Origin of the sequence: Bacillus sp. RB3, from assembly GCF_030164735.1 — a bacterium.
Classification (GTDB): domain Bacteria; phylum Bacillota; class Bacilli; order Bacillales; family Bacillaceae_G; genus Bacillus_A; species Bacillus_A cereus.
This window is the reverse complement of sequence record NZ_JASNGE010000025.1, coordinates 1-57,671: the sequence shown is the minus strand read 5'-3', so window position 1 is coordinate 57,671 and position 57,671 is coordinate 1. Positions and strand designations below refer to the sequence as shown.

The window sequence follows — 57,671 nt, the reverse complement described above, 5'->3', positions numbered from 1 at the left end:
ATTCTATTTCAAAGATCGAAGAAGCTACAGAATTTATTTCGATGATGAATAAAGATATTACGCAGCATGTTGGTTATTGCGGGGAAAATCATGAAGAAATATTGGACGCTATTCTTCATGGTTTTTCTGATATAGGGTGGGAGAAGTCTTTTGTCGTTTCTTATAATGATAATAATGAAATTGTAGGTGTATTAGGATTTGATATAGATAAGGTAAGCGAAAGTGCGGAGATTTGGGGGCCTTTTATTATAGCTTCGAATTGGGGAGAGATTGCTTTAAGTATGTGGAAGAAACTTATCGAGAAAATTCCACTTCATATTCAAAAGTTTCATGGATTTTATCACGTGAAAAATAGTAATGGCATCGACTTTATGAAATATTTACAAGCTAAAAAACAAGAGAAACATAGCGTTTTAATTTTAAAGAAAACTAATGTGGAGCAATGTACAATAAATCAAGTAGAGGAAGCATCTCAACAAGTATTTGAGCAGTTTATTGTTTTACATAATAATATTTTTCCTAATACATATTATGAAGGAAATGAAATCATTGAACGTTTAAGTGATACGAATAAATTATTTGTAAGTATGAAGAATGGTAAGTTAGAAGGTTATGTATATGTTGAAGTAAATCCGGAGTTTCATGAAGCGAATATTGAATTTATTGCAACCGCTGAAAATAGTAGAAGAAAAGGTGTCGGAGAGCGGATATTACAAGGGGCAATTCAGTATATTTTCTCCTTCCAAGGGATGAGAGAGATAGTACTATGTTTGAATACGAATAATGATCGTGCGATGAAATTGTACAAGAAAGTAGGTTTTGAGGAAAAAGCATGTTTACAACACTATATAATAGAGTGAAAAACCCATTCATATGAAAATGATATTTCATATGAATGGGTTTTATTACGGATTTAGAAGTGATTTGAGGTGCCAATCGTTACATAACCTTTTTTATTTTTTTCGGCACTTCTTTCGTTTGCAAATTAACATCTTCTTTTCGTAGCTCTTTAAAGAGTGAAGTAACCATAAGAACGACTACAATAGAAAATGGTAGCGCAGCAATTATAGCTGCGATTTGTAGTGCATTTAATCCTCCAGCTTGTAATAAAATAGCGGCAATTATCGCGATTGTTAATCCCCATATAAGTTTTAAACTATTTTTCGGTGATAAGCTTCCGTTACTCGTTTGCATGGAAACGACAAATGTTGCTGAATCGGCAGAAGTAACGAAAAATGTGGCTACTAGAATCAACCCGATAATCGTTAAAAATGTAGAGAATGGTAAGTGTGAAATAACAGCAAATAATCCAATCTCTGTACCATTTTTTGCAATTTCATCAGCTATTCCAAGCGATTGGAACATTTCCATATGGATTGCGGTACCACCAAATACTGCAAACCAAAATGTACAGATAAGAGTCGGGACTAATACAACTCCAAAAATAAATTCTTTTATTGTGCGCCCTTTAGAAATACGAGCGATGAATGTACCGACGAATGGAGACCAAGAAATCCACCATCCCCAATAGAAAATAGTCCAGTTTTCAATCCAAGAAGAAGATTTTTCATTAAATGCTCCTAAATTTAATCCCATACTAGGTAAAGCGCCGATATAAGAACCGAGTGTAGATGTGAAATATTTCATAATAAATACAGTTGGTCCTAAAAGTAAGAAAGAGATGAGTAAAATACCTGCAAGAGAGAAATTCAAGTTACTCAAATATTTAATCCCACGATCTAAGCCAGTTTGTGCACTCGTTAAATATAAAACAGCGAAGATAGCTATAAGTACGAGCTGAGTAAGTAAAGTGTTATGAATGGAAGGGAATAAATAGCTTAATCCTCCAGCAATTTGTTGAGCACCAATCCCAACAGATGGCACAATGCCAAATACTGTGGCTAAAACAGCTAGAATATCAACTGTTTTTCCGATACGAGAATTTTTCGATCGATTAAATAATGGAGTAACTGTAGCCCCGATAGTGCTACCTTTTTGTTTGCGGAATGTGAAATATGCAATTGTTAAAGCGACCATTGCGTATAGTGACCACGGAAAGAGTCCCCAGTGGAAAAATGAATATTGCATAGCGAGTTTGGCACTTTCCTCTGTCCCCGCTTTTCCTGTTAATGGATCTGTAAAATGTGAAATCGGTTCAGCGATTCCATAAAAGAGGAGTCCAATTCCCATTCCTGCCCCAAACAACATGGATAGCCAAGATGGATAATTATATTTTGGCTTTTCTCCATCTTTACCAAGACGAATAGAACCGTACTTAGAAAATGCTAAATAAACAGCCAAAATAATCATTGTAGTCATAAGTAGAGAGTAAAACCACCCAAATTTATTGAGGATAAATGAGTTTAAAGAAGATGTAACACTTTGTAAATCGTAGCCTTGTATCCAACTTGCTGGGGTAATTCCCCATATAATGAATAATGTTGTTAGCAAGAAGGAGATATAAAATACACTGTTTTCTTTTTTTATCATAGAATCCCACCCTTATTTAATAAAGTTAACAATTATAATAATCATAACAATTAAGTTTTTAATTGTCAAAAAATTACCTTTTTATAATGTGAAAGGATGCAATTTGTTTTAGGGAGGTAAAGAGCAATGTGTTCACGATATGTACAAATTATAGGAAGAAATAATATGAAATATTGCATTTTATATTGTTACATCCAGATTTTATGTTAAATTCTTGAATGGAATATTAAAATAGGGGGCAAGGATATGAACAAGAAATCAAAGATCAATAAAGTGATGCTTAGCATTAGTACAATGGCTTTATCGTTAGGCGCACTTCAAACTCATGCAGCAGCGGAAGAAAAAGTACCGTATAACGTGTTGAAAACGAAACCGGTTGGAATTGAAAAGTCGGTAGATGAAGTTGGACATATTTCAAAAGTTGATGAAACTTTATCATTTCAAGAACGTTTAAAAGTAGGAGATTTTTCACAGCGACCAGCATCTATTACGAAGAAAACTGCAGTAAAGCAAGTTAAAGAAAGCTATTCAATGGCTGATTTAAACAAAATGAATGATCGAGAATTAGTTGAAACGTTAGGCAGTATTAAGTGGCACCAAATTACAGACTTATTCCAGTTTAATGAAGATGCAAAGGCTTTTTATAAAGATAAAGGAAAAATGCAAGTCATTATAGATGAATTAGCTCATAGAGGTAGTACATTTACAAAAGATGATTCAAAAGGAATTCAAACGTTTACTGAAGTGCTGCGTTCAGCTTTTTATCTTGCATTTTATAATAGTGAATTAAGCGACTTAAATGAAAGAAGCTTCCAGGATAAATGTTTACCTGCTTTAAAAGCAATCGCAAACAATCCAAACTTTAAGCTTGGTACAGTTGAACAAGATACAGTCGTATCTGCATACGGTAAATTAATTAGTAATGCTTCAAGCGATGTTGAAACGGTTCAATACGCATCGAATATTTTAAAGCAATACAATGATAATTATACTACTTATGTAAATGATCGAATGAAGGGACAAGCAATATACGATATCATGCAAGGTATTGACTATGATATACAGTCGTACTTAACTGAAGCTCGTAAAGAAGCGAATGAAACGATGTGGTATGGAAAAGTAGATGGGTTTATTAATGAAATAAATCGTATTGCTCTTCTAAATGAAGTAACGCCAGAAAATAAATGGCTTGTTAATAATGGCATTTATTTTGCTAGCCGTTTAGGGAAGTTTCATAGTAATCCAAATAAAGGATTAGAGGTTGTTACACAAGCAATGCATATGTACCCGCGCTTAAGTGAACCGTATTTTGTTGCGGTAGAACAAATTACAACAAATTATAATGGTAAAGATTATAGCGGGAATACAGTAGATTTAGAGAAAATACGTAAAGAAGGAAAAGAGCAATACTTACCAAAAACGTATACATTCGACGATGGATCAATTGTGTTCAAAACAGGAGATAAAGTATCAGAAGAAAAAATTAAGAGACTATATTGGGCTGCGAAGGAAGTAAAGGCACAGTATCACCGTGTAATTGGAAATGACAAAGCGTTAGAGCCAGGAAATGCGGATGATGTATTAACGATCGTAATTTATAATAGTCCAGATGAATATCAGTTAAATAGACAATTGTATGGATATGAAACAAACAACGGTGGAATTTATATTGAAGAGACAGGTACATTCTTTACATATGAGCGTACACCAGAGCAAAGTATTTATAGTTTAGAAGAGTTATTCCGTCATGAATTTACTCATTATCTGCAAGGGAGATATGAAGTTCCTGGTTTATTTGGAAGAGGAGATATGTATCAAAATGAAAGGCTAACTTGGTTCCAAGAAGGAAATGCAGAGTTTTTCGCAGGATCTACTCGTACGAATAACGTTGTACCAAGAAAGAGTATAATTAGCGGATTATCATCTGATCCTGCAAGCCGTTATACAGCAGAGCGTACACTATTTGCTAAATACGGTTCTTGGGATTTCTATAATTACTCGTTCGCATTGCAGTCTTACTTATATACGCATCAGTTTGAAACATTTGATAAAATTCAAGATTTGATTCGTGCGAATGACGTGAAAAATTATGATGCATATCGTGAAAATCTAAGTAAAGATCCTAAGTTAAATAAAGAGTATCAAGAGTATATGCAGCAGTTAATTGATAATCAAGATAAATATAATGTACCGGAAGTAGCAGATGATTATTTAGCTGAACATGCACCGAAATCGTTAACTGAAGTGAAAAAAGAAATTAGTGATACGTTGCCTATGAAAGATACAAAAATGACAAAACATAATTCTCAATTCTTTAATACATTTACATTAGAAGGTACGTATACAGGTAGTGTCACAAAAGGTGAATCAGAAGATTGGAAAGCAATGAGTAAAAGAGTAAATGAATCTTTAGAACAATTGGCGCAAAAAGAATGGAGTGGCTACAAAACTGTTACAGCATACTTCGTCAATTATCGTGTGAATAGTTCAAATGAATTTGAATATGATGTAGTCTTCCATGGAATCGCAAAAGATGATGGAGAAAATAAAGCTCCAACGGTTAATATAAATGGCCCTTATAGCGGTCTTGTAAAAGAGGGAATTCAATTTAAAAGTGATGGCTCAAACGATGAAGATGGAAAAATTGTTTCTTATTTATGGGAATTTGGAGATGGAAGCACAAGTGCAGAAGTGAATCCAGTACATGTATATGAAAGAGAAGGTTCTTATAAAGTATCGTTAAGAGTAAAAGATGATAAAGGCAAAGAGAGCAGAAGCGAAACAACTGTTACGATTAAAGATGGAAGTTTAACAGAATCAGAACCAAATAATCGTCCAGAAGAAGCAAATCGTATCGGGCTAAATAGTACGATAAAAGGCAGTCTTATTGGCGGGGACCACACTGATGTTTATACATTTAATGTAGCATCAGCGAAAGATATCGACATTTCTGTTTTAAATGAGTATGGAATTGGGATGACATGGGTACTTCACCATGAATCAGATATGCAAAATTATGCAGCTTACGGTCAAGCCAATGGGAATCATATAGAAGCGAAATTTAATGCAAAACCAGGCAAGTATTACTTGTATGTATATAAATATGATAATGGTGATGGAACGTACAAATTATCAGTAAAATAAGTGTCTTTCCAATGTATGTTTAACTTTACTTTTTGTGGAAAATAGTATATTATATAGATATATAATATATCGGTTATTTTCTAGGAGGAGCCTGTCACAATAGGTTTCTCCTGTTCTTTTTTAGAGGCCTGTCTTACAGGCTTTTCTTTAAAAGGTAAATAACTGAAAATTAAGAACTATAATCTTTGAAAGAGGTGGGGCATACATATAACAAAAAAGGGATTGTTTAAGAAAGGGGGATAAGAAATGGTCTTGTTTGGTTATCCACTTGAAACAATTTATTTATATGGATTTATTATTGCTACTATACTCACTGTTATTTATATCTTCTTTGGAGATATATTTGAATCGATATTTAGTTTTGGGGGCGGAGCTGTATCCGTTGTTACTTTATTACTTAGTTTCTTCGCCATGTTATGTGGGCTTAGTTATATAGGAGAATATTTGTTTTCCTTTAATAGTATTACTATTTTTGGGGCTGCATTTGCTATATCTTTTATCGGTGTTTTCATCATGAAAATACTAATTTTAAAACCGATTGCAGAAGCAGAGCAAAATACCGTACAACGTATGGATGAATTTATCGGTTGCAAAGGAGAAGTCATTACGACAATTCCTACAGAAGGATTTGGTGAAGTATTAATTTCATCCCAATTTGGAAGTAATGCAATCCCAGCTAAAACAGTTGGAAAAAAAGATATTTCGCAAGGAACAGAGGTTATTATCGAGGGAGTCCAAGATGGTGTTTTACTTGTACAAAACATCGCTTATTCTTTAAAGAAACCAAAATTATAAGGGGGAATTTACATGACGATTCCATTAATTATCGGTGGAGTTTTACTGGCAATTTTAATTCTACTCATTTTAGTATTCATTACGAAGTATCGTACGGTTGGTCCAGATGAAGCGTTAATTGTTACAGGGAACTGGCTTGGTGGAGGAAAGAATGTTGTTACCACTGATGATGGAAAGAAGATTAAGATTATCCGCGGGGGCGGTACTTTCGTAGTTCCAATTATGCAAAGAGCAGAACCTTTAAGCCTATTAAACTACAAATTAGAAGTTGGTACACGTGATACGTATACGAAGCAAGGTGTTCCAGTTACAGTAAATGGTGTTTCTATTATTAAAGTAGGTTCTACAATTGAAGAAGTATCTACTGCAGCTGAGCAATATTTAGGAAAAGAAACGGAAGAGTTAAAAGTAGAAGCAAAAGAGGTTTTAGAAGGTCACTTACGTGCAATCTTATCTTCTATGACAGTAGAGGATGCGTATAGTAATAGAGAGCAATTTGCTCAAAAGGTACATGAAGTAGCTTCTACAGATTTAAAGAAGATGGGACTTCGCATTGTTTCTTTCACAATTAAAGAAATAATGGATAAAAACGGATACTTAGATGCGCTTGGTCAGCCGCAAATTGCGACCGTTAAGCGTGATGCAACAATTGCGAACGCAGAGCGTGAAAAAGAAGCACGTATTGAAAAAGCACGTGCTGAAAAAGAGGCAAAAGAAGCAGAATATCAACGTGATGCACAAATCGCTGAAGCTGAAAAACATAAAGAATTAAAAGTACAGTCCTATAAGAGGGAACAAGAGCAAGCCCGTGCAGATGCGGATCTTTCTTACGAATTACAACAAGCGAAAGCACAACAAGGTGTTACAGAAGAGCAAATGCGCGTTAAAATCATTGAGCGTGAAAAGCAAATCGAGTTAGAAGAAAAAGAGATTGCGCGTCGTGAAAAGCAATATGATGCAGAAGTTAAGAAAAAAGCAGATGCAGATCGCTATGCTGTTGAGCAATCAGCGGAAGCAGAAAAAGTAAAACAAATTAAAAAGGCAGATGCGGATCAATATAAGATTGAAGCTGAAGCGAGAGCTCGTGCGGAAGAAGTACGTGTAGAAGGTTTAGCGAAGGCGGAAATCGAAAAAGCGCAAGGTCAAGCGAAAGCGGAAGTACAAAAAGCACAAGGTACGGCGGAAGCAGATGTTATTAGATTAAAAGGTTTAGCAGAAGCAGAAGCGAAGCAAAAAATTGCAGAGGCATTTGAGTTATATGGCCAAGCGGCAATTATGGATATGGTTCTTAAAATGCTTCCAAGTTATGCGAAGGAAGTGGCAAGTCCGCTTAGTAACATTGATAAAATTACAGTTGTTGATACAGGCGGCGGTGGTAAAAATAGCGGCGCCGGAAAAGTTGCGGGTTATGCAACTGATTTAATGGCAACGATGCAAGAAACGTTAAAAGCTTCTTCTGGAATTGACTTAAAAGAGTTATTAGAAGGATTTGCTGGAAAAGGAGCGGTACAACAATTATCAAGTGATAAACCTGTTGTATCTGTAGTAGAAGATGAGAAAAAAGAAGTAGAAAAAGATAAAGAATAGTAAGGTGGAAAGAACCTCTAGTAAGTGAAATACTGGAGGTTCTTCTGTGAATTATAATATTTCGAATAATATACATTTTTATATATTGTTTTAATTATTTAATTTATATAGAATGAAAAAGGTATGTATTAACTCTTTAATAGAAAAAGAGACAAAGAGTTAATACAATTAATCGTGTAATTTATATAAATAAATTAAATGTGAGATAATTACATTTAAAACGGTATGGAGGGGTAGAAATATGTTTCAAGGGAAATTAAGGAGTAGTAGTTTAAAAACAAAGTTACTTGTGTCATTTGTTATCATTTTAATTCTTCCAAGTATTGTAATTGGTTGGACGTCTTATCAACAGGCGAAGACGAATTTTAATGAAACGATTTTAAACTCGGCGAAAGATAATATAAAAATTTTGGATAATGTAATTAATAAAGAATTGGATAGTAAAAAAGTAGATGCAACTTATTTTACGAAATTATTCACACAATCAAGTTACCAAGCAGATCAAATTCAAAACATACAAAATAAACTAGAAGAATACAATAAACTGCATCCAGAAATGGAAGCAATCTATACAGGATCTAGTAATGGACAGTTCATTCAATCACCAGCTATTCAGATGCCAGATGGATATAATCCTACAGAAAGAGATTGGTATAAAGAGGCCGTGAAGAAAAGTGGAGAGGTAATTGTAACTGCTCCATATAAGTCAAAAACGACAGGGAATATTGTTATTACACTAGCAAAACAAAACGAGGATAAAAGTGGAGTTCTTGGGATTGACTTAATCATTAATAATATTGTTACTACTTCCAAGATGGTTAATATCGGTAAGGAAGGATATGTAGCGATATTTGATCAAGATAAAAATGTAGTAGCGCACCCGAAAATGAAGCCAGGAGAGAAATTAGAAGAGAAACTTAGTAAAGAATTGTATAAACAGGAAGCTGGAGATTTTTATTATTCATTAGATGGTGAAGATCGCAATATCACTTTTAAAACGAATAAGAAAACTGGATGGAAAATAGCAGGAATTATGCCTTCAAAAGAAATTATCGAAGCAGCTAACCCTATTTTCTATAAAACAATAACTGTTATTGGTATTTCATTAGTAATTGGTGGGATTTTAATTTACTTCATAATTGCTTCTATTATTAGTCCGTTAAAACAACTTGTTATATCATCGAAAAAGATTAGTGAAGGCGATTTAACAGAGTCAATTACAGTTCATTCTAAAGATGAAATTGGGCAGCTAGGAGAAAGTTTTAACGAGATGGCTGCATCGTTACAAAGTGTCATTTCCAATATAAACACTTCAGCAAGTCATGTAGCGGCATCTTCAGAAGAATTAACAGCTAGTATGAAGCAGACAAGCGAAGCAACGGAACAAATTACACAGGCGATAGAGCAAGTATCAAGTGGTGCAGAAATACAAACGAAAGAAGTTGAAGAAGGAGCAACATTGTTAGAAGAAGTTACAGAAGGAATTCAGCGTGTTGCAGATAGTTCTTCATTAGTATCTACAGCCTCTATGTATACGAAGAAAAAAGCTGAAAATGGTGGGAAGTTAGTTGAACAAACTGTGAATCAAATGCAATTAATTCATGAGTCTGTTTCGCAGTCAGACAAAATCATTGGTTTGTTAGACGATAAGTCGAAACAAATTGGAGCAATCCTTGAAGTGATTCAACATATTGCTGAACAGACAAATTTATTAGCGTTAAATGCGGCAATTGAGGCTGCGAGAGCTGGAGAGCAAGGAAGAGGATTTGCAATTGTAGCAGATGAAGTGCGAAAGCTAGCAGAACAATCAGGACAGTCTTCTACGGAAATTGGGAAACTAGTGAAAGAGATTCAATTTGATATAAAAGAAACAGTAAGCTCTATGAATCAAGTTGGAGTAGAAGTACAATCAGGACTTGTAGTTGCAAATGAAACGAAGCAAAGCTTTGCTGAAATATTGAAATCTACGGATGATACAGTTGTACAAATTGATAACATGGTAGATGTAGCAAAACAAATGACGGTAGATGCAAAACAAGTAAGTGCATCTATTAATGAAATTGCAGCTACAATTGAAGAAAATGCAGCAAGCGTTCAAAATATTGCTGGTTCCTCTGAGGAACAATTAGCTTCAGTAGATGAAATAAATGCAGCAGCAGTCCATTTATCACAAATGGCAGAAGAATTACAAGAGATGATTAGTAAGTTTAAAGTGTAATAACGAATGTTAAGAAACGAGGTAGTAATTTTACTTCGTTTCTTTTTTTATGAAGAGAAAAAGAAAGAAATATAGAGTAACCGTGTTATGATTAAGTATAATTAAAGAGACTGTATATTCTTTAAATTCTATCTTTAATCATGTTAGGGGAATGGTTTTGAAATTAAAAAAATTAAAACTCCAACCGAGAATTACATTAACTATTAGTACACTTATTTTAGTTGTACTTATGCTAACGAGTTATTTATTTTATTACATATTATCTGAAACGGTAGAAGAGCAAATTGGCAAAAGGGCTTTGCATGTTGCGAAAACAGTTGCTGCTATACCTGAAATAAAGGAAGCTTTTCAAAAAGAAAACCCAGCTTCTATTATTCAGCCAATTGCAGAAAGAATTCGAATGGATACAGAGGCTGACTTCATTGTAGTTGGAAATAAAGAGGGGATTCGATATGCACATCCTGAGCGAGATAAAATAGGAGAAGCGATGATTGGTGGAGATAACAAAGGCGTTTTATTAGAAGGAAAATCATATGTTTCGAAAGCAACTGGATCATTAGGCCCTTCATTACGCGGAAAAGTTCCAATCCGTAATCAGGAAAATGAAATCATTGGTGTGGTGTCTGTTGGATTTTCAATGGATGATATTCATGGAGCGGTAGAGGTGTATGGAAAGCGTGTATTTTGGATTACAATAATAGGGCTATTAATTGGAGTAATCGGCTCTATATATTTAGCGGCAAGTATAAAAAGAATGATGTTCGGTATGGAACCAGAAGAAATTTCATCTTTATATGAAGAGCATAGTACAGTGATTCAATCTGTACGTGAAGGGATTATTGTAATCGATAAAAATGGCATGATTAGTTTAGTCAATCAAGCAGCTTATGATATTCTTTCGCTAGATAAACAACAAAATATTATTGGGGAATTTATTTTAAATGTAATTCCTAATTCAACGATACTAGATGTACTTCAAACTGGTGAAGAACAGTTTGATCGCCAATTAAATATAAAAGGACAGGCTGTTATTGCGAACCGTCTACCTATTAAAGTAAAGAATAAAGTAACTGGCGTTGTATCGAGCTTACGTTTGAAATCTGAAATGGATCAGTTAACAGCAGAATTATCTCAGACGAAGCAATATACAGAGGCATTACGAGCGCAAGCGCACGAATATAACAATTTATTGTATACGCTTTCAGGTCTTATCCAATTAGAATCATATGAAGATGCTTTAGAGCTTATTCATAAGGAAACAGCGGTATATCAAGATTTTGTTCAATTTATTATGAAGCGGATTCAAAATCCATGGCTAGGTGGAATTTTAATTGGATTTTATAATAGAGCACGAGAGTTGAAGATTGATTTTATGCTAGATAGAGAAAGTGGTTTAGACAAATTAAGTCCACATATTGAGAGTAATTATGTCGTTTCTATTTTAGGAAATTTAATTACGAATGCATTTGAAGCAATTGAAAAAAATGAAGAGAATGATAAGAGAGTAAGGATGTTTGTAACTGATATTGGAGAAGAAATATTAATTGAAGTGGAAGATTCAGGGCAAGGGATTCATGATGAAATAATTACTAGCATATTCTATAAAGGCTTTTCGACGAAAGAAGGAGGAGAGCGAGGATATGGATTAGCAAAAGTGAAAGAGTTAGTAGAAGATTTAAATGGAAGTATTGCAATCGAAAAAGGGGATTTAGGTGGTGCGTTATTTATTATTGCACTACCGAAAGAGAGAGGCGAATAGTAATGGGTGAGGAGATTGAAGTATTAATTGTAGAAGATGATATTCGGATTGCTGACATTCATCGTCGTTTTACTGAAAAAATTGAGGGATTTAAAGTAATTGGAACGGCAACGACTGGAGAACAAGCGAAAGAATGGCTAGAGCTTGTGAAGCCACAGCTTGTGTTATTAGATGTGTACTTACCTGATATGCAAGGAACGGAACTTGTCACATATATTAGGCATCATTTGCACGATACAGATATTATTATGATTACAGCGGCATCGGAAACAGATGTAGTGAGGCACGCCCTGCGGGGCGGAGTAACAGATTATATTGTAAAGCCACTAATGTTTGATCGATTTAAGGCGAGTTTGGAAAGTTATCAAAAAAAGATTGTGCAGCTGAAGAAAAATAATCAATTATCTACAGAACAAATAGAACATTTATGGTCTCAAAGAGGCGTAAAGGGAAATGAAATGGAATATGCCCCGAAAGGGATAGACCCCTTAACTTTAGCAAAAATAAAAAAACATATGTTAACAGTTAATGAAGAAGGGATTACAGCAGAGGTACTAAGTTCAATGGTAGGCGTAAGTCGATCAACTGCAAGGCGCTATTTAGAGTATTTAATATCTGGGAAGAAAGTCCACGCAGAGCTAATATATGGGAGTGTGGGGAGACCGGAGAGACGGTATTTTCTTGTTTCTTCATAATAAAAAACAGTAGAGGATTTATTTCTTCTACTGTTTTTTGCGTCTTATATTGGAATAATCCCAATTACAATGCCAGTAATCAACATCACCATTGTCGTTCCAACTGCCCACAATAAAGTAAAACGTTGATGTTCACCAAAATCAACTTTTGCCATCCCAACTAATAAATAAGTGGATGCAACAAGAGGACTTAATAAGTGAACGGGTTGCCCAAGTAAGGAAGCACGTCCCATTTCAGCTGCACTAATTCCGTAAGTAGCAGCAGCCTTAGTTAAAATAGGTAATACCCCAAAGTAAAATGCATCATTGGACATGAAAAATGTGAATGGCATACTAAGAAGAGCTGTAATAATTGGCAATTGTGGTCCAAGTGCATCTGGTATAAGAGTTACTACACTGTTAGCCATGGCATCTACCATTTTTGTTCCAGATAAAATACCAGTGAAAATACCGGCAGCAAATACGAGAGAAACAACTGCTAATACATTCCCTGCATGAGAAGCAATACGTTCTTTCTGTTGCTCTAAGTTTGGATAGTTAATCATAACAGCGATAGCAAAAGCGACTGTAAATAAAACAGGTAACGGCATAACTTCTAGTATGAGACAGACAAGTAATGTAGCGGTTAATAAAAAGTTAATCCATAGAAGTTTAGGACGTTTATGCACTGCGGCTTCGACAGTTGCAGCTTGCTCATCCATTGTTTGCATTTGTTTTAAATACTGTACATCCATAATTCCTAAACGTTTTCTTTCTTTTTTTCCAAGATAGTAAGCAACGAAAACAACCCAAATTGCACCAGCAATCATTCCTGGAATAAGAGGTGTAAATAATTCGGAAGCCTCAAGTCCAAGTGCGCTCATAACACGAGCTGTGGGTCCACCCCAAGGTGTAAGATTTGTTACCCCCGCCCCTAACATAACAACTCCAGCTAATATGAGGGGGTTCATTCCAAGGCGCTTATATAGTGGATACATTGCGGAAACTGTAATCATGTATGTTGTTGTACCGTCACCATCTAGAGAAACGATAATAGTCAATATAGCCGTTCCGATAACGATTTTTAAAGGATCTCCTTTTACAAATTTTAAAATCTTACTAATGACAGGATCGAATAAACCGCTATCAATCATAATCCCAAAATATAAAATAGCGAACATAAGCATAATACCAGTAGGTGCTAATTTTTGAATTCCCTCTAACATCATAGGCCCCATATTGGCATAGAATCCGCCAATTAATGCAAAAACACTCGGAATTAATATTAATGCTACTAGCGCTGACATACGTTTCGTCATAATTAAAAACATAAAGACAAATACCATCGCAAATCCAAGTAGTGCTAACATGTGATTTCCCCCTCAAAAGAATGATTGCGCTTTCAAAATAGAATAAAAATTCAGAAAAAGGTTTTTTATTTATAATAAAAGCATCTATTCAAATGGTAAATAATTTGAAAAATAACATCATTAGAAGCATAATTTTTATTTTGTTCATTTTGTTCACGGTAGTTAATTTGAATTTTTAAAAAGTAAGCTGCTCCTCGTAAGAATGGTAGAATAAGATGAAAATAGTGAAGTGTGAAATAGGGAGTAGATGTTATATGAAAACGAGAATTGAAGCGATTTATAGCTCTTATGAAGGAAAAGTAGAGGAGATTTTTATTAATGAATCTTCTTACGTATATGAATGGGAGAAATTACTGATGATCCGAAAAAATGACGGTGAGCTTAAAAAAATTGCAGTCGGGATTAGTGGAAATATAAGATTGGTAAATGTAGAAGTTGGACAGGAAATTAGTGAGGATACATTATTAGTTAAGTTAGAAGATGATTTGTTAATTACAGGTTGCGAGTGATGAGAGATGTGTAGAAATAACTACACATCTTTGTTTGTTTCCTATATTACAAAAAGCACATTGTTTTTTCACAAATTTCACACAACCTTTTGGTATTCTTTTCGTGGAGTATACGCTTTCTAGGGAGGAATATTGATGAAAGTAAAATATGTCGTACTTGCTATATGTTTATGTTTCGTATTTACGGTAGTCGGGTGTGAGAAAAAGGAAACAGCAGCTGTTGCCATTGATGAGAAACATGATAAATGTGATATTTGCCAAATTGGGGTAACAGATAATCAATTTGCAACAGAAATTATTTTAGAAAATGGAAAAGCGTTAAAGTTTGATGATATCGGTTGTATGTATAAATGGATGGAGATCAATTCAGGTGAAAAGACGAAAGAGAAATTTGTCCGAGATTATGATTCGAAAGATTGGATTTCGTTAGAAGAAGCTACTTACGTATATGATAAAACAATAACGACACCGATGGCTTATAATGTCATTTCATTTAAAAATAAAAAAGATGCAGAGAGCTTTGTATCTAACTATAAGGGTAAAGTTCTTTCGTATAAAGAGCTAGCAGAGCATAAATGGGAAATGAATAAAGAGATGATGGGGAAACCGAAAGCAGGAAATCATGGTGGACATCATTAATAATAGAAAAAGACAACTATATAGTTGTCTTTTTCTATTATTACTCAGGTGCAAATATAGAAAAGGTGTAAAATTTTTAGAAGAACGGTTACAATGGAATATAGTAACCTAAAGCAATCATTTATCCCGCATTAACGGGCAGTAAGATCCCCACCTCAAAATTTAGTGAAAGCAAAGAAGTTAGGTGGAGTCGGGCTGCCCGTAAAAGCCCGATTGGTGTGGGCTAATAATTAGTGGTGGATGAACAAAACCCCCACTAATTAAATTTTCACTTTATGTACTTTTTAGAAATGTATACAAATGCGGTAAAAACGTGCTAAACTAATTGCTTCATAATGTTAATGATGGGGCCATCAGGCGTATCATTTCAATAGGTTGAGAAACATAGTATAAGCTTAAGATAATCCGATTAAAGAAGGAATATAAAGGGCTTATGGATAAATGTACTCAAGAAGAGTTATTGTATGTGATGGAGGAATGGTTAAGAAAACATTATCTTTCATAGGAGCTGTAGTTGTGAGAAAACAAAAAATTTTATTATGTATTTTATTAGGACTTTTAATGACGGTAGTGGCTTGCGATAAGCAAGAAGAACCAGAATCGAAACCGGTTCATGTGAAAAATGAAAAGAAAAAAGAGAAGCATAAAGAACAGGAAGAATCTAAAGAAGAGAAAAGTATAAATTTAATGGACAAACAGTTGTTACTTTCAGCTACCCTTGGAGACACAGAGACAGCTATGAAGTTGATTCAGGATGGAGCGAATATAAACGTAGAAGGTGACAACGGAGAAACGCCTGTCCTTGCAGCGACGTACCAAAATCATGTAGAGACAGTTAAAGCATTAATTGGTGCAGGTGCTAATATTGAAATTAAAGATGAGAAAAAAAGTAATCCACTTCTTTATGCAAGTAGAGAAGGATATACGGATATTGTAAAAGTATTAATTAATGCAGGAGTTAATACGAAAGAAACGACTAGGTCAGGTGGGACAGCACTTATTTCTGCATCTGAGCGTGGTCATGTAGAGGTTGTTAAAGAATTATTAGAGCATACAGATATTGATGTGAATTATAAAAATGAACGTGGTGGAACAGCGTTATTAGAAGCAATTGTATTAGGAAATGGTAGTGAAAACCATAAGAAAGTAATTCAATTGCTTATTGATCACGGTGCAGATGTAAACATGGCTAACAAGGAACATCTGACGCCACTGCAATACGCTGAAAAAAGAGGTTTTAAAGATATTGTAAATATGTTGAGGGTAGCTGGAGCGAATGAAGTAGTACAGCCACAACAACCAGTAGAGTAAAAAACGGAAAATAATCCCATTTAGATAGACAGAATGAAGAAATCAGTTAGTATGATGGATTCAGTAATGTGTATTTGAATGGGATTTTTATTTTGAACATGAAAAATAGATTATGAATGGATGGTATATGGAGTAAATAAGGAGGATAAAAATGAGGCTCTCAAAACTTGATTTAATAGTAATTCAGGCAGAGGTTTTATTTGTTCATAATCAAGTAGGAAAAATGAAATATGTAAATGAACAAGGAAATCCGAAAGCACCACGTTTTTTTCTTGGCAGAACTCGTGAAGGGAGTATAACGAGATATCATTGTAATGTGGACGATGAAACGGTAAGTAAGATTGAGAAGTTAATTCGAGAACCTTCAAAGCATATAGAGATAGCAAAGATTATTAATATATTAAATGAAGAAAGAACAGTGGAAAATATTTGGATGGGTCCTGCTTTCATGTTTCATAGTAATTTACATAAGCCGACTAGAACAATACAAATAACTGAGAAGAATAGAGAGCTTTTGCGAGAAAATTTTCCTAATCTAATAGAACAGATGGAATGGAGGAAACCTTATTTTGCAATTGTAAAAAATGAAAAGGTAGTTTCCGTTTGTTGCAGTGCCAGAAGTACGCCCGTAGCTGCTGAGGCAAGTGTGGAAACTTTAGCGGAATTTCAAGGGAATGGATATGGTACTGATGTTGTTACAGCCTGGGCCTTATCAATACAAGAGGAAAAGCGCATTCCACTTTATAGTACTGCTTGGGATAACTTTGCTTCGCAAGCAGTGGCAAGCAAACTAAAACTTATTAACTATGGAATGAATTTACATATTGATTGAATTTTAAGTATTGTTTCGTTCTATTCGTTTGTATTAGAATATATGGATTAATGTAAATAGTGATATGGTGAATATTAACATTCGGTTAACACCTAATTAACAATCTATCAAAACTGACTTAATAAATGCGTAATATAGTAAAGGTAACAAAATAAATAGGGTAGAGAACATTTGAGAACACCCACTTACATATAATGTGCCACTTTCTTAGGTGTGCTCTATTCCCTAGAGTTCAAATAAGGGGAAAGGCGTTCTATGTAAGTAGGTGTTTTTAGTTTGGATAAAAATAGAACAGTTAGGTGGAAAAAAATGTTTAAAGAACCTTATATTGCGATGATAAAGGATTGGAAAGGATACAAAGCATACAAAAAATTGCCGAAAACAGTTTTTCTTATGACTGGTTCAATGCTGGAATTACCAGAGCGTATATATGAATTGCAGAAACATGGACATGATGTATTTCTTCATTGTGATTTTATACAAGGCTTAAATACGAATACAGAGGAAGCGCTTTTGTATATTCAAGATGTTATCGGGGCACAAGGTATTATTTCAACAAAGGGTTCAACAATTCGAAATGCTAATAAAATTGGATTGAAAACAATTCAACGTATTTTTATTGTAGATACTTTATCCCTTACTAAATCAATTGAAAATTGTAAAACGACTAAACCAAATGCAGTAGAGATTATGCCGGGGATTATGCCTTCTATAATTAAACAGCTAGTAGAGGAAATAGAGTTTCCTATTATTGCAGATGGGCTGATTCAAACGCGAGAAGATGCGGAAATTGCAATTCATGCAGGAGCAAGTGCGATTTCAACAAGTCATTATGAAGTATGGATACAAGAAGAAAAAAGGAGTGCAACCTTGTGATTGAATTGAAAAATGTTTCAAAGGTATATAAAAATGCAGAAGAGACAGCGGTTAAAGGCGTATCGGTTCATATTAAGAAGGGTGAATTTTTTGTTTTAGTTGGACCTTCGGGATGCGGGAAAAGCACATTATTACGAATGATCGCTGGCTTAGAAGAGATTTCTTCAGGAGATTTAATTATTAATGAACGTGTTGCAAATGATCTAGAGCCGAAAGACCGTAATCTATCAATGGTATTTCAAAATTATGCATTATATCCACACTTATCTGTAGAAGAAAATATTTTATTTGGACTTAAGGTAAGAAAAGTACAAAAAGAAGAGCGACAAAAGCGATTAATGGAAGCTATTGAAATGATAGGACTGAAAGAGTATGTGAAAATGAAACCAGGCCAATTATCAGGCGGACAAAGACAGCGTGTTGCACTTGCCAGGGCAATTGTGAGTCAAGCACCAATCTGTTTAATGGATGAACCACTTTCAAATTTGGATGCGAAATTACGTGCGCAAATGAGAATTGAAATTAGAGAAATTCAGCAGCGATTAGGAATTACGATGATTTACGTTACCCACGATCAAATAGAAGCGATGACTATGGGAGATCGTATCATGGTTTTAAATAAAGGAAGTATACAGCAAGTTGGAACACCACTTGACATATATAACGAACCAGCAAACGAATTTGTTGCAAGCTTTATAGGTTCTCCTTCTATGAATATAAATGATGGGGAAGTAAATAAAGAAAAAGGTGTATTACATATAGGGCAATTGCAAATTCCATTATCTATTAGACAGTTAAAGCAATTACCAGAAGGAACAATTCGCATAGGCATGCGCCCTGAGCATATTGCACTGTCTGAGGAGGGACAAGAAGTGACGTTGCAATTTGTAGAAGTATTAGGGAATGAATCTATATTGAACTTTGCGGTAAATGGAACAACTTGGAGTGCGAAAGTCATCGGACAGTTACTCTTGAACAAAGGTGACAAAGTAAAATTATTATTCTCGCAAGAAAAGTTATGCTTCTTTAATGAAAACACGAATGAACGCTTAAAAGTGGTAGCTGAAGAAGAGTTGAAAGTGGTGGCGAAATAATGATCGAAGTAAGTAAGTTACCAGTTCAAACAAAGGTGTCAAAAAAGAAAAAATTATGGGGGAGAACGAAAGATTTAAGAATAGGATTATTGTTTTTGGCGCCATCTATTTTGTTATTTTCGATTTTTTTGTTCTATCCATTGTTTAGGACAATTTACTATAGCTTTTATTTAACCGATATACATGGGGAAGCTAATCTTTTCGTTGGCTTAGAAAATTATCAATACTTATTCTCTGATCCAGCCTTCTACAAAAGTATAAAATCAACTTTATTATTTGTTTTATATACAGTGCCTACGAGTATTATATTTGCTTTGTTTCTTGCATTGATTGCAAATGGAAAAGTAAGAGGTATTGGGTTATTCCGAGTTCTGTTTTCTTCGACGATGGGAATATCAGTAGCTGCTAGTGCAGTGATTTGGCTATTTTTATTTCATCCAAGTGTAGGGTTATTTAATAATATATTAGCCTCTATGAACCTTCCTGCAATCGCATGGTTAACGAGTCCGGACTGGGCACTATTCTCTGTATCAGTTACAACAGTTTGGGTGAATACAGGTTTTGCATTTTTAGTTATATTAGGTGGTTTACAAAATATCGATACGTCGTTATATGAGAGTGCATCTATAGATGGTGCTAGTTATTTATATAAACTTCGCCGTGTTACATTACCGATGCTATCACCAACTTTATTCTTTATTGTAACAGTAACATTAATTAGTGCGTTCCAAAGCTTTGGGCAAATTGATATTTTAACGCACGGTGGACCAAATGATGCAACGAATTTGATTGTGTACTCGATTTACAAAGAGGCGTTTGTGAATCATCAATTTGGAACAGCAAGTGCACAAGCAATGGTATTATTTGTTTTCATTTTCCTTGCTACATTACTTCAATTTAAGTTTGCTGAGAGAAAGGTGCATTATAAATGATTGTTAAACAGTGGAAACAAAATTTCCTATTATACATGCTGCTCATTATTAGTGCAGTAATGGTATTTTTTCCTGTACTGTATGCATTTTTAATAAGCTTTATGACACCAGACGATATTCAAATGAGAAGGTTATTTCCGACCCAGTTTACTTTTGATAATTTCATTAATATTTTTCAAAAAGTACCGCTTTTTACATACTTATATAACAGTTTAATTGTATCGACAGTCGTTATGATTGGACAACTTATCGTATCAAGTTTAGCAGCTTATGCTTTTGTTTTTCTTCAGTTTAAAGGGAGAAACTTAATTTTCTTCCTGTTTATTTCAACGATGCTGATTCCGTGGGAAGCAACGATGGTGCCTAACTTTTTAACAATTCAAAACTTTGGTTGGATCAATAGTTTCGCCGGGATGACAGTGCCGTTTTTTGCAACAGCTTTCGGTATTTTCTTGTTACGTCAACATTTTATGACACTTCCGAATGAACTGAAAGAAGCTGCTTTTATTGAAGGGATTGGAAATATAAGATTTTTATTCAGCGTTGTAATTCCGTATTGTAAAACGAGTTTTATTACGCTTGGAGTATATAGCTTTTTAACAACATGGAATATGTATTTATGGCCACTTTTAGTGACCACTGATGAAAAAGTAAGAACAGTGCAAATCGGTGTGAAGCAGCTTCAGTCTCAAGAAGTTGCAACTGATTGGGGAAGCGTAATGGCCGGTGTTACGGTTATCGTTATTCCAACATTGATTTTACTATTTTTAGGGCAAAAGCAATTACAACAAGGATTAACAAAAGGTGCAATTAAATAACTAAGAGAAGGTGAGATTTAAATGAGTCTAGTTAAAAAAGGTGCTGCTCTATTAATGGTAGCAACAATGGCATTATCTAGTGCCGCTTGTTCAAATAGTAAAACAGAAGGAAAACCTGAAGCACAGGCAAAAGTAGCACCAGTTGAAAAAAATGGTGATAAAACTGTAATTCGCTTCTGGCATGCGATGGGTGGAAAAACACAAGGAGTACTAGATAGTCTTGTTGCAGACTATAATAAGTCACAAAATAAATATGAGATAAAGGCAGAGTTCCAAGGAACATATGAAGAGTCTTTAACGAAATTTAGAACGATATCTGCAACGAAAGAAGCGCCAGCTCTTGTTCAATCGAGTGAAATTACAACGAAATATATGATTGATAGTAAAAAAATCACACCAATTGATAGCTGGATAAAAAAAGATAAGTACGATACGTCAAAATTAGAAAAAGCAATTACAAATTATTATTCAGTTGATGGAAAAATGTATTCTATGCCATTTAATTCATCTACACCAGTATTAATTTATAATAAAGATGCTTTCGCAAAGGCGGGCTTAGATCCAGAGAAAGCTCCAAAAACATATGCTGAATTACAAGAAGCAGCGAAAAAGTTAACGATTAAAGAAGGCGGAAATGTAAAACAATATGGATTCTCCATGCTTAACTACGGTTGGTTCTTTGAAGAATTGTTAGCGACACAAGGTGCTTTATATGTAGATAACGAAAACGGTCGTAAGGATGCTGCAAAAAAGGCGGTATTTAATGGTAAAGAAGGACAGAAAGTATTTGGAATGTTAGATGATTTAAATAAAGCTGGTGCCCTTGGAAAGTATGGAGCAAGTTGGGATGATATTCGTGCCGCGTTCCAGTCTGGACAAGTTGCTATGTATTTAGATTCTTCAGCAGGTGTTCGTGATTTAATTGATGCATCTAAGTTTAATGTAGGTGTTTCATATATTCCGTATCCAGAGGATTCGAAACAAAATGGTGTTGTTATTGGTGGAGCATCATTATGGATGACGAATATGGTTTCAGAAGAAACGCAACAAGGTGCTTGGGACTTTATGAAATATTTAACGAAGCCAGACGTACAAGCAAAATGGCATACTGCAACAGGTTATTTCTCAATTAATCCAGATGCATATAATGAGCCATTAGTAAAAGAGCAATATGAAAAATATCCACAGTTGAAAGTAACAGTAGATCAACTGCAAGCGACGAAGCAATCTCCAGCAACACAAGGGGCTTTAATTAGTGTATTCCCAGAATCACGAGATGCAGTTGTAAAAGCATTAGAAGCGATGTATGACGGAAAGAATAGTAAAGAAGCGTTAGATGAAGCTGCCAAAGCAACAGATAGAGCAATTAGCATTTCAGCTCGTACAAGTCAAAAATAAGAGAAAGCCGTATCCTTAAAAGGGATACGGCTTTCTTTATAGGGAGATAAGGGATCAAAGAAATGATGAAGTCTTATCTCTTTTATATGAGTAAAGGGTCTAGAGTGAATGTTGTCCTTTTCATTATTTATTTAACTCCATTGCGACTTGTTTACCATTTACGAAAACCTCTACTACCGCTACTACAACTTCCATTACTTTTTTCATCTCTCATCTCTCCTTGTTTTTTGTTTCATTTCTTACTTTCAGTATAAGGAGATACAGTAATTACAACTATCGAATTGGATGACAAGAGACTTACATTGTTGTAAGGATAATAGTTTAGTTTGTAATAAAGTGAAACTTTAATCAGCGGGGGTCTTACGGCCCATTAATGCGAGATAAATATGATTCGGGATTTCAATTCTGAACTTTCTGTCGTTTTGAACTATAATTAGAAAGAGGGGGGATAATATGAAAAGAATTCTTGTTATTAGTGATATTCATGGAGAGATAAAAAAGTTTGAACAGTTATTGGAAGAAGCTCAATATGATGCGAAACAGGATCAATTAATCTTACTGGGAGATTATGTAGATCGTGGTCCAAATGCGCGTGCTGTAATTGAAAAGGTAAGAGAATTGAAAGAAGAGGGAGCACTCATTTTAAAGGGAAATCATGAAGATATGATGATTAAGGCGTTAACGACAAATGAGGAACATTCATGGAACCATTGGGTAAAAAGAAATGGTGGAGATAAGACATTATATAGCTATGGATTTGTAGAAGAAGATATTGCGGTTAATGAGAAAGACTTCCAAAAACCGATTTTACACTCTCGTGTATTAGAGGAACATATAAAGTTTATTCAAGAATTAGATCATTACATTGAAACAGAAGAGTATATATTTGTACATGCTGGGGTTGAACCGATGAAACGAGTTTCTGAATCTGAACCATATACGTTAATGTGGATCCGTAATGAATTTCATAATGGATATAGCGGTGAAAAGGTTGTTGTATTTGGGCATACGGAAACAAAAACGCTTCATGGTAGTGAGGAGTGCGGAGTGTATTTTGGTAGTAATCGTATTATTGGAATTGATGGCGGGGCTGTGTACGGTGGTCAGCTAAATTGTTTGGAATTGCCGAGTAAAAAGGTATATGTAATAAAAAATTGAAAGAGATAAGAGGAATCTTATTTCTTTCAATTTTTTATTAAGCTAAATTTAAGACAAAGTTTTTATAATAAAATTTCAAAATTTTAGAAGGAAATAGTTAAAAATGAAAATACGTAATGTAACTACATTCTTTTGTTATGAAGAGAAGAAATGTAATAATAAATAGAATTGAACTATTTGATGGAAGGTGAGAGCATGCGCTTACTTGTAGTAGAAGATAATGCCTCGTTATTAGAGTCTATCGTACAAATTTTGCGTGATGAATTTGAAGTAGATACGGCAATAAATGGAGAAGATGGATTGTTTTTAGCGCTTCAAAATATATATGATGCAATTTTGCTGGATGTGATGATGCCAGGGATGGATGGATTTGAAGTAATTCAAAAAATACGTGATGAAAAGATTGAAACACCAGTCCTGTTTTTGACAGCGAGAGATTCTTTAGAAGATCGGGTGAAGGGATTGGATTTTGGTGGAGATGACTATATCGTTAAGCCATTTCAGGCCCCTGAATTAAAAGCGAGAATTCGCGCTTTACTACGCAGAAGTGGTAGTTTAACAACGCAGCAAACGATTCGTTATAAAGGGATTGAATTGTTCGGAAAAGATAAAGACGTTCAGGTAGATGGACAAAGTATTAAGTTGACATTGAAACAATATGAGCTACTAGAGTATCTCATTCAAAATAGCGGGAAGATTTTAATGCGTGAACAAATTTTTGATCGTGTTTGGGGATTTGATTCAGATACGACAGTAGCCATTGTGGAAGTGTATGTGCATCATTTGCGTAAAAAATTAGAACCATTCGGTTATCAGAAAGATATTCAAACTGTTCGAGGTATTGGATATATATTAAAAGAACAATGAAAAAGGGAAGTATGTTTCAAAAGACACGCATTCGTTTGACTATAGTGAATTCATTAGTATTTATCCTATTAATAGGTATATTAGGTAGTATTATTTATTCATACACATATAAGCGTATTTATAATGAAGTGGATCAATCTATAAAAATGATGGCTCAGTATAGAGAAAAATTAGATGTTAAAATACCACCAAGAAAACGTATGGAGAATATCCAAATTGGAGATCCGCGAGTAACTAGAATAACTTGGAATGGGAAAATAGTGAAAATAGAGGGCGATAATCGTAAATTCCGTTCAATTTTTGAAGAGAATTTGGAAAAATTTTCTCCGGAAAAAATAGGGGAGTTACAAGATATCAAAGTACAAGGACGATATTTTAGAGCATTTTCGCTTCAAAAAGATGGAGAAATAGTTCAAATCGTGCGAGATATAACAGCGGAAGAAGGAATGTTAAATACTTTATTTTTAATCCTCGTTATAGGTTGTAGCATAGGAAGTTTATGTGCGATAGGTATCGGCTTTTTCCTAGCTGGCAGAGCACTCGTACCTATTCAAAATTCATGGGAGAAACAGCAGCAATTCGTTTCTGATGCATCACATGAACTAAGGACACCGCTTGCAGTTATTCAATCAAAAACGGATGTGTTATTTCAGTCACCATCCGCTACGATAGAAGAAAAAGCGATGGATATTTCTACAATTTCAAAAGAATGTAGGCGGTTATCAAAACTCGTTAGTAATTTATTATTACTAGCACGTTCTGATTCTAATCAAATTGAGATGGATAAAAAAACATTTGAACTTGATAAATTGTTAGAAGAAATAGTAGCTCCATATAAAGAGATTGCTTCTTATCAAGAAAAAGAAATGATACTAAAAGTAGAACGTGACGTATCTTTTATGGCTGATAGAGAGCGGATTCATCAAATGATGGTCATACTGTTAGATAATGCGATGAAGTATACAAACGAAGGCGGGCATATTCAAATTGATTGCACGCAAACGAGTAGTTCGATTCGCATACAGGTGAAAGATGACGGGATAGGAGTGAAAGAAGAAGATATTCCGAAATTATTTGATCGTTTTTATCAAGGGGATAGAGCAAGAAGTACGTCAGAAGGAGCTGGATTAGGTCTTTCAATCGCAAATTGGATTGTAGAAAAGCATTACGGAAAAATATCAGTAGAGAGCAAATGGGGAGATGGCACTTGTTTTGAAGTGATTTTCCCTAAAAACCAAAAAATATAAGTAAGAAGACGATCTTGTTTTTACAAGGTCGTCTTTTTTTAAGACAAAGTTAAGAAACTATTTATATTATATATGGCATGAAGAAAGTTCGTTACATGAAGAAGAGACTAGGTGTATGTGAGTGGGGGGTTATCAATCATAATGTTATCTCAAGCAGCGATGAGATGTATGTATAGTATTAAAAAAACTAGGGGAATGATGGGAAAGAAAGTATAAGAGGGAGGAATTAATTTTGAAAAAGAAAATGATGACGGTATTCACTATTGGAGTAATGAGCTTAAGTATATTAGGGGGTGCCTCTCCTTCTGAAACATCAAAAGGAAAGACAGATTACACACAACGTAGTAAAGAACAATTAAATAATGGAAAGATACATGCTGTGCATACAGAAGAAAAGGCAGAGAATCTAGGTATTGAAACGGAAGGGAAAGAACAAATTACGTTAGAAAAAGAAATTCATGAGACAGAAGTAGGAAGAGAAGCGAAGCAGCTAGGAATTTCGATTGAAGGAAAAGATGTTGGGACGCTGTCAGAAGAAATCTATGAAACAAAAGTAAAGCAAGAAGCGTTAAAACTAGGCATATCTATAGAAAATACATCAATTGTAAATTTAATTAATCAAATTAATACGATTAAAATTAATGATGAAGCGGATAAATTAGGTATTTCGACAAATGGAAAAGAAATAGAGGACATTGCAGAAGAAATCTATGGAACGAAAGTAAGAGAGGAAGCAGGGAAGTTAGGTATTTCACCAAAAGGAAAAGAGATAGAAGTGTTAGCACAAGAGGTGTACGAACAAAAAGTGCAGGAAGAAGCAAAAAAATATCATATTGATTTATATGGGAAAGATATATATCAAGTATTAAGAGAAATTAATGAACAAAAGGTGCTACAATTGGCAGATGAGCTTAATATGGACAAAGCGAACATGAATATTCAAGAGCTAACAGAAAAAATAAAAAAAGATCAACCTGAGAGAGAAAAAGAACTAAATTTTGTACCAGTGATTCGAACGGATGCTGACGCATTTTATTCTTATTTAACGAACTAAAAAGGGCGTGAGAGTGATACGGAAGTTTAAGTGGTATATATGTATAGCATTACTAGCTATAGCGGTATGGAGTGTATATACAAATGGAATTACAAAGTATGGGGAGAAGTGGACATTCTTCAATATACAAAACGGGAAAGAACCGGAATTTAGTAATAATGATGAAAAGGTCATTTTATCAAGTGTACCATTAATTCAGCAACTACCAGAGCTAGATAGAGGCTGTGAAGTGACAAGCTTAGCGATGATGTTACAATACGCTGGTGTTTCAGTGGATAAGATGACATTAGCAAATGAAATAAAAAAAGTTGATTTTATAGACGATGGTGTGCGCGGGAATCCAAATGAAGGATTTGTAGGTAATATTTATACATTTTCTGAATCGGGATATGGTGTATATCATGGGCCACTTTTTCAGTTAGCGGAAAAATATTTACCTAATAAAGCTGTAGACTTAACAGGGAAGAATATAGAAGAAATTTATAAGAGGATAAAAGCAGGGCAACCTGTAGTCATGATCACAAATGCAACATTTGCACCATTAGATGCAGCTGAATATACTACATGGGAAACAAATAGTGGAGATGTTTCTATTACGTATAATGAACATTGTGTTGTACTTATTGGATATGATCAGGAATTTGTATATATTCGAGATCCACTTGAGGATAGCTTAGATGTAAAAGTACCGAGAGAAACCTTTGAACAGGCATGGGTACAAATGGGAAGTCAGGCAATTAGTTATGTAAAGAGCGTCAAATAAATTAGGACGAAGAGTTTTAGTAATATGACTATAAGGCGAAGGGTAAAGATTTAAGGATTATAAGAGAAGTTTTATAGAGTAGAAGCTGTTAAGAAATAAGAGAACTTTAGCATATATAATGCTAAAGTTCTCTTATTTTTATGATTAAAATACGTATAAGGAGTGGATATGCAAAAATGCATAATTGACGAAAAATTTACATGTTATCATTATATATTGTTTTATACATGTTAATTGTATAAAATGACACAAGTATCCACATTACATAAAGGAGGCTTATTATGCAAAAAATATTTAACTGGGTTAAATGTATGAGTATCAATAAAAAATTAATCATTTCATTCTTTATTATTTTAACTATACCAGGAATTATTATTGGTGGTGTTTCATATCAAACTGCCAAAACAAATTTTGAACATCAAATGACAGCTAAAGCAAAGGAGAATATTTCGATTTTAAATACTGTTATTTCTCAAAATATAGAAGAGAAATTTGTTGATGCGACGTACTTTGCAGACATCTTAACAGAAGATACATATCTAAATGGACAGGAAGAAATAGTAAGAACGAAGCTAGCGCAATATATAAAACTTCATCCAGAAGTAGAAGGTATTTATATTGGAACAGAGACGGGAAAGTTTATAAGAGAACCATTTATCCAAATGGCTGATGGATACAATCCAAGAGATAGATCTTGGTATAAAGAAGCACATGAAAATAAAGGGAAAGTAATTGTTACTTCACCATATCAATCAGCATCTACCAAAAATATGGTAGTGACAATTGCTAAAGAAGTAAAAGATGGTAAAGGTGTTATAGGAATTAACTTAAATTTAGATAACATCTTAAAAATTTCCAAAATGATTAATATTGGTGAAAAAGGTTATGCAGTTATTTTAGATCAAAATAAGCAAATTGTTAGTCATCCATCTAGAAAACCAGGTGCAAAAGTTACTGATCCTTGGATTAAACCAATTTATGAAGAAAAACAAGGAAATGTGTCTTATACAGAACAAGATGATAAAAAGAATTTAATCTTTGCAACAAATGAGAAAACAGGCTGGAAAGTAGTTGGTGTTATGTTCGATGAAGAAATTAACCAAGCTGCCAGTCCAGTGTTTTATAAGACTTTGATTGTCATTGCTATTGCTATTGCATTTGGTAGTATATTAATTTATTTCATTACAAAGTCTATTACAGGGCCATTACGAAAAATAGCTGAATCGGCATATAAAATTAGTAAGGGAGATTTAACAGAGAAAATTACAATCCATTCCAAGGATGACATAGGGAAATTAGGGAATTCATTTAATGAAATGTCTATGTCTTTACAAGATGTTATTACCCAAATTAGCTTTTCAGCAGAACATGTTGCAGCATCGGCTGAAGAGTTAACAGCGAGCGTACAGCAAGCAAATGATGCGACAGATCAAATTACAATTGCGATGGAACAAGTATCAGGTGGGGCTGAGTCACAAAGTCAAGGTGTTGAAGAAGGTGCGGCTACATTACAACAAGTAAATACAGCAATTCAAGATGTAACTGGAAGCGCAGAGTCAATTTCTATTTCCTCATTACATGCCCGTGAAAGAGCTGAAGAGGGAGAAGATTTAGTTGAACAAACCGCAAAACAAATGCAGTCTATTTCTAGGTCGGTATCCGAGTCAGATGCTATTATTAAACTTCTTGATGAGAAATCAAAGCAAGTAGGAGCTATTTCTGAAGCAATTCAAAACATTGCAACTCAAACAAACTTATTAGCTTTAAATGCGGCTATTGAAGCAGCAAGAGCAGGTGAACAGGGACGAGGATTTGCTATTGTAGCAGATGAGGTTAGAAAATTAGCAGAGCAATCAGGAGAGTCATCTGGAGAGATTGCAAATTTAATTGCAGAAATTAAGGCGGATATTGAACATACTGTTAAGGCGATGGATAATGTGAATGGAGAAGTTCAACAAGGCCTTGATGTTGTAACAAAAACGAAAGTAAGTTTTACGGAAATTTTAAGTTCTACTACACATATTGTTTCTCAAGTTAATCAAATGGTAGAAACAACGAAGAGAATTGCTGGAGATGCAAATGAAGTGACAAATGCTATTGATGAAATTGCAGCTGCTGCAGAAGAAAATACAGCTAGTATGCAAAGTGTTGCAGCTTCAACAGAAGAACAGGTTAATTCCATGGAGGAAATTAGTTCAGCTTCGCAAAACTTAGCTGAGATGGCAGAAGAACTACAAGCGATGACTAGTAAATTTAAAGTATAATAACAGCAGATAAGTAAGGTGAAAATAATATCACCTTACTTATTTTTCTATTCAGCAATTAGGGGAGTCATTAACAGGATGAAAAAAAGAAAAAGACTATGGAATTTATGGAAAACGATTACATTGTTAGTTTGTACAGTTGTAATTTTTTCTTTACTTGTGACAGATATATTAATTAGTCATAATGTAGAACGGACGACGGAGGATAGCCAAGCAGAGAAAGCAAAAACAATTGCACACATTGTGGCGAATGATTCGATTGTAATCGATGGTTTGGTTGGGAAAGCAGATACCTCTGCAATCCAAACGTATACAAATAGAATATTACAAAACACAGGTGTTCAATTTATTGTAGTTATGGACATGAATGGAATAAGAAAGTCACATCCAAATCCTCAAAAAATAGGGCATCATTTTATTGGGGGAGATGAAGGGCCTGCATTGAAAGGAAAAGAACATGTATCGTTAGCAGAAGGAACTTTAGGTATTTCCATGCGAGTGTTTGTACCAATATTTTCTGAAACAGGTGAACAACTTGGAGCAGTGGCTGTTGGTATTTCAGCAGATAATGTAAAAGAGAGAGTTAAGGAAAGTAGACATATCATTTATATTGGTGTCGGAGTGGGTGTATTAGTCGGAATTATAGGAGCAATATTGCTAGCTAGACATATAAAGAAAAGTTTATTCGGTCTTGAGCCGCACAGGATAGCAAAAATTCTTGAAGAAAGAAATACGATGCTACAATCTGTAAAGGAAGGTATTATTGCTGTAGATAAAGAGGCTAGAGTAACGTTAATTAATAATGAAGCGAAACGTCTATTTAAAAAAAGCGGACTTGAAGAAGATTTTATCGGTAAAGATGTTGAGGTATATATGCCAAATTCACGTATAAAAGAAGTGTTGCAAACGGGAGAAGTACAATTAAACGAAGAACAAAATATTTATGGGATTACGATTGTGACGAATCGAGTTCCTTTATATGTAAAAGGAGAAATAGTTGGTGCAATTGCAACATTTCGTGATAAAACGGAGATTAGAAAACTAGCAGAGGAACTAACTGGTATTAGACTATATGCAGAAGCATTACGGGCACAATCTCATGAGTTTATGAATAAGATGCATGTCGTATTAGGGCTTACACATATGAAACAGTATGAAGAATTACAGAAGTATATAAGCGGCATGGTATCAGAGCATCAATATGAAATTGGTGGAGTTATGAAAAGAATAAAAAGTCCAGTATTTGCTGGTTTTTTACTAGGTAAGCTCAGCTATGCTAGAGAGAAAAATATAAAATTAATTATAAGTGAAGATTCTTACATGCCGGAAATAGATGATGAAAGTATTACTCATGAACTTATTACGATTGTCGGAAATTTAATTGATAATGCATTAGAGGCAGTTACGAATTGTGAAAAGAAGCGAGTTGAAGTTAAGATACAACATGGGGATATACTAACTATTACAGTGCAAGATACGGGAAAAGGTATACAAGAAAAAGAAATAGAGGAAGTATTTACGAAAGGTTATTCCACAAAGGGAGATAACCGTGGTTATGGTTTGTATCTTGTAAGAGAAAGTATACAGCGAATAAATGGGGAAATTCATATGCATTCATTAGTAGGAAAGGGAACAACGATAACAATTGAAATACCTAAAGGTAGGGATGAGAGGCAAATATGATTAAAGTTTTAATTGTAGAAGATGACCCGATGGTAGCAATGTTAAATACACATTATTTAGAGCAAGTAGGAGGGTTTGAACTTGTTCAAGCAGTTAACTCAGTAAAGTCAGCGATAGAAATATTAGAGAAATCACGAGTAGATTTAGTATTACTTGATATTTTTATGCCTGAAGAGACTGGTTTTGAGCTTTTAATGTATATCCGGAACCAAGAAAAAGAAAGCGATATTATAATGATTTCAGCTGTACATGATATGGGAAGTATAAAAAAAGCATTACAATATGGCGTAGTAGATTATTTAATTAAACCATTTACATTTGAACGATTTAAAGAGGCATTAACTATATATCGAGAAAAACTTACTTTCATGAAAGAACAACAAAAAATTAGTCAATCGGAATTAGATTCATTAATTTTACAAAAAGAAAAAAGACAGCCTACTGTGACGAAAGAGCTTCCAAAAGGGTTAACGAAGCAAACGTTGCAATTAATTTGGCAGAAGATCGAGTCTCTGAATGGAAGAGTATTTACAACAGATGAAATGGCACAATTAGTTGGAATTTCAAGAGTTTCTATTCGAAAATATGTAATGTTTCTGACTGACATTGGGGTGTTAGAAAACGAAATGATGTACCAACATGTGGGAAGACCTGTAAGTAAATTAAGATGTGTTGATCAAAAGAAAATAGAGTTTTACGTATAAGCGACTTAACATAAGTCGCTTATACTTTTTTTAATTACAAAATCAATTACAAAACTTACAAAAACTATTTTTACTATTGAAAGCGTTTTAATATTGTTATTAAGAAAACGAGGGGGTGCCATATGGGAATTCAAAAGAATGTGGAAGCGGTATCATTTTCTGAAGGAAATGAAGTACAAAGAGAATCTTTCGCTTCTAAAATTATGAATGTAAAAATCGGTGTTATACCTTTACCGTTATATGTAGTATTGGCTGCTATTATTTATGGGGCATCTGTATATAATAAATTGCCAGCAGATATGATTGGTGGATTTGCAGTTATTATGATCATGGGGATTTTCTTAGGCGATATTGGGATGAGAATTCCAATTTTAAAAAATATCGGTGGTCCAGCAATACTTTCGTTATTTATTCCATCATTACTTGTATTTTTTAACTGGATGAATCCAGCTTCAATGGAAGCTGCGACTATGTTAATGAAAAAATCGAACTTTTTATATTTATATATTTCTTGTTTAGTAGTCGGAAGTATTTTAGGAATGAACCGTAAAGTGTTAGTACAAGGTTTCGTTCGTATGTTTATTCCTTTAGTAGTAGGGACGTTAGCTTCTGTAGCAGTAGGATTATTGGTCGGTTCATTATTTGGATTTGAAATGAAGCACACATTCTTCTTTATCATCGTACCAATTGTGAGTGGTGGTATCGGGGAAGGGATTTTACCATTGTCGCTAGCTTATAGTGATATTTTAAATGAATCATCAGCAACGTTTGTATCACAGCTTATTCCAGCAGCTATTATTGGAAATATGTTCGCAATTGTAAGTGCAGGGTATATGAAGCGTTTAGGTGAGAAGAAACCGGAGCTTAGTGGTAACGGTGTATTAGTGAAAACAGACAATCAAGCAGAATTATTAAAAGAACAAAATACAGAGAAGCCAATTGACTTCTCATTAATGGGAGCAGGTTTATTAATTGCGTGTACGTTCTTTATCTTCGGAGGATTTGCTTCTAAGTTCATCGGTATTCCTGGGGCAATCATTATGATTTTCTCAGCAGCGCTTGTGAAATACTTTAAATTAATGCCAGCAAAAATGGAGCAAGGAGCATTCCATTTATATAAATTTATTTCGAAGAATTTAACTTGGCCTTTAATGGTTGGATTAGGATTGCTATATATTCCGTTAAAAGACGTAGCAGCAGTTCTTTCAGTAGGATATGTTGTTGTGTGCGCATCGGTTGTTCTTACAATGGTAGCATCAGGTTTTCTTGTAGGGAAAGTGATGAAAATGTATCCAGTTGAATCAGCGATTGTAACTGGATGTCATAGCGGTTTAGGTGGAACTGGAGATGTTGCTATTTTATCAGCTTCAAATCGTATGGAATTAATGCCGTTCGCGCAAATTTCGACTCGTTTAGGCGGAGCGGCAATGGTTGTAACAGCGACAATATTATTAAAGATGTTTTCATGATCAAACAAGCTAGCTATATTCATATAGCTAGCTTGTCAAATTAAGGGGAGATTATAAGTATGTTAGCAAATCAAATTAATGAAAGATCATTGTTATTGCATAAAGAATTAGTAGGGAAAATTGAAATTACAAGTAAAGTAGAAGTAAATTCAGCGGATGATTTAAGCCTGACGTATACACCAGGTGTAGCGGAGTCTTGTAAAGCAATTGCGGCAGATGAAGAAACGGTGTATGACTATACAGCACGTGGTAATATGGTGGCAGTTGTCTCAGATGGAACAGCGGTACTCGGTTTAGGAAACATTGGACCGAAAGCGGCTATGCCTGTTATGGAAGGAAAAAGTATTTTGTTTAAGAAGTTTGCGAATGTAGATGCTTTCCCATTATGTTTAGGCACAACGGATGTAGATGAAATCGTTACCCTTGTGAAAAATTTAGAGCCTACATTTGCAGGGATTAATTTAGAAGATATTGCAGCACCGCGTTGTTTTGAAATTGAAAAACGATTAAAAGAAGAAACGAATATTCCTGTATTCCATGATGATCAACATGGAACAGCTATTGTCGTTTTAGCAGCTGTTATTAATGCATTAAAAGTTGTTAGCAAACAAATGGATAATGTGAAAATCGTTATTAACGGTGCGGGTTCGGCAGGAATTGCAATTGGAAAATTATTATTAAAGGCTGGTGCAAAGCACATTACGCTAGTTAGCCTAGAAGGTATTGTTTGTGAAGGTGAAACATGGATGAACGAAGCGCAAATTGAAGTTTCAAAAAAGACAAATCGTGAACATGTGCGTGGAACGTTAAAAGAAGCGATTAACCAAGCTGATATTTTTATTGGCGTATCTGCTCCTAACGTATTAACGAAAGAACTTGTACAGACGATGAATGAGAAAGCAATTGTGTTTGCAATGGCGAATCCAATTCCAGAAATCTTCCCTGAGGATGCATTAGGGGCTGGGGCAGCTGTAGTAGGAACTGGGCGCTCGGATTATGCGAATCAAGTAAATAATGTATTGGCGTTTCCCGGAATATTCCGCGGTGCGTTAGATGTGCGCGCAACTGATATTACAGAAGAGATGAAATTAGCGGCAGCATATGGGATCGCTAACATCATTACTGATGAAGAACGTAATGCGAATTATGTAATCCCGAATCCATTAGATAAAAGAGTTGTTCCAAGTGTTGCGGAAGCAGTAGCGAAAGCAGCTATTGATTCAGGCGTGGCACAAATTACGAAAATACCACGTTATTAATAGCTAAAAGCAGTGCCTAAAAGGCACTGCTTTTTTGAGATAAGAAATCAAAATAATGAAGAAGTGTAGAATTATTTATGTTTCTTCACTATTTATTTAATTCCATTGCAACTTGTTTACCATTCACTAAAACCTCAGTTACTGCTACGATTACTTCTATCATTTTTTTCATCTCTCATCTCTCCTCGTTTCATTTCTTACTTTAAGTATAAGAGAAGAGAGATAATTCAACTATCGAAGTACATGACGTAGAAATTACATTGTTGTAAGAAAGTGGTTTATTTTTGTCACTTTACTTAGCGGTGATTACAAACTGATCATAATATTTTTCATTCACATAGATATTTAATAACCATAATCCAGATGAAGGTAGTGACATAGCGAGAGGGAGTTCGCTTGTAGTAGAATTGATTGTATTTGAAGTAGTCCAAGTTTGTTTGGAAATTTCTTTTTGAAAGAGTACTGGTGTTGGAGTTACAGATCCTTGTTTTAGCGCAATAATAGACAATTTTCCAGTAGGTATTTCAGAATCTAGAAAGTACCACATTATTTCATTTTGTTCATTTGCGATAATAGGACTATCAGCCATTGCGATTTTTCCTTCGATGCCTTTTAAAGGTATTTTTCCGTCTATGAATGAGGGGGCTTCTTCCCAATTTACATCTTTTAAAACACTAAGGTGAAAGAAGGAAGGTGCGTTCACTTGAGTGGATGAAGTTGCTATTACGTCTTTTTTTTGTTCTTTTGAATCCGGTTGAGTTTGTGTGCATCCAGTGATGAGGAGGGAGAGAAGTAGCATAGTTCCGATTTTTTTCATGGTGCCACACTCCTAGTTTTTATTGTTAGTGTAATTGTATTTGCTAGAAGGCGGGACAATTCCTTTAAAGTATAAAAAGAGGTCGTAAGTTTTGTACGACCTCTTTTGACATTTTTTATCCCGTAAAGCCCGATTGGTGTAGGTTAATAATCAGTGGGAGATAGCCCCACTAATTAAAGTTTCATTTTATATTTGTTCCGTTGTATAGGTTGGTTCGGTTTCTTTTTGAGGCATCGTCAAAAAAATAACGGACAGAACGATACATACGCCGCCTAATAATTGGTATGCTCCAAAAGCTTCATTTAGCCAAGTGATTGAAACGATGGCAGCTACAAGGGGTTCAATGCTAGATAAAATGCTTGTTTCTGTTGCTGCTAAATATTTAAGACTACCGATATATAGAAGGAAAGAAAGGGTACCACTAACAATGATAAGAATAAGCATAGAAAAAGTTTTCAGTGTAAGGGTTTGTGAAAATTGATTCCACCCGAATGAACGATTATAAATAAGTAGTGCAATTCCTCCGATTAACATCCCCCAACCAATTACTACAGTTGTCCCGCATTCTTTAATGAGAGAAGCCGGATGAAGGGTATAAAATGCAAATCCGATTGCTGTTAATAGTCCAAAAATAATAGCTTCTTTAGATAAAACAATATTTTCAATTGAGCCATTTGTAATAATAAAGTATGTTCCTATTAGCGCGGCTATAATTGCGAATAGTTGCATGGAAGCAGGGAATTTTCTTTGTTCAAATGCAACATACACGGTAATAAGAACAGGACCTAGAAATTGAAATAGCGTTGCAGTGACCGCGTTACTAATATGAACCGTTTCGATAAAGGCGTATTGTGCACCGAGCATGCCGAGAATAGAAAAAATAATAAGTTGTATAGAATATCTAAGGTGTTTCCAAATTTGAAATATGTTTTGTTTCTTTATAAGTAAGAAAGACAAAATAAATATTCCTGCAAGCAACAATCGAATTGTTAAAAAATCAATTGAGGATACATTAGTATGCTGAAATAGCCACTGAATCATTGGACCAGATAATCCCCATAATGTAGCCCCTGTAATAATCATAATGAGTCCGATACGTCTACCATTGTTCATTATCATGTTTCTCCTCTCCGGTATTTGATTTTTGATGTGTGACATGATAAAAGGAATTATATATAAAATCTGGTACTGTAAAAAGTATCAGATTTTAGTTTTATTAAGGGGTCAGATATTATGTTAGAATTAACGCCTAATTTAAATGTGAATAGTAAAAAGGCATTGTATGTGCAATTGTATGAGTATATAAAAAAAGAGATTAAAGATGGATCGATTGTCCCTTTTACGAAATTACCGGCTAAGCGAAAGTTAGCGATACATTTACAAGTAAGTAAAAATACAGTAGAGGCAGCCTACGAACAATTACTTGCAGAAGGTTATATTGAATCGATATCGAGAAAAGGTTATTTTGTATGCAAGATTGAGCAAATGGTTCATGTAGAGGATAGCGAAGAGAGGATAGAAGAAGTCCCGTTTCAGGAGAAGCGTTATAAATTTGACTTTACACAAACAGGAATTGATACAAATGCTTTTCCATTTAACATGTATCGGAAAATTGTAAATGAAGTATGGCAGCCGCATAATAACGAACTTCTCTTTCTAGGACACCCTCAAGGGGAAGCAAGCTTAAGAGAAGAGATTACGAATTATTTGTATGAATCTAGGGGTGTGCGTTGTTCAGCTAGTCAAATTGTATTAGGAGCGGGAACACAAATATTAGTGAAACTATTGTTTCAATTGTTAAAGGGAAGCAATTATGCAGTTGAAAACCCAGGGTATCATAGAAAGATGGTTGTTTTTGAACAGGGAGAAGCAAGAGTCCAAATGTTATCTTTAGATAGAGATGGAATTTGTATTGCAGATTTAGAAAATAGCAATGCGAATGTTGTATTTGTTACACCTTCCCATCAGTTTCCATATGGAATGATTATGCCTATTACGAGAAGGATGCAGCTTTTACAATGGGCAAAGAAAGAAGAGAGCAGGTATATTATTGAAGATGATTACGATAGTGAATTTCGTTATTCTGGAAAGCCTATACCGGCGCTGCAAGGGTTAGATACAGAGGGGAAAGTTATTTATATGGGGACGCTATCTAAAGCATTATTGCCATCGCTACGGATGAGCTATATGGTGTTGCCGAAGAAATTAATTAAAAAGTATCAACAGCAATATTTATTTTATACACAAAGTGTTTCAAGAATAGATCAAGAAGTGATTAGAAGATTTTTAAATGAAGGATATTGGGAAAAACATATTCATAAAATGCGTGTTGTCTACCGAAAGAAGAGAGATAGACTTGTTTTTGAAATAGAGAAGTATTTCTCTAATCGTGTTGAAGTGATAGGAGAAGATTCGGGATTACACATTTTATTAAAAGTGCATAATGGAATGCGGGAAGAAGAATTAATTCAAGAAGCTGCGAAATATAGTATTAAAATATATCCTGTGTCTACGTACTATAAAGACGGTATGGCGCCTGAGAGTGTAGTTTTACTTGGGTTTGTGATATTATCAGAGGAAGAGATTGCGAAAGCGATTCAATTATTACACACGGCATGGTTTACAAGAAAGTAAAAAACATCCTCCAAACATGAGGATGTTTTTTATTATTTATTTTCATCTAAGAATAAGACCATATGCTCTTCGTCCCAATATTGTCCGTTATATTTTAATGAACGTTCTTGTACACCGAATGTTTTAAAACCTAATGATTCATAAAGTTTTTTCGCTCCATCGTTGCCAACAACAACATCAAGCATAACTTGTTCTACTTCTAAAGATTTAGCAAGCTCAAGACATTCTTTAATAAGTGCTTTTCCTGCTCCAAGTCCGCGTGCTTTTGGAGATACATATACAGAACCGATTTTAGCTTTATGTTCTTGTTTTACATATGGTTTCGTTTCCAGTGTTGCAACCCCGATTAATTTTCCATCTTTAAATGCACCTAGCGTATAGTTTTCATCTTGTGCTAATTTTTGTGCTTTATATTCAATCGCACACTCTTTATTAATAATATCTTCATAAGAAGAGCTGAATGCTTCAGGGTTTTGCTTTAATCCTTCTACGCGAAGTTCTAAGTAAATTTCTGCTTCGTCTTTTGTTAATACATGGATATCCAATTATATCACCCTCCAAATCTTTGCAAATGTACCTTTATTTTATATTGAAATAAGAATAATTTCAAAAGCTTAGCTTATATGAGCTGTTTTTATGAACAAAATAACACCAGTAGTGTTTACTACTACTGGTGTTTTCACACGCATATTATTCAAAAGGTAGCTCGATTATAAAGTTTGTTCCCGCTCCTAATTGGCTTGTTACTATAATAGAACCGTTATGCAATTCTACAATTTCCTTTGCAACAGCTAGCCCGATGCCTTTTCCGCCTGTAGCTCGTGTTCTGGATTTATCAACACGATAAAAACGGTCAAAAATATGCGGGATATCTTCTTCAGGAATACCTTCACCTTCATCTTGTACACTTATTGTAAAAGAATCTGTTTCCATGAGTACACGTATCGTAATGGATGTGTTTTCTGGCGAATGTTGATAAGCGTTGTGTAATAAATTTAACATAACTTGTTCCATACGTCTTTCGTCTATACAAACTTCTAAATCATCTTTGCAATATACATGAAGTTGCATTTGCTTATTCGTTAATGTTGTTTTTGTCTTTTCAACCATTCGTTCTAAAAATGGCTGAAGAAGCACTTTTTGTTTTTTTATAACAAATTGGTGTTGTTCTAATTGTACAAGCATAAATAAATCTTGGACGAGATCGGTTACACTATCCGTTTCATCCTCAATGATTTGTAAGTATTCTTCTCGCTCCGCTTTTGTTAAAGAGTCTCTCTTTGCTACCTTTGCATAACCTTTCATATAGGTCAATGGAGTTAATAGTTCATGAGCGACACTAGCGAGAAATTCATTGCGCTCTTTTTTCATATACGTAAGCTCACTCGATAAATCTTCAATTGTTTTTGCTAAACTTCCGAGTTCATCATTTCGTTTAATACCTAATTGAATTGGCTTGTTTAATTTTGACATTTTTTCTGTCGCTCTCTTCATTTTTATAAGAGGATCTGTAATAAATTTAGAAAAAACAAAGACAGAAATAGTTGTTAAAATAATCGTCAAAATACTAATGATAAGAAATTGATGCAGGAGTTTAAGTAACATCTTTTCTAAGAAAGATGTTTTTAATAACATATGTAAATTACCTTGAAATCCTTGAATTTCAAGTGGACTTACTGTTGAGATGAATTTTGATTTTTTCCAGTTTCTTTCTACAATTAACCCACTTTTTGGAATAGATTTTGTTTTACAAATAAGTTGTTTTTGCATTTCTTTCGTTATGGGTTCTGAGTTAGAAATAATTTTGCCGTTATTGTCAGTTATAATGATTGTGATATCAGTATTAGCAATTAATTCGGAACCGATTAAATCTTCAGCCGCATGCTCGATAGTGAAATCCTGATACCGAGGGTGTTTAGGACGTTCTGTGTATTGCTGTTGTTTAGAATGATCATTCCATCTTGCACGGTTTACAATCTTATCACGATACCGATTACCTTTCTCTAATAGAGCATCGGTTTCTTCTTTCACACGCATTGTTGAAAGGCTTTTATAAAAAGATACGAAAGCAATTGTTTCAATACATAAAGCTAATATTAAAAAGTATGTCCCAATTTTAAGGGAAAGTTTACTCATTTTCTCACCATACCTTATTCATAATAAAGAGTCAGTGGTATACGATTTCCCACTGACCGAAGTAATTATTCACTTTTCCATTTATATCCGACTTTATAGACCGTTTCTAGGTAATCTTCAATCGGAAATCCTTTTTTGCGTAGTTTATCACGGATATTACGAATGTGTGAATCAATTGTTCTATATTCGATATCTGTTTCATAGCCCCAAATTTTTTCGATTAAATCATCTCGGCTATAAGCACGGTTTGTATTTTGCAAAAATAGTCCGAGTAACGAAAATTCGATAGGAGTTAGCGAGATTTTTTCATCGTACACTGTGACGGTATGTTTCGTTTTATCCCACTCAATACCATTGAAACTAACAAAGCCATCTTTTTTTGTACGGCGTAATATAGCCTCGATTCGTGCGACTAATACATGCTCATCAAATGGTTTTGTAATATAATCATCTGCGCCCATCGTGAGGCCTTTCACCATATCGTAGTTTTGGTTGCGAGCTGTTAACATAATGATAGGAACGTTAGAAATTTGACGAATTTGATAGCAAGTATCCCATCCATCCATATTCGGCATCATAACATCTAATAAAATAATATCGAATTCTTTTTGTTCGATTAATTTTAGTGCTTCAAGGCCAGAGGTAGCTTTCATACAAAAATAGCCGCGAGGGCTTAAGAATAGATCTAATAATCGTAACATACGTTCTTCATCGTCTACTAATAAAATTTTTACCATAATCTTGTGCACCCCAAACTGTTCATTCTACTTGTATAGTTTACATGAAAATAATAAAAAACTCTTTTTATGTGATTGAATGGAGGGATGATTTTTTCGCTCGGAGTAATTGACATAAAAAATGCACTAGTTTTGCACAACTATTTTTTATAATAAAAAACGTAGCGACACAAAATACCCTATGTTGCGACATAACGTCATGTCATTTTATTTATAAAATGACAATTCCATTCTATTGTGTATGTGAGATAGAGAGGGTTTTCGTATTCACCTCGCATCGGATAAGAAAAATTTCCTATCTCACACTTTTTTTAAAGGAGATCATACACATGAATCCAAAAGAAGAAATTTCAAAAAAAGAAAAGCAAGATCGTAATACGGTTGTCATGTGTGTTGCCGTATCTATGGTTATTATTATAAGTTGTGTAAATAAAATTTTAGGGATTTTATAAAATAAAAAAGCTGATTGCTTCTTAAGAAGCAATCAGCTTTTTTCATTGTTAGGGGAGTATTCCTATATGATAAACCAAGGTAAAATTGCTAACCCAGAAGTTATAATCGCTGTAGTAAATATTAAAAGCATAGCTCGTTTGTTTTGTTTCATGTCACATTCTCCTCTACATATCAAGTACATGCGATCAGCGTGGGATGTAGTTCCCCACTGAGTAAAGTTTTACTTTATATTTTTAGTATAATGAATGGTAAGGATTGGTACGATCGATAAAGGTGACATGAAGATTACATTGTTGTAATGCAAAAAAACATCTTTCTTATTAAGAAAGATGTTTTTGGAAAACTACCCCGCTATTTGTGGGCAGTAACTCCCATCTTAAAATTCAGCGAATGCGAGGGAATTAGGTGGGCGATAACTGCCCGTAAAAGCCCGATTGATTCAGCTAATACTCAGTGGAGGATGGAAAAATCACCCACTGAGTAAAGTTTCACTTTATATTGAAGTATTAATCATTTAAGAACAGAACCATATGTTCCTCGTCCCAATATTGACCGTTATGTTTTAATGAACGCTCTTGTACGCCGTAAGTTTGGAAACCTAATGACTCATATAATTTTTTTGCTGCATCGTTACCAACTACAACATCGAGCATAAGTTGTTCTACATGTAATTTATCGGCATTTTCAATAATTGCTTTAATTAGAGCTCGTCCTGCTCCGAGACCACGTGCTTTTGGAGAAACAAAAACGGAGCCAATTTTTGCTTTATGTTCTTGTTTAATAAATGGTTTTGTTTCTAAAGTAGCGATACCAATTAAATCATTATCTTTGAAGACACCTAGAGTATACTTATCCGGATTGCTTAATCGTTTAGCCATAGCAGCCACAGGATTTTCATGTTTAAGAACATCTTCATAAGAAGAGCTAAAAGCTTCCGGATTCTTCGTTAAACCTTCCATACAAACTTTTAAATATATTTCTGCGTCCTCTGTTGTTAATAAGCGAATTTCCATAGTTGTAACCTCCCTGGTGGATTTCAAATAAATCCATTACTTTTATAAGATTGAGTATATGTTTTGTTAGTATTCTCTTTTAATTTGTAAAAGAATGAAAAGATATATGCTACAATGTTTTGTTTTAATTATGTAATGAAATTATATATTAACTTTGTTAACTATTCAAGTGTTTAATATGTTACATTTTTATAACTAAAATAACTCCTCGATTGAGGAGTTATTTTTTAAACATTGGATTGATAGCCATCAATTCGTTTTGGATGTGTGTAAATATTACAAGATTCATTTCTAATAAACCCTACGACTGTAATGCCTAAATCATGGGCAAGTTGCAATGCCAGTTTTGTTGGAGCGGATTTAGATAGAACAATTTCACATCCGATTTTTGAAACTTTGAGTAAAATTTCGGATGAAATACGTCCGCTAAATGCGATGATTTTTCCTTTAATGGATATATCGTTACGCAAACAATGACCATATATTTTATCTAATGCATTATGTCTTCCAATATCCATTCTTGATAGGAGGATATTGTTTCGATCACATAGCGCGGTATTGTGAACACCGCCAGTTTGGCGAAATGTAGTAGAAGATTGTTGCAAGGTATTCATTAAATGAAAGCATTCTTCAGGAGTAATTTTTACATGTATATCATGTAAGTCTTTTGCTTTTGCTGCGTCGTTTACGAAAATAAAACCTTGTCTACCTTTTCCGCAGCAAGAAGTGATGTATCGTTTATTATATAAAGTTTGTTAGAGCGGATTCACTTTTGATGATTTTACATGGACAATTCCGTTATCTTTTTGAACCCATAGTTCTTCAACATCTTTATAGGAAGAAATAATCCCCTCAGCAATTAAAAAACCAATTACCATATCTTCAATATAATTTGGTGTGCATACGACTGTTACATATTCTTCACCATTCAATTTAATAGTAATAGGAGATTCTGTAACAATCTCATCAAGTTGTTTTGAAAATGTACCAGATTGATAACGTACAATTGTATAAGTCTCTTGCGTAGGCCCCATATTTAATTCCCCTTTTATATGTATTTCTCTCCCACATTTATCATAAAACAATGGAAAAAATAAAAACACCTATTAAAAAGAAGATCACAGATTATTTTGGTTATTATTGTATATGTACGATATAATAGAACTGTAGAATAGTGATATTTTCAAGCTTTCGTAGTTATACCTTATAACATCTAGAATCGACTTCATAAGAAAGTATTTGGGTAGAGCGTTTCAAAAATATGTACAGTAATGCGATTTTGAAAACGGATTCATAGTTGTATTGTACAGTTGGTTGTAAGGAGAGGGGAAACTATGGCAGAACAGACAGTCCGTGTAACCGTCGATGGTAAAGAATTTTCTGCATCAGGTGAAAAGACGATACTACAATTATTTAACGAGAGTAATTTGGAACATCCTCAAATTTGTCATGTACCAGAAGTAGATCCAATTCAAACTTGTGATACGTGTATTGTAGAAGTAAATGGAAAGTTATTGCGTGCTTGTTCAACGAAATTAGAGAACGGTATGCATATCGAAAGACAGTCCCAGCGTGCAAAAGAGGCACAGACTGAGGCAATGGATCGAATATTAGAAAATCATCTATTGTATTGTACCGTTTGTGATAACAATAATGGTAACTGTAAAGTCCATAATACAGTACATATGATGGGAATTGAGGAACAGAAATATCCGTATGAGCCAAAAGTAAGTGCGTGTGAAGTGGATATGTCACATCCATTTTATCGATATGATCCAAATCAATGTATTGCTTGTGGGCAGTGTGTAGAAGTATGTCAAAACTTACAAGTGAATGAAACTATATCGATTGATTGGAGCTTAGACCGTCCACGTGTTATATGGGACAATGGTGTAAGTATAAATGACTCATCTTGTGTAAGTTGTGGGCAGTGTGTAACAGTATGTCCATGTAATGCGTTAATGGAAAAAACAATGCTGGGTGAAGCTGGATTCATGACAGGATTGAAACCGGATGTGTTAGATCCGATGATTGATTTTGTAAAGGATGTAGAGCCGGGATATAGTAGTATTTTAGCAGTTTCAGAAGTAGAGGCTGCGATGCGTAAGACGAAAGTGAATAAAACAAAAACAGTTTGTACATTTTGTGGTGTAGGTTGTTCATTTGAAGTATGGACGAAAGACCGCCACATTTTGAAAGTGCAGCCTGTTTCAGATGCGCCGGTTAACGGTATTTCCACATGTGTAAAAGGCAAATTTGGATGGGATTTTGTAAACAGTGAAGATCGTATTACAAAGCCATTAATTCGCCAAGGAGATACGTTTGTTGAAGCTTCATGGGAAGAGGCTCTGGAAGTTGTTGCATCCAATATGCAGCATATTAAATCAGAATATGGAAGTGATGCATTTGGATTTATTTCTTCTTCGAAAGTAACGAATGAAGAAAATTATCTTATGCAAAAACTAGCCCGTCAAATATATGGAACGAATAATGTAGACAATTGTTCCCGTTATTGTCAATCTCCAGCAACAGACGGTTTATTTAAAACTGTCGGTATGGGCGGGGACGCTGGAACAGTGAAAGATATTGCGGAAGCAGGCCTTGTCATTATCGTTGGAGCAAATCCAACAGAAGGACATCCTGTACTTGCAACGCGTGTAAAACGTGCTCATAAATTACATGACCAAAAATTAATTGTGGCAGACCTTCGTAAACATGAAATGGCAGAGCGTGCGGATTTATTCATTCATCCGCGCCAAGGAACTGATTACGTATGGCTCGCTGGTATTACGAAATATATTATTGATCAAGATTGGCACGATAAAAAGTTCATAGCTGAAAATGTGAAGAATTTTGATGAATATAGCAAAATGGTAGAAAAGTATACGCTTGATTATACAGAAGAAATTACGGGGATTTCGAAAGAAAATCTGAAAGAAATGGCTCGTATGGTATATGAAGCAGATGGTACTTGTGTACTTTGGGGAATGGGTGTAACTCAAAATACTGGAGGAAGTACAACTTCAGCAGCAATTTCAAATCTATTGCTTGTTACGGGTAACTATCGTCGTCCTGGTGCAGGAGCATATCCATTACGCGGACATAATAACGTACAAGGCGCTTGTGATATGGCAACATTACCAAACTGGCTTCCAGGTTACCAAGCGGTTTCAGATGATGCGCTCCGTGCGAAATTTGAAAAAGCATACGGTACTACAATTCCGAAAGCACCAGGTTTAAATAATATTGCAATGTTACTTGCGGCAGATGAAGGAAAACTGCGTGGTATGTATGTTATGGGTGAAGAAATGGCTTTAGTAGATTCGAATGCCAACCATGTACAACATATTTTAGCGAATTTAGATTTCCTTGTTGTTCAAGATATGTTCTTATCGAAAACAGCTCGTTTTGCTGATGTTATTTTACCGGCAGCACCAAGCTTAGAAAAAGAGGGAACATTTACGAATACAGAGCGCCGTATTCAAAGATTATATGAAGTATTGAAGCCGCTTGGTGATTCAAAGCCAGACTGGTGGATTTTACAAAAAGTAGCTCGTGCACTTGGCGGGGACTGGAATTATGAAAGTCCAAGTGAAATCATGGATGAAATTGCATCGCTTGCACCTTTATATTCTCAGGCAACATACGATCGTTTAGAAGGATGGAATAGTTTATGTTGGGGTAGCCATGATGGTAGCGATACACCGCTATTATATGTGCATGGATTTAACTTCCCGGATAAACTAGCTCGTCTATCATTAGATGAATGGGTACCACCAGTTGTAGCGCCAGATGAGTATGATTTACTTTTAAATAATGGACGTATGTTAGAACATTTCCACGAAGGGAATATGACGAATAAATCGGCTGGTATTTTATCTAAAGTATCTGAAGTGTTCGTTGAAATCTCGCCTGAACTTGCCCTAGAGCGCAATGTGAAAGATGGTGGCCTTGTAGAATTAGCATCACCATTTGGGAAAATTAAAGTACAGGCACTTGTTACAGATCGTGTAACGGGGAAAGAGCTATATTTACCGATGCATGCAACGGTAAATGAAGAGGCAATCAATATTTTAACTGGAACGGCGACAGATCTTTATACGTGTACACCAGCGTATAAACAAACGATGGTAAAGATGCGTGTATTACGTGAAAAAGGGAATCGTCCGTTACCATCTTCAAACCCGAGAGATAAAAAGCGTAATCCGCAAAACGGTGTTGAAATCGAGCAAAAATGGCAAAGAAAACAATACGTATCACTTGTGGACTAGGGGGCGGAGATAGTGGCGAAAGAAATTACTATAATTAAAAAGAAAGTTGTAACAGAGGAAGAACAGAAACAGCAATTAGCAGATGAACTTCTAAATGAGCTATCTAATAATCGTGAAGCAGTAGAAGAAACGATGCAGCTTTTAGCACAGTTGCAGAAGGCTGGTATATTAGATGCAGCGATTAGTTTACTTGCTGCGAAGGAAGATGTTTCAAAAATCGCTGTGGAGCAATTAAATCGTGAACCAGTTAAAAATGCACTCAACAATATGATGGGGGCAGGAGAAGCGTTATCTTCAGTTGACCCAGAAATAACGAAGCAAATTACGTCCAGTTTAGTTACAGGATTGCAATTTGCAACAGATGAATTAAATAGTGGTAAAAAAACAAAAGTGATGGATTTCTTTAAAGTATTAAAAGATCCAGATATCAATAGAGCTATTACATTCGGTTTTAGCTTCTTGAAAGCATTTGGACAAGGGCTAGAGAAAAAATAGAATAAATGAAAAAGTGATGGGAAGTAGCCATCACTTTTTTCATTATATGTATAAGAGTGTTCATGTTAAGCGGAATATATTATTATTAAAAAGATGGATTAGAACTGGAAATATGGAATCCATCTCAAATATCGTTTTAGAATGTGGAGGAATATATGCAACACCGTAAAAAACTATCTATACCAGGAGTAATAGGACATTCCTTTCAAACAGTTAAATTTGCTTTTTGGAATGTATTAACTTTTCAACTTGCTTATAAATTATTAGCAGCGATTGTGTTTGTTCCACTATTTGGAATCATTTTTAATAAGTTATTGTATTTTGGTGGTTATGCAAATGCGACAAATGATGAATTATTAGCGTTTTTAAAGACGCCTTATGGGATCTTAGCAATCGTAATTTTATCATTGTTAGCACTGTTTCTTATCTTTACAGAATTTGCGGTGCTTATTATTATTTCGTATTTCGCTCATAAAAGACAGAAGGTGAAATTACGTCCGATTTTATATAAAACGGTAACGTATTTACCTACTCTTTTTACATATTGCTTACCAGGATTTATTTTATATGCTGTCGTATTGTTGCCTCTTTTAAATATGGGATATGAAACGGCATTAATCCCGCAAATTCAAATTCCTAACTTTATTACAGGAGAACTGTTTAAGACAACGATGGGACAAGTTGGTTATTACACGTTCTTTGCTGTAGTCGCGTATTTGAATCTTCGATGGATTTTCGTTCTACCTATTGTTGTTTTAGAGCAAAAACCATTTCGCGTGGCAGCACGTAAAAGTGCAACTTTAGTAAATGAAAGCTTTTTTAAAGTACTATTCTTTTTAGTAGGGTTTTTTATTTCAATTGGAATTGTATATGTCGTGTTTTTGGGAATATATTTATTGTGCCTATGGGGTGTTTATGAATTTACAAACCCGAAAGGAACATTTGCATTATTAGCTGAATCAACGATTTCTGTATTTTTAACGAGCACATTGTATTTATTCAGCTTTATCGTGACGCCATTTTATATTATGGCGATTACGCGATTATACTTACAAAAGGTACCGGTTGAGGATGTTTTATTAGAAGAAGGATTAGATTATTCGAAAACGAAAGCAGATAAATGTTTTTTTCAAAAACATCGTTGGAAATTCATTGGCGTATACATTGTAGGAATTATTACTGCCGGAATGGTCGTTGCCTTCATTGTAACGTTTATTTCAAATTCGTATAAAGAACCGATTATTATGGCGCACCGCGGGTATATATCAAAAGGCGTAGAAAATACGAAAGAAGCTGTGCAAGGTGCTATTGATGCAAAAGCAGACTACGCTGAAATAGATGTATTACAAACGAAAGACGGTGAACTAGCGGTTATACATGATTTGAAGCTGAAACGTCTCGCAAATGCCAATGTGCATGTGTCAGATTTAACGATGGCGGAGTTAAGGCAACTTACCCTTAGTCAAGATGGACTTTCAGGACAAATAAGTACACTTGATGAAATCATTAAGCTAGCAAATGGCAAAATCAAACTTAATATAGAAGTGAAGCTTCATGGGGGCGAAAAAGATTTTGTAAACAAAGTCTTAAAAACGATTAAAGATAATGAATTTGAGAAGCAATGTGTAATTCAAACGTTACACTATCCACTTATTAAAGAGTTTAAGCGTGCAAATCCAGATATAAAAGTAGGGTATATATTGTATGCAAGTAGAGCTAACTTAAAGAATGTGAAGGCTGACTTTTACGTAGCAGAAGAATATATGTTAAATAAGAAATTAGTAAAAGAAGCAAGGAAGTTAAACAAACCAATTTACGTATGGACAGTAAATGATATGGAAAATTTAAAGGCATATTATAAGTTGAACGTAGATGGTATCATAACCGATTACCCTGAAGATGCACGTGAAACAATTAAGATGTTAAAAGAGCAAGAAGCGGAAGAAAGTGATCTGTTTGATAAAATTACTGAAACGACAGATGATTTATTTTCTAAGTTATTTATAAGTTACCCAGCTGCTGGCTAAATGCTAGCAGCTGTTTTTTTGTGAAAAGAATATATCTCTAAAGTATTGAGTAAAGTAATAACTGTATATGTATACGTTATCGCTTAGGTTTCTTACATTGTTACATTATTGTCAAATAATAAATGATTGCTGTTTATTTTGAAGCAGTATAATAAAAATAGAGTGAAAGATAATGAAATGACACGAAACCCCTAATAGAATCAATGTTTTATATATTTACACTATTCTAAATATAAAAACTTTAGGAAAATGTTATGTTAGCGTTTTCATAACTTTTAAGTTATGCTAGAATAAGGACATAAGTTATTAATTATTACAAAAAGAAAAAAGAATCTCTTTTTTCTGTTAATTATAAGGGGGCATTTCATTATGCGTATTGGGGTACCAGCAGAAATTAAAAACAACGAAAACCGTGTGGCAATGACACCAGCAGGTGTTGTACATTTAATTCGTAACAATCACGAAGTATTCATTCAAAAGGGTGCAGGTTTAGGGTCTGGTTTCACAGACGCTCAGTATGTTGAAGCGGGAGCAAAAATTGTTGATACAGCTGAAGAAGCTTGGAACATGGAAATGGTTATGAAAGTTAAGGAACCAATTGAAAGCGAATACAAACACTTCAGTGAAGGCTTAATCTTATTCACATACTTACACTTAGCTCCAGAGCCAGAATTAACAAAAGCTTTAATCGAGAAAAAAGTTGTTTCTATCGCATATGAAACAGTACAATTAGAAAACCGTTCATTACCATTACTTGCACCTATGAGTGAAGTAGCTGGTCGTATGGCTGCACAAATTGGTGCACAATTCCTTGAGAAGAACAAAGGCGGTAAAGGTATCTTACTTGCAGGTGTTCCAGGGGTTAAACGTGGTAAAGTAACAATCATCGGTGGTGGACAAGCTGGTACAAATGCTGCTAAAATTGCAGTTGGACTAGGTGCGGATGTAACAATCATCGACTTAAGTGCAGAACGTCTTCGTCAATTAGATGACATTTTCGGAAACCAAGTAAAAACTTTAATGTCTAATCCTTACAATATTGCAGAAGCTGTTAAAGAGTCTGATCTTGTAATCGGTGCAGTATTAATCCCAGGTGCAAAAGCTCCAAAACTTGTAACAGAAGAAATGATTAAATCAATGGAACCAGGTTCTGTTGTTGTAGATATCGCGATTGACCAAGGTGGTATTTTCGAAACAACTGATCGTATTACAACTCATGATAACCCAACTTATGAAAAACACGGCGTTGTTCATTATGCAGTTGCAAACATGCCAGGTGCGGTTCCACGTACATCAACTCTTGCATTAACAAACGTAACAGTACCATATGCAGTACAAATTGCTAACAAAGGCTACAAAGAAGCTTGCCTAGGTAACACTGCATTACTAAAAGGTATTAACACATTAGATGGCTATGTAACATTCGAAGCAGTTGCAGAAGCTCACGGTGTAGAGTACAAAGGTGCTAAAGAATTATTAGAAGCAGAAACAGTATCTTGCTAATAGAAGCATTATACAAAACAAAATCGAACAATATATAAAACAACATGATAAGAGCTAAGAGTGAAGATCTCTTAGCTCTTCTTGGCAAAAGGGGGCATACATCGTGGCCAACCTATTTAAAAAGAAATCCGTTACGCAATTGTTAGGGGAAAGTAAAAGTAAAACTTTGACGAAAACGCTAGGGGCATTTGACCTAACAATGCTAGGGATTGGTGCGATAATTGGTACAGGAGTTCTAGTATTAACTGGATTAGTAGCAGCAAGAGATGCTGGTCCAGCAGTTATTTTTTCATTCATGATTGCAGCCATCGTTTGTGGATTTGCAGCATTATGTTACGCAGAGGTTGCTTCTACACTTCCTGTTTCAGGTAGTGTGTACACATACTCATATGCAACAATTGGTGAGTTTGTAGCTCATTTAATGGGATGGACATTACTATCCGTATATGTTGTAACGACTGCCGCAGTAGCTGGCGGATGGACTGGTTACTTCCATAACTTAGTGAGTGGATTAGGGCTTGAAATTCCAAAAGCACTGCTAACGATTCCGTCTCAAGGTGGTATAGTGAATTTACCAGCAGTTATCGTTACATTAGTTATAACTTGGTTATTATCAAGAGGTACGAAAGAAAGTAAACGAGTGAATAACATAATGGTATTAATTAAAATTGGTATCGTTGTTTTATTCATTGCAGTTGGTGTATTCTACGTGAAACCAGAAAACTGGATACCATTTGCACCGTATGGTTTAAGTGGAGTTTTCGCGGGGGGAGCAGCAGTATTCTTTGCTTTCTTAGGATTTGATGCATTAGCAACTTCTGCTGAAGAAGTAAAAAATCCGCAACGTGATCTACCGATTGGTATTATCGCTTCGTTAGTCATTTGTACAATCATTTATGTTGTAGTTTGTCTCGTTATGACGGGTATGGTTTCATATAAAGAGCTAGATGTACCGGAAGCGATGGCGTATGTGTTAGAAGTTGTAGGACAAGATAAAGTAGCTGGTATAATCGCAATTGGAGCTGTAATTGGTATTATGGCAGTAATTTTTGCTTACATTTATGCAACGACACGTGTATTCTTCGCTATGAGCCGTGACGGTTTATTGCCAGAATCTTTCGCGAAAATTAATAAAAAGACAGAAGCACCAACATTTACAGTTTGGTTAACAGGAATTGGTAGTGCTTTAATTGCTGGATTTATCGATTTGAAAGAATTGTCGAATTTAGCGAATATTGGAGCGTTGTTAACATTTGCGATGGTTGGTGTGTCAGTTATTATTCTTCGTAAAACACATCCAAAATTACAACGTGGATTTATGGTACCACTTGTACCGATCTTGCCGATTATTTCAATTGCATGTTGTCTATTCTTAATGGTAAACCTACCATTAAAAACATGGATGTACTTCGGTGCTTGGTTAGCAATCGGAGTAGTTGTATACTTTGTTTATTCGAAAAAACATAGTCATTTAAAAGACGATGGAAGTTCGCAGGATAATTTAGAACAAGCTAATTAAAGGGATATAAACACAGTAAGCCTTGTGCGTCTAGGGAGCGCGCAAGGCTTTTTCTTTTGTTGAAATAAAGGGAATGTATATTATTTTGTCGAATTTTTCTGTCGGAATATGAAAAAAGGGTGGGATCGAAATGGAAGAAGCAAAAGTTGTTGTTGGAGTAGAGGGTTATAATAATAACCCTGGTTGGTTACATACGAATGAAGAAGAATTAAATTTATTACGGAGAGAAACTTGGCTTGATAAATTTCAACCTAATTCTTTATCAGTAATTTTGGCAGAACATGTATGGGAGCATTTATCATATGAAGAAGGAATTGAAGCTGCAAAAATTTGTTATGAGTTTTTAATGGAGAATGGATATATTCGTTGTGCAGTACCAGATGCATTTTTTCCAGATGAAGAATATCAGCAAGGGGTACAAGTAGGTGGACCTGGTCCATTAGATCATCCTGCAGCAAGTCATAAAATTGTTCATAGCTATAAAACAATCACGTCCATGTTTGAATCAGCAGGTTTTCAAGTAAGGCTCTTAGAATACTGTGATGAGAATGGTAAGTTTCACTATAATGATTGGAATGAGAAAGATGGATTTATTTATCGTTCGAAACGTTTTGACCATAGAAATCGGGATAATCATTTAGGATTTGTTTCTTTAATTGTGGATGCGGTGAAAAATGAAAAGTAAGTAAAAAGGGGTGTGCGAATTGTGCATCCTTTTTTGTATGAGAATATAGAGAGTGCGGAAAATATGTATACGACTTATTAAAATGTGAACGGAATGTTCATAAAAAAAATTCAGATTTCATTGACACATATGAGTGGGCGCTCATATAATAAGAGTATAAGATATATGAATGATTGTTCATATGTTCAATTAAAGAGGTGAGCTATAATGGCTGGAAATAAAGTAGAAACACCACAAGAGACATGTTCTCAAACGATAATTCATGAAGAAGTTGTAGAGCAAGTAAAACAAACAATTCCAACTGATGAAAGTTTAAGTAAAGTAGCAGAACTATTTAAAGTATTAGGTGACCGTACACGTACGAGAATATTACATGCGCTATTTGAAGCTGAAATGTGCGTTTGTGATTTAGCTTATTTATTAGGAATGACACAATCATCTATTTCGCATCAGCTTCGTGTGTTAAAGCAAGCGAAACTTGTGAAGAATCGTAAAGAAGGAAAGGTTGTTTATTATTCGTTAGCTGACCAGCACGTAATTCATATCTTCGAGCAAGCGTTTGAACACGTAAACGAAGAAGAATAAAAGAACGCGAGGAGGGAGAACGATGGCTGAAGCATTGGTGAAAAAGAAACTGATGTTAGAAGGTTTAGATTGTGCGAACTGTGCAATGAAAATTGAAAAAGGTGTTGGGAATATAGAAGGAGTAAATTCTTGTTCTGTAAACTTCGCAACAAAGACAATGATCTTAGAAACAGCACAAAATAAAGAAAACGAAGTTGTTACAGAAGCAAAACAACTCGTTACAAAATTAGAACCGCATATTAAAGTTCAAGAAGAACAAAAAAATAAAATTGCTAAAGAAGTATTTATATTAGAAGGTTTAGATTGCGCGAACTGTGCAATGAAAATTGAAAATAAAGTGAAGGAAATGCCAGCTGTCTCAGAAGCAACTGTTGATTTCGTATCGAAGAAATTACGAGTAGAAGTTGCGAATAAAAGAGAACTAGAAGCGACTGTAGCAAATATAACAAATGTCGTTCAAAAGTTAGAACCAGATGTGAAAGTTGTTCGTGAAGAGAAGAACGGTCATGACCACGGACATAGTCACGATCATGGTGAAGCAAATGTGAAAAAGATGGTAGGGAGATTAGTGGTCGGCGGAATTTTGACAGCAATTGCTGCATTAGCGGGCTTACCACAAATGGTAACAATTCCGTTATTCGTCCTTGCTTATTTATTAATAGGTGGAGATATCGTTTGGAGAGCGATAAGAAACATAACTCGTGGCCAAGTATTTGATGAAAACTTCTTAATGGCAATTGCAACTGTAGGAGCTTTTGCAATTCAACAATATTCTGAAGCTGTAGCAGTAATGCTATTTTATCAAGTAGGAGAACTATTCCAAAGTATTGCGGTAAACCGCTCCCGAAAATCAATTACTTCATTAATGGATATTCGTCCTGATTATGCGAATGTAAAGGTTGGAAATGAAACGAAGCAAGTATCACCAGAAGATGTACAAATTGGCGATTATATTATCGTTAAGCCAGGTGAGAAAGTGCCGTTAGACGGAAAAGTAATTGAAGGAACATCAATGGTAGATACTTCAGCATTAACAGGTGAATCTGTACCACGTGAAGTAGAAGTTGGAAATGATGTATTAAGTGGCTTTGTGAACCAAAATGGTGTGTTGACAATTGAAGTTACAAAAGAATTCGGTGAATCCACTGTATCGAAAATTTTAGATTTAGTTCAAAATGCAAGCAGTAAAAAAGCACCAACGGAAAACTTTATTACGAAGTTTGCACGTTACTACACTCCAGTTGTAGTTATTACAGCGGCGATCATGGCGTTTATTCCACCACTTATTTTAGAAGGAGCTACATTCTCTGAGTGGATTTATAGAGCTTTAGTGTTCTTAGTAATCTCTTGTCCATGTGCGTTAGTTGTATCCATTCCTCTTGGATTCTTTGGAGGTATTGGCGGTGCATCTAAAAGTGGTGTGTTAGTAAAAGGTAGTAACTATTTAGAAGCTTTAAATGATGTAAAATATATTGTTTTTGACAAAACAGGAACATTAACAAAAGGTGTTTTCAAAGTTACAAAAATGGAACCGAGCGAAGGTACTACAAGTGAAGAGTTATTAGAGTATGCGGCATTTGCTGAAGTATATTCTAACCATCCAATTGCCCAATCTATTCGAAAGGCATATGGAAAATCAATTGATGAAAAAATAATCGATGATTATAACGAAATTTCTGGTCACGGTACAGTCGTAAAAGTACAAGGAAAAGAAATTTTTGCAGGTAATGCAAAATTAATGAGAAAAGAAAATATTGAATTTAAGCAACCAGAAACAGTAGGTACATTAGTTCACGTTGCTGTAGATGGAAGATATGCAGGTTATATTGTTATCTCTGATGAGGTAAAAGAGGATTCGAAACAAGCGATTCAAAAGTTAAAAGAACTAGGTATTAAAAAGACAGTAATGTTAACTGGTGATGCAAAACCAGTTGGTGAAGCTGTCGGTAAAGAATTAGGCTTAGATGAAGTTCATGCGGAATTACTACCACAACAAAAAGTAGAAGAGATTGAAAAAATTGATGCAGCGAAGCACGGAAAAGAAAAAATTGCCTTCGTTGGTGACGGTATTAACGATACACCAGTATTAGCTCGTGCAGACGTTGGTATTGCGATGGGTGGTTTAGGATCAGATGCAGCAATTGAAGCGGCAGACATCGTTATTATGACTGATGAGCCTTCAAAAATTGCGACAGCTGTAAAAATTGCAAAACGTACAAGAAGTATAGTGTGGCAAAATATCATCTTTGCTCTAGGTGTAAAAGGGATCGTTTTATTACTTGGTGCTTTTGGTATTGCAACAATGTGGGAAGCTGTTTTCTCAGATGTTGGTGTGACACTACTTGCAGTGTTAAATGCAATGCGTGTATTAAGAGTGAAAGATTTATAAAAAAGAGGACGCGACCTAAAATGTACCCTATAGAATAGACACTTGAAAAAAGTCTATTCTATAGGGTATTTCTTGTATAATAAAAGGAAAATCGGGATCGGAGAATGTTGAAAATGACAAAAAAACTATTTACAGAAAGAGAAATTCAAATTCTATCAAATAACCTATACGTAAAATCTGTAAGTCAGAAAGGTATCACTTATACAGAGGAATTTAAGCATATTTTTATTGATGAAAATGAAAATGAAAAAGGAAAGCTACCTCGAAATATTTTTGAAGAATGTGGTTTTGATATAGATATGATTGGAATGAAACGAGTTATGTCATCGGGAAGTAGATGGCGTGCTGCTTATAGAAAAAATGGTGTATTGGGTTTAAGGGATACACGTATCGAAAACGCTGGAAGAACTCTTGAGAGAGAGCTTACGTTAGAAGAAAAGTATGCCCGTTTAGAAGCCGAACGAAACTTACTAAAGGCGGAAAACGAATTGCTAAAAAAAATCAAACTTATGGAAGGGAGGATGAGAAGGAAATAATACTACCACCTAGTCAGAAATTCATCTTAATTCGTTCTGTCATCATGAAATACAACTTAAGGAATATGGCCAGTCATTTGTGTAAAGTAGCTGGTGTATCCCGTTCGGGATACTATAATTACTTTTCAGTTTCATCTCAAGAACAACGGAAACAAAAGAGTGATCGGGATGAAATCTTGAAGGAAATCATATTAAAAGCACTTCGATTTAGAAATAGAAAGAAGGGGGCTCGCCAGATAAAGATGACATTGGCGGGTCAGTTTCAAGTTGTCTACAATTTAAAGCGTATCCGTAGAATTATGAAGAAATACGAGATTATTTGTCCGGTTCGCAAAGCGAATCCTTATAAAAGAATGCTTAAAGCTACAAAAGAACATCGAATAGTACCGAATCAATTAAATCGGGAATTTAAACAAAATACCCCAGGGAAAACACTTCTTACAGATATCACCTATTTAGTTTATGGTAAGAATCAAAGGGCCTATTTATCTACAATTTTAGACGGCTCAACTAATGAAATTTTAGCTTACCATGTTTCAGAACAGATGACATTAGAGCTCGTAACGACAACTCTCCATAAACTAAAAAGGAATCCGCGGATTCGATTGACTGAAGGTGCTTATATTCATTCAGATCAAGGATCCCACTACACAAGCCCTACCTATCAAAAGCTAGTCAAAAAGCTAAATCTTGGACAATCCATGTCAAGAAGAGGAAACTGTTGGGATAACGCCCCACAAGAATCGTTTTTTGGTCATCTGAAAGATGAAGCTCATATAAAACCTTGCGCGTCCTTTAATGAATTGAAACAAGAGATTAAGAAATATATGACGTATTATAATCATTATAGATATCAATGGAATTTAAAAAAGATGACTCCTGTTGGATGGTCTTACCCCTGTCAAGTAGACAGTAATAGATTAGGTGTCTTTTCATTAAGCAGCCTTAGTTCCAAAT

Annotated in this window: 45 protein-coding genes and 2 pseudogenes (1 of these 47 running past the window's edge); 38 read left to right on the top strand and 9 right to left on the bottom strand. The window is 34.8% G+C overall.

Annotation, left to right across the window (positions count from 1 at the left end; all coding sequences use genetic code 11):
* Positions 1–860: the 3' portion of a GNAT family N-acetyltransferase gene (locus QO049_RS23695; RefSeq protein WP_000547924.1), read on the top strand. 10 nt of this gene lie to the left of the window's left edge; the window shows 860 of its 870 coding nt (coding positions 11–870); its start codon lies off the left edge, out of view; its stop codon occupies positions 858–860.
* 79 nt (positions 861–939) lie between these two features.
* On the opposite strand, the gene opuD is transcribed toward QO049_RS23695, so the two are convergent.
* Positions 940–2,490: a glycine betaine transporter OpuD gene (gene opuD, locus QO049_RS23690; RefSeq protein ID WP_000591579.1), complete on the bottom strand. Its 1,551-nt coding sequence runs from the start codon at positions 2,488–2,490 to the stop codon at positions 940–942.
* 246 nt (positions 2,491–2,736) lie between these two features.
* Between opuD and colA the strand changes: the two genes are divergently transcribed.
* From colA to QO049_RS23660, 7 genes and pseudogenes are all read left to right on the top strand, one after another.
* Entirely contained in the window at positions 2,737–5,634 is a 2,898-nt protein-coding gene (gene colA / locus QO049_RS23685) for a collagenase ColA (protein ID WP_284489542.1), read from the top strand.
* Between the two features lie 246 nt (positions 5,635–5,880).
* A complete protein-coding gene (locus QO049_RS23680; RefSeq protein ID WP_000242433.1) occupies positions 5,881–6,429 on the top strand; it encodes an NfeD family protein in 549 nt (182 codons plus the stop codon).
* 12 nt (positions 6,430–6,441) lie between these two features.
* Entirely contained in the window at positions 6,442–8,016 is a 1,575-nt protein-coding gene (locus tag QO049_RS23675) for a flotillin family protein (RefSeq protein ID WP_000155019.1), read from the top strand.
* 241 nt (positions 8,017–8,257) lie between these two features.
* Positions 8,258–9,292, top strand: a pseudogene (locus QO049_RS31000) (HAMP domain-containing protein); the annotation flags it as partial.
* Positions 9,287–10,234, top strand: a complete 948-nt coding sequence (locus tag QO049_RS30995) for a methyl-accepting chemotaxis protein (protein WP_372584125.1) — start codon at positions 9,287–9,289, stop codon at positions 10,232–10,234. The pseudogene QO049_RS31000 and the gene QO049_RS30995, both read left to right, overlap by 6 nt.
* 151 nt (positions 10,235–10,385) lie before the next feature.
* Positions 10,386–11,993, top strand: coding sequence for an ATP-binding protein (locus QO049_RS23665; RefSeq protein WP_002060713.1), 1,608 nt, complete (start codon positions 10,386–10,388; stop codon positions 11,991–11,993).
* A gap of 2 nt (positions 11,994–11,995) precedes the next feature.
* Complete coding sequence (locus QO049_RS23660; RefSeq protein ID WP_000503463.1) at positions 11,996–12,688, top strand: response regulator; 693 nt, start codon at positions 11,996–11,998, stop codon at positions 12,686–12,688.
* Positions 12,689–12,732: 44 nt separating this feature from the next.
* Here QO049_RS23660 and QO049_RS23655 read toward each other — a convergent pair whose 3' ends face one another.
* Positions 12,733–14,037 (bottom strand): CitMHS family transporter, encoded by a 1,305-nt coding sequence (locus QO049_RS23655; RefSeq protein ID WP_000880467.1) that lies wholly within the window; start codon positions 14,035–14,037, stop codon positions 12,733–12,735.
* A 254-nt stretch (positions 14,038–14,291) separates the two neighbouring features.
* Here QO049_RS23655 and QO049_RS23650 point away from each other — a divergent pair, with 254 nt between their 5' ends.
* The 19 genes from QO049_RS23650 (at position 14,292) to QO049_RS23560 (ending at position 34,914) form a co-directional block, all read left to right on the top strand.
* Positions 14,292–14,546 carry a hypothetical protein gene (locus QO049_RS23650; RefSeq protein WP_284489541.1) on the top strand — a complete coding sequence of 85 codons (255 nt, stop codon included), beginning with the start codon at positions 14,292–14,294 and terminating at the stop codon, positions 14,544–14,546.
* A 135-nt stretch (positions 14,547–14,681) separates the two neighbouring features.
* A complete protein-coding gene (locus QO049_RS23645) occupies positions 14,682–15,185 on the top strand; it encodes a nitrous oxide reductase accessory protein NosL (protein WP_284489540.1) in 504 nt (167 codons plus the stop codon).
* Between the two features lie 441 nt (positions 15,186–15,626).
* Positions 15,627–16,496, top strand: a complete 870-nt coding sequence (locus QO049_RS23640; protein ID WP_000287336.1) for an ankyrin repeat domain-containing protein — start codon at positions 15,627–15,629, stop codon at positions 16,494–16,496.
* A 151-nt stretch (positions 16,497–16,647) separates the two neighbouring features.
* Positions 16,648–17,328, top strand: coding sequence for a GNAT family N-acetyltransferase (locus tag QO049_RS23635; protein ID WP_001239778.1), 681 nt, complete (start codon positions 16,648–16,650; stop codon positions 17,326–17,328).
* Positions 17,329–17,637: 309 nt separating this feature from the next.
* Positions 17,638–18,204, top strand: coding sequence for a glycerol-3-phosphate responsive antiterminator (locus tag QO049_RS23630; protein WP_284489539.1), 567 nt, complete (start codon positions 17,638–17,640; stop codon positions 18,202–18,204).
* Positions 18,201–19,298, top strand: coding sequence for an ABC transporter ATP-binding protein (locus QO049_RS23625; protein WP_284489538.1), 1,098 nt, complete (start codon positions 18,201–18,203; stop codon positions 19,296–19,298). Before QO049_RS23630 ends, QO049_RS23625 begins: the two co-directional genes overlap by 4 nt.
* A complete protein-coding gene (locus QO049_RS23620; protein ID WP_000573803.1) occupies positions 19,298–20,230 on the top strand; it encodes a carbohydrate ABC transporter permease in 933 nt (310 codons plus the stop codon). Before QO049_RS23625 ends, QO049_RS23620 begins: the two co-directional genes overlap by 1 nt.
* A complete protein-coding gene (locus tag QO049_RS23615; protein ID WP_000635946.1) occupies positions 20,227–21,048 on the top strand; it encodes a carbohydrate ABC transporter permease in 822 nt (273 codons plus the stop codon). The genes QO049_RS23620 and QO049_RS23615 overlap by 4 nt, the downstream gene beginning before the upstream one ends.
* Positions 21,049–21,069: 21 nt before the next feature.
* The gene (locus tag QO049_RS23610) at positions 21,070–22,446 is read left to right on the top strand and encodes an ABC transporter substrate-binding protein (protein WP_097856364.1); all 1,377 of its coding nucleotides are present in this window, start codon (positions 21,070–21,072) and stop codon (positions 22,444–22,446) included.
* Between the two features lie 453 nt (positions 22,447–22,899).
* A complete protein-coding gene (locus tag QO049_RS23605) occupies positions 22,900–23,604 on the top strand; it encodes a metallophosphoesterase family protein (protein WP_000821994.1) in 705 nt (234 codons plus the stop codon).
* A 195-nt stretch (positions 23,605–23,799) separates the two neighbouring features.
* Positions 23,800–24,471, top strand: coding sequence for a response regulator transcription factor (locus QO049_RS23600; RefSeq protein ID WP_001238623.1), 672 nt, complete (start codon positions 23,800–23,802; stop codon positions 24,469–24,471).
* A complete protein-coding gene (locus tag QO049_RS23595) occupies positions 24,468–25,718 on the top strand; it encodes a sensor histidine kinase (protein WP_000715830.1) in 1,251 nt (416 codons plus the stop codon). Before QO049_RS23600 ends, QO049_RS23595 begins: the two co-directional genes overlap by 4 nt.
* 232 nt (positions 25,719–25,950) lie before the next feature.
* Entirely contained in the window at positions 25,951–26,772 is an 822-nt protein-coding gene (locus tag QO049_RS23590) for a hypothetical protein (protein WP_000728596.1), read from the top strand.
* 7 nt (positions 26,773–26,779) lie between these two features.
* Positions 26,780–27,535: a C39 family peptidase gene (locus QO049_RS23585; RefSeq protein WP_284489537.1), complete on the top strand. Its 756-nt coding sequence runs from the start codon at positions 26,780–26,782 to the stop codon at positions 27,533–27,535.
* A gap of 281 nt (positions 27,536–27,816) precedes the next feature.
* The gene (locus tag QO049_RS23580) at positions 27,817–29,799 is read left to right on the top strand and encodes a methyl-accepting chemotaxis protein (RefSeq protein ID WP_001169206.1); all 1,983 of its coding nucleotides are present in this window, start codon (positions 27,817–27,819) and stop codon (positions 29,797–29,799) included.
* Positions 29,800–29,877: 78 nt separating this feature from the next.
* A complete protein-coding gene (locus QO049_RS23575) occupies positions 29,878–31,482 on the top strand; it encodes a sensor histidine kinase (RefSeq protein ID WP_284489536.1) in 1,605 nt (534 codons plus the stop codon).
* Positions 31,479–32,186 carry a response regulator gene (locus QO049_RS23570; RefSeq protein WP_284489535.1) on the top strand — a complete coding sequence of 236 codons (708 nt, stop codon included), beginning with the start codon at positions 31,479–31,481 and terminating at the stop codon, positions 32,184–32,186. The genes QO049_RS23575 and QO049_RS23570 overlap by 4 nt, the downstream gene beginning before the upstream one ends.
* A 122-nt stretch (positions 32,187–32,308) precedes the next feature.
* Complete coding sequence (locus tag QO049_RS23565) at positions 32,309–33,655, top strand: 2-hydroxycarboxylate transporter family protein (protein WP_000512722.1); 1,347 nt, start codon at positions 32,309–32,311, stop codon at positions 33,653–33,655.
* Positions 33,656–33,714: 59 nt separating this feature from the next.
* Positions 33,715–34,914 carry an NAD(P)-dependent malic enzyme gene (locus tag QO049_RS23560; protein WP_284489534.1) on the top strand — a complete coding sequence of 400 codons (1,200 nt, stop codon included), beginning with the start codon at positions 33,715–33,717 and terminating at the stop codon, positions 34,912–34,914.
* Between the two features lie 292 nt (positions 34,915–35,206).
* On the opposite strand, the gene QO049_RS23555 is transcribed toward QO049_RS23560, so the two are convergent.
* Positions 35,207–35,731 (bottom strand): DUF4871 domain-containing protein, encoded by a 525-nt coding sequence (locus QO049_RS23555; protein ID WP_000719695.1) that lies wholly within the window; start codon positions 35,729–35,731, stop codon positions 35,207–35,209.
* A gap of 186 nt (positions 35,732–35,917) precedes the next feature.
* On the bottom strand, positions 35,918–36,844 hold the full coding sequence (locus QO049_RS23550; RefSeq protein ID WP_001059047.1) for a DMT family transporter: 927 nt from the start codon (positions 36,842–36,844) through the stop codon (positions 35,918–35,920).
* A 120-nt stretch (positions 36,845–36,964) separates the two neighbouring features.
* On the opposite strand from QO049_RS23550, the gene pdxR reads away from it, so the two are divergent.
* A complete protein-coding gene (gene pdxR / locus QO049_RS23545) occupies positions 36,965–38,365 on the top strand; it encodes a MocR-like pyridoxine biosynthesis transcription factor PdxR (RefSeq protein ID WP_284489533.1) in 1,401 nt (466 codons plus the stop codon).
* Positions 38,366–38,397: 32 nt separating this feature from the next.
* Here the strand turns inward: pdxR and QO049_RS23540 are convergent, their stop codons facing one another.
* The 3 genes from QO049_RS23540 to QO049_RS23530 all read right to left on the bottom strand — a co-directional run bounded on the left by QO049_RS23540 (position 38,398) and on the right by QO049_RS23530 (position 41,238).
* Positions 38,398–38,910: a GNAT family N-acetyltransferase gene (locus QO049_RS23540; RefSeq protein WP_000351212.1), complete on the bottom strand. Its 513-nt coding sequence runs from the start codon at positions 38,908–38,910 to the stop codon at positions 38,398–38,400.
* A 145-nt stretch (positions 38,911–39,055) separates the two neighbouring features.
* Positions 39,056–40,501: a HAMP domain-containing sensor histidine kinase gene (locus QO049_RS23535; RefSeq protein ID WP_284489532.1), complete on the bottom strand. Its 1,446-nt coding sequence runs from the start codon at positions 40,499–40,501 to the stop codon at positions 39,056–39,058.
* 65 nt (positions 40,502–40,566) lie between these two features.
* Positions 40,567–41,238 (bottom strand): response regulator transcription factor, encoded by a 672-nt coding sequence (locus QO049_RS23530; RefSeq protein WP_000238956.1) that lies wholly within the window; start codon positions 41,236–41,238, stop codon positions 40,567–40,569.
* Positions 41,239–41,567: 329 nt separating this feature from the next.
* Here QO049_RS23530 and QO049_RS23525 point away from each other — a divergent pair, with 329 nt between their 5' ends.
* Positions 41,568–41,690, top strand: coding sequence for a hypothetical protein (locus QO049_RS23525; RefSeq protein ID WP_001068392.1), 123 nt, complete (start codon positions 41,568–41,570; stop codon positions 41,688–41,690).
* Between the two features lie 507 nt (positions 41,691–42,197).
* On the opposite strand, the gene QO049_RS23520 is transcribed toward QO049_RS23525, so the two are convergent.
* The gene (locus QO049_RS23520; RefSeq protein ID WP_000405883.1) at positions 42,198–42,704 is read right to left on the bottom strand and encodes a GNAT family N-acetyltransferase; all 507 of its coding nucleotides are present in this window, start codon (positions 42,702–42,704) and stop codon (positions 42,198–42,200) included.
* A gap of 227 nt (positions 42,705–42,931) precedes the next feature.
* Positions 42,932–43,738: pseudogene (gene fdhD / locus QO049_RS23515) on the bottom strand (formate dehydrogenase accessory sulfurtransferase FdhD).
* Positions 43,739–44,038: 300 nt separating this feature from the next.
* On the opposite strand from fdhD, the gene fdhF reads away from it, so the two are divergent.
* The 9 genes from fdhF to QO049_RS23470 form a co-directional block, all read left to right on the top strand.
* Positions 44,039–46,975: a formate dehydrogenase subunit alpha gene (gene fdhF, locus QO049_RS23510; protein ID WP_000840676.1), complete on the top strand. Its 2,937-nt coding sequence runs from the start codon at positions 44,039–44,041 to the stop codon at positions 46,973–46,975.
* Between the two features lie 12 nt (positions 46,976–46,987).
* Positions 46,988–47,470 (top strand): helical membrane plugin domain-containing protein, encoded by a 483-nt coding sequence (locus QO049_RS23505; RefSeq protein ID WP_001040507.1) that lies wholly within the window; start codon positions 46,988–46,990, stop codon positions 47,468–47,470.
* Between the two features lie 155 nt (positions 47,471–47,625).
* The gene (locus tag QO049_RS23500) at positions 47,626–49,497 is read left to right on the top strand and encodes a glycerophosphoryl diester phosphodiesterase membrane domain-containing protein (protein ID WP_098023259.1); all 1,872 of its coding nucleotides are present in this window, start codon (positions 47,626–47,628) and stop codon (positions 49,495–49,497) included.
* 369 nt (positions 49,498–49,866) lie between these two features.
* Complete coding sequence (ald, locus tag QO049_RS23495) at positions 49,867–51,000, top strand: alanine dehydrogenase (protein WP_001219744.1); 1,134 nt, start codon at positions 49,867–49,869, stop codon at positions 50,998–51,000.
* 103 nt (positions 51,001–51,103) lie between these two features.
* Positions 51,104–52,519, top strand: a complete 1,416-nt coding sequence (locus QO049_RS23490) for an amino acid permease (protein ID WP_001284887.1) — start codon at positions 51,104–51,106, stop codon at positions 52,517–52,519.
* A gap of 130 nt (positions 52,520–52,649) precedes the next feature.
* A complete protein-coding gene (locus tag QO049_RS23485; RefSeq protein ID WP_284489531.1) occupies positions 52,650–53,204 on the top strand; it encodes a class I SAM-dependent methyltransferase in 555 nt (184 codons plus the stop codon).
* A gap of 207 nt (positions 53,205–53,411) precedes the next feature.
* On the top strand, positions 53,412–53,789 hold the full coding sequence (locus tag QO049_RS23480) for an ArsR/SmtB family transcription factor (protein WP_000918378.1): 378 nt from the start codon (positions 53,412–53,414) through the stop codon (positions 53,787–53,789).
* Positions 53,790–53,811: 22 nt separating this feature from the next.
* Positions 53,812–56,178: a heavy metal translocating P-type ATPase gene (locus QO049_RS23475; protein ID WP_000796560.1), complete on the top strand. Its 2,367-nt coding sequence runs from the start codon at positions 53,812–53,814 to the stop codon at positions 56,176–56,178.
* 104 nt (positions 56,179–56,282) lie between these two features.
* Positions 56,283–57,671 (top strand): IS3 family transposase gene (locus tag QO049_RS23470; RefSeq protein WP_481748637.1). Its coding sequence is split into 2 segments (ribosomal slippage), with 1,390 coding nucleotides annotated over them: positions 56,283–56,670 and positions 56,670–57,671; the frame shifts between segments, so codons are not numbered across the junction. This gene is flagged as partial in the annotation.

Coding starts and splice junctions, on each gene's coding strand:
- opuD (WP_000591579.1), bottom strand. CDS start 2,490: ATGATAAAAAAAGAAAACAGTGTATTTTATATCTCCTTCTTGCTAACA.
- colA (WP_284489542.1), top strand. CDS start 2,737: ATGAACAAGAAATCAAAGATCAATAAAGTGATGCTTAGCATTAGTACA.
- QO049_RS23680 (WP_000242433.1), top strand. CDS start 5,881: ATGGTCTTGTTTGGTTATCCACTTGAAACAATTTATTTATATGGATTT.
- QO049_RS23675 (WP_000155019.1), top strand. CDS start 6,442: ATGACGATTCCATTAATTATCGGTGGAGTTTTACTGGCAATTTTAATT.
- QO049_RS30995 (WP_372584125.1), top strand. CDS start 9,287: ATGGCTGCATCGTTACAAAGTGTCATTTCCAATATAAACACTTCAGCA.
- QO049_RS23665 (WP_002060713.1), top strand. CDS start 10,386: ATGGTTTTGAAATTAAAAAAATTAAAACTCCAACCGAGAATTACATTA.
- QO049_RS23660 (WP_000503463.1), top strand. CDS start 11,996: ATGGGTGAGGAGATTGAAGTATTAATTGTAGAAGATGATATTCGGATT.
- QO049_RS23655 (WP_000880467.1), bottom strand. CDS start 14,037: ATGTTAGCACTACTTGGATTTGCGATGGTATTTGTCTTTATGTTTTTA.
- QO049_RS23650 (WP_284489541.1), top strand. CDS start 14,292: ATGAAAACGAGAATTGAAGCGATTTATAGCTCTTATGAAGGAAAAGTA.
- QO049_RS23645 (WP_284489540.1), top strand. CDS start 14,682: ATGAAAGTAAAATATGTCGTACTTGCTATATGTTTATGTTTCGTATTT.
- QO049_RS23640 (WP_000287336.1), top strand. CDS start 15,627: ATGTACTCAAGAAGAGTTATTGTATGTGATGGAGGAATGGTTAAGAAA.
- QO049_RS23635 (WP_001239778.1), top strand. CDS start 16,648: ATGAGGCTCTCAAAACTTGATTTAATAGTAATTCAGGCAGAGGTTTTA.
- QO049_RS23630 (WP_284489539.1), top strand. CDS start 17,638: ATGTTTAAAGAACCTTATATTGCGATGATAAAGGATTGGAAAGGATAC.
- QO049_RS23620 (WP_000573803.1), top strand. CDS start 19,298: ATGATCGAAGTAAGTAAGTTACCAGTTCAAACAAAGGTGTCAAAAAAG.
- QO049_RS23615 (WP_000635946.1), top strand. CDS start 20,227: ATGATTGTTAAACAGTGGAAACAAAATTTCCTATTATACATGCTGCTC.
- QO049_RS23610 (WP_097856364.1), top strand. CDS start 21,070: ATGAGTCTAGTTAAAAAAGGTGCTGCTCTATTAATGGTAGCAACAATG.
- QO049_RS23605 (WP_000821994.1), top strand. CDS start 22,900: ATGAAAAGAATTCTTGTTATTAGTGATATTCATGGAGAGATAAAAAAG.
- QO049_RS23600 (WP_001238623.1), top strand. CDS start 23,800: ATGCGCTTACTTGTAGTAGAAGATAATGCCTCGTTATTAGAGTCTATC.
- QO049_RS23595 (WP_000715830.1), top strand. CDS start 24,468: ATGAAAAAGGGAAGTATGTTTCAAAAGACACGCATTCGTTTGACTATA.
- QO049_RS23580 (WP_001169206.1), top strand. CDS start 27,817: ATGCAAAAAATATTTAACTGGGTTAAATGTATGAGTATCAATAAAAAA.
- QO049_RS23575 (WP_284489536.1), top strand. CDS start 29,878: ATGAAAAAAAGAAAAAGACTATGGAATTTATGGAAAACGATTACATTG.
- QO049_RS23570 (WP_284489535.1), top strand. CDS start 31,479: ATGATTAAAGTTTTAATTGTAGAAGATGACCCGATGGTAGCAATGTTA.
- QO049_RS23565 (WP_000512722.1), top strand. CDS start 32,309: ATGGGAATTCAAAAGAATGTGGAAGCGGTATCATTTTCTGAAGGAAAT.
- QO049_RS23560 (WP_284489534.1), top strand. CDS start 33,715: ATGTTAGCAAATCAAATTAATGAAAGATCATTGTTATTGCATAAAGAA.
- QO049_RS23555 (WP_000719695.1), bottom strand. CDS start 35,731: ATGAAAAAAATCGGAACTATGCTACTTCTCTCCCTCCTCATCACTGGA.
- QO049_RS23550 (WP_001059047.1), bottom strand. CDS start 36,844: ATGAACAATGGTAGACGTATCGGACTCATTATGATTATTACAGGGGCT.
- pdxR (WP_284489533.1), top strand. CDS start 36,965: ATGTTAGAATTAACGCCTAATTTAAATGTGAATAGTAAAAAGGCATTG.
- QO049_RS23535 (WP_284489532.1), bottom strand. CDS start 40,501: ATGAGTAAACTTTCCCTTAAAATTGGGACATACTTTTTAATATTAGCT.
- QO049_RS23530 (WP_000238956.1), bottom strand. CDS start 41,238: ATGGTAAAAATTTTATTAGTAGACGATGAAGAACGTATGTTACGATTA.
- QO049_RS23525 (WP_001068392.1), top strand. CDS start 41,568: ATGAATCCAAAAGAAGAAATTTCAAAAAAAGAAAAGCAAGATCGTAAT.
- QO049_RS23520 (WP_000405883.1), bottom strand. CDS start 42,704: ATGGAAATTCGCTTATTAACAACAGAGGACGCAGAAATATATTTAAAA.
- fdhF (WP_000840676.1), top strand. CDS start 44,039: ATGGCAGAACAGACAGTCCGTGTAACCGTCGATGGTAAAGAATTTTCT.
- QO049_RS23500 (WP_098023259.1), top strand. CDS start 47,626: ATGCAACACCGTAAAAAACTATCTATACCAGGAGTAATAGGACATTCC.
- ald (WP_001219744.1), top strand. CDS start 49,867: ATGCGTATTGGGGTACCAGCAGAAATTAAAAACAACGAAAACCGTGTG.
- QO049_RS23485 (WP_284489531.1), top strand. CDS start 52,650: ATGGAAGAAGCAAAAGTTGTTGTTGGAGTAGAGGGTTATAATAATAAC.
- QO049_RS23480 (WP_000918378.1), top strand. CDS start 53,412: ATGGCTGGAAATAAAGTAGAAACACCACAAGAGACATGTTCTCAAACG.
- QO049_RS23475 (WP_000796560.1), top strand. CDS start 53,812: ATGGCTGAAGCATTGGTGAAAAAGAAACTGATGTTAGAAGGTTTAGAT.